The organism is Dyadobacter sp. HNCC25DJ185 (genome assembly GCF_056895195.1).
The window spans coordinates 1-57,309 of the sequence record NZ_JBXHAR010000013.1; the positions used below are offsets into that span (position 1 = coordinate 1).

Consider the following 57,309-nt stretch of genomic DNA (forward strand, 5'->3'; position numbering starts at 1 on the left):
GTCCCAACAAGCATCGCAATCCAACACCCAGAAACAGGAACAAAAAGTCTCACAAGACCTGGCCGGTGACGATGAAAAAGACCATCACTCGGGGAAGAAAGTCAAGAAATCAAAAGGGATGGCAATCAGCCATTGAATAATGGATGTTGCATCTCACCTTGACAGGTTTTTTAAGGACATCAGTTTAGACGCCCGTGTGACAGTAACACATATCAGCGTCTACGCTGCAATCCTGCAAAGCCTGCGGAAAGTTGGCACACGTCGCTTATCAATGTTCGGTTTTGAATTGATGCAGGTTGCCAAAATATCCAGCGGAAAGACTTACTATAAAGCGATGCGGGAGCTCAACGAATTTGGCTACATCTGCTACGAGCCCTCATTCAAGAAAAACCAGCCCAGCAAGATTTGGCTTCCTGATAAAGCTTGAAACAACTAAATAAAACTGTTGCAAAATGAACATTGAGGTAATTACAAAAGAAGATTTGCAAATCTTGCGACGCGAGCTGCTTGAAGATTTAAAGCAACTGCTTGCGGGCTCTAAACAGGAGCCTAAGAAATGGCTAAGAAGCGCCGACGTTCGCATGATGCTCAACATTTCGCCTGGCACATTGCAAAACCTTCGCGTTAACGGGCAGCTTCGGCCCAGCAAGATTGGTGGATCTTTCTTCTATGCATTCCAGGACATACAGTCGCTTATGCAAGGTGACACAAAACGAGCAAAATCATGAAAAGATCAATAAGGAAATTTGTAAACCGCATCCTGATCGACCAGAGAGTTAGGATCTGGCACGTCGGAACGTATCTGGCACTAGTCCTGCTTTGGGAAAAGAATCGCCAATCGAGCCCATTTCGGGTGACTAGGTGAGTGATCATGCAGATGTCCAGGACAAAGAGCACCGCAACATATCACAAATATTTGAAAGAACTGGAAGTGCTCGGCTATATCAAATACTTGCCTTCGTATCATCCCAAGGAAGGCAGTAAAGTCTGGCTTATTGAATGATTGTAAAATCTATGCAGGCTTGTATCAAACCTTGAAAGTGTTGCTGCTCCTGGCTAGCTTTCGAAAAAGTCATCACTAAAAAATTACAGCTATGACTCTTCTAATCAGCATCACATCTGTGATCTCATACGGAATAATACTGCTTCTAATTGGTGTTGGAATCCGGATTTTTGTGGCAAAGCGTCGGTTTAATAGGCGCGGTTACGGCGGGGCGCAGCTCTATACCAGCTATTGGTCGGCAGTCCTGGTATCGACTATCGAGGGTGTCTTAATGATCATCTCAGCAATGTCAATCCTGGGTGGGGTGCTTTTAATATTGATAGAGCTATTCAATCAGCACTAAAATTATATTTAACATTCCTTCAAGAGAACGCCTTCGGTTCGAAGCTGATGAAAGCTTCGAGCCGAAGGCGAATTTTTAATAATCTTACCCGTCGGCAAGGCTTGCCGACGGGTATATCTAACCTAATTAAGTGATGCTTGACCGCGATGAGCAAAGTCACTGCACAAATTGAAAGCTGTTTGTGATCTTATCTGAGCAGTCCCACCCAGGACTATTGACTTCAATTTCGCTTCATCGTCCTGAAATTTGCGAACGTTCTGGAAATACCCCGTCACTGCATTATATGCACCGAACACAGTCCCCATCGTCGTCGGCAATTGCTGGGTAGGATTTGATAATGCATATTCATAAACATCTTCGACAATGTTAACAAACTGCGTTGACAGCGCATTCACCTTGCCGTCTTTCAAATTTCCCAGTACCTCCCTGTTTGGCGCCATAGCCATTTCAATCAACCGTCTGAGCTGTGGATCAGTAATTCGTTTCTTTGCCCAGAAATTAAATGTTCCCCCATTTCGTCGCTAAACCGGTTTGCGATGCCCATCACTTTATGAGCTGTTCTAAGCCTCTCGGTTGCATTACTAGTGTGCCGGATTTTAACCACGTTGGTCATGTTTTTCATTGCAGCGTTCAATGTGTTGGCGCAAACAACGCGAACCGGTGTGAAAGCAGTTGTAATACTCCCACTTCCGTCGTGTGATGTAGTTAGGAATAGATATTTTTCTATCAAATCATTATTCCCGACCTCGATGTAGCCAGGAAGCTTGGCGGTGATAAAGATCCTTTCACCTTTCCCAAGCGCGCCAGCTGTTTCGTACATAATGCCGTCTCCATCTACAATGCTATCGAAAAATGTAAATGCATCCCGGTTCTGAACGATTTGGTAGTCCTTGCCTACAATTCCAAGAACTGCTCCATTATCTGTGCGCATGGTTGCATAGTAGTTTGGTACAGGTACATTCTGGCTGTTTGCACTTTGGCTACTCAGATTTACCGCGGATAAGTTCGTTTTTTGAACCTCGTAGTTGAGACCTGCATGTTCAATCGCTTCATCGCTTGTTGGGTACTGATCCACGATTTGACCGAGCCCGTGCCAAGCATTTTCTTTGACTGAGAAGAAACTGTGTTTGCCTGTGTTTTCGTCGAAATCGATGTTGTGAGCCATGATTAATGCTGTTAGAAGTTAGAAAATATTTTCTCTCTTCTTCCTCTCGCTCTTTTTAAAATGAATGTTTGACAAAGAAAAAACGAGAAAAAAGAAAGCCCTTCTAACAGTGGCCCTCAATAAGCCAAAAGGAAACGGAATAAGCGCCGAAGGCTGGTGGCTAAACTTTTCGGATCCTGCATAATAGAAAAGCCGCCATTATGCCGAACGCTTTTGGCGGCTTTTCACAGTCTTAGGAAGTAGGGGCACTTATTTAGCTGCCCTTTTGCCGAGTTTGTTTGTCAAACAATTATCTATGAATTACCTAATACCTCTTTTAACCTTCTCATGTCGTCCCCAATTTTCTTATCGACGATCTTCGCATAGAGCTGAGTCGTTTTAATATTTCGGTGCCCCAACATTTTCGAAACGCTCTCGATTGGCACTCCATTCGTCAAGGTTACGGTTGTCGCAAAAGTATGCCTTGCCAAGTGAAAAGTGATTGCCTTGGTAAGCCCGCATAGATCGGCGATTTCTTTCAGGTAAGAATTCATTTTCTGGTTTGACAACACTGGTAGCAGCCTATCCTGATTTATACATTGCGGATGCTCATCATATTCGGCGATTATTGACAGCGCTTGGGGTAAGAGTGGAATGCGTGAGGGCGAGTCGGTCTTTTGTCTTTTTATCACTACCCACTTTTCACCATCACTTCCATCGATAATTTCCGAACGTTTCAGCTTGAAAACATCAGCGTACGCCAGACCGGTATAGCAGCAGAACAGAAATATGTCACGTACTTGCGCCAATCGGCCTTGTCCGAACTCACGAATGGTTATTGCTTGCAATTCAGAACTTGTCAGCGCTTGTCTGTCTACCTCGTGCTTCGTCATTTTATAAGCATGAAATGGGTCACGAGCGAGCCACCCCCGCTTGATACATAGGAGAGAGATCTTTTTAAAGTTTGATAAGTACTTCATTGTCGTATTGTGACTGCATTTTCGGACAGCTTTCATCCAGAACTCATAATCGGCGATGAAGTCGTAATCGAGCTTCTCAATTTCAAGATCGCCTGTCTTGTACTTGTACTTTATGAACTCTTTGGTATGCTCAAACGACGTCTTATAACGTTCCAATGTGCCGGGGGCAAAGTCTGTACCTACCAATCTCGACATTTTGTCATTATGCTCCTGAAAAATATCGAGTATCATTTTAGGCTTTACCGCACTTCCAACGAGAACATTTTTTACAGATTCAGCTGTAATGGTTCGACCAGCTTCTATCAGCTGTCTATGGACATCATAAACTTTTGACTGAAGGGTGTCCTATAATACTCCCAAAAATCTGGACAGCTGCTTAAATTTCTAATTTAGTAGTTGACTATGAAAAAAGAGCGCAGAAAATTCAGTGCAAGCTTTAAAGCTAAAGTGGCTATTGAAGCGATCAAGGAGGTCCAAACTGTCCAGGAACTCGCCTCCAAATACGAGATTCATCCAACGCAGATTGCGGCCTGGAAGCGGGAGTTTCTGGAGAAGGCCGAATTGGTTTTCAGTAAGGAGGTGCCTGCCGCCGGTAATGAAGCCGAAAATACAAAGGAGAAGGAATTGTACTCGAAAATCGGTGAGCTTCAAGTCCAACCGGGCCGCCGGTGCGGTTGATTTTCTAAAAAAGGTCTTGGGGAAATGAGTATCATGGAGAAGCGCAGTCTTGTTTCCCCGGAATATCGTGCTTTGAGCGTTTCTGATCAGTGCAAATTGATTGGTTTGCAACGCAGTAGCTATTACCGCGGCGGCGGACCGCTTTAAACCTAGAGGGCAGTCACTGCTAAACCAACGGTTAATGAAGGTCATTGACCGCCAGTTCCTAGATTGCCCGTTTTACGGAGTCGAACGCATGCGCGATTATCTGATCGGATTGGGATACCATGTTGGCGTAAAACGTGTGAGAAGGCTTTACAGGCTTATGAATCTGCGCACAATTTACCCCAAGCGTAATCTGAGCAAGGCCAATCCTGCTGAATATAAGTATCCATACTTGTTGAAGGGACTGAAAATAGAACGTCCTAACCAGGTCTGGCAGGCTGATATATCCTACATTCCGATGTTCAGAGGGTTTATGTACATGTTCGCTATTATTGATGTCTATAGCCGGCGGATCGTGGGGTGGAGTATTTCTAACACCATGAGTATGGAATGGTGCCGGGAAACAGTTTTGGATACCATACGTACGGAGGGGCAGCCCGAAATATTTAACCGCGCGGGCGGCCCCGACCGACCAGGGTAGCCAATTTACGAGTCCAGGATTTATTAAGCCATTACTCGAGAGCGGAATACAAATCTCGATGGATGGCAAAGGAAGAGCCCTCGACAATGTTTTCATCGAACGCTTCTGGAGATCGCTCAAACAAGAGTACGTATACCTAAATCCTCCCAATGGTGGGATGGATCTGTATCGGGGCATAAAGGCATATGTGGAGTTTTACAACCGTCGACGTAAACACACCGTGACTGGGTACATTCCTGATGAACTGTTTTTCGAGACTAAGGCGAAAGCGTCATAATTAAACTTAATTTCATCCGTTCGCTGTCTAGTAAAACGGGAGTAGTTCATCCAGATATGCATTGAGAAGCTTTACATCTTCTTTAACACCATTCTTTCTTCCAGCCGATGAATTCCATTTTTCCGGCTCGCATTCTCTCTTGGTGCTGATTTCAATCCTTTGACCGTCGACTGTCAATCTCATGTAAATTGGCAATTCACCTTTGACATAATTGTTGCGCTTTTTAAGATAAAAGAGCAACGTGAAGCTTTTTGTTAACATAGCAATCAGATTTTAAAGTGAATAAAATTATGATTGCAGCCTATCTAAATCAAGATGTTTACGCCGTAAACAGGTTCATAAACAAAACGTTACGCCTAATTCGGTGAGCACTTTTTTCTGCTTCCAACTGCTCACCGAAGTGCTCACCAACATATTGTGAATTTTTGAACATTTTGGTAAAGTTTTGGCAGAAAAAAAGCCTACAAATCCTTGATTTGCAGGCTTTTAATGTTTTTTGATATTGATTTCCGCAGAGAGAGAGGGATTCGAACCCCCGGACCTGTTACAGTCAACGGTTTTCAAGACCGTCGCAATCGACCACTCTGCCATCTCTCTAAATTATTTCGCCGTTTGCGAAACATGGTGCAAAAATAGGAACAAAATCCTTAAGCACAATAAGCAGTCAAAAAATTTATTCAAAAAGGCTGACCAGCAACTGAAATAACCAGCAGTTTCCGTGGCTCTTCTTTAACCCTGTAACGTTCGTCTGAACGGATGCCTATTACCCAAATGATGTCACCGTTGCCATTTACGAGCAATCTGACTTTGTCTTTCTGGAACCGGTCAAGTTTTAAATCGGCAAACAGATCGCTTAACTTCTTCTTACGGCCGTTCATTCCGAAGGGAAAAAAGGTATCCCCATTTTGCCATTTTCGGATCATCAGAGGAAATTGCAGCTTTTGGGTTTCGACACAGATCATATTCTTATCCCCCGTATTTACATCATCAAAATCCTTTTCTTCAAATAACAGTGTATATCGTTCAAATGAAAATTCTTCGTCAATTCTACTGACCAGCCACTGCACAGTCGCTTCCTCTTCGCCCCTCTGTTTTAAAATCAAATCCTTTCTATCTACTAATAAAATATGGGAGCCGGACAAAAATGTCTTTCCAGGAATTCCTCCGAGGCTTTTGAATACCTGTTGAACCAGCGCATACCCAAAACCGTAATCCTGCAAAATATACCAAAGCCGATAGAGCGGCTCCTTCGATGCTGTCAGTTTTTCAATGGAGATCCGGACTGAACCTTTTTCGGCTATCATCACTTCGGTCTTCCATTCTTTGAGGTAGTCTTTTAATATTGCATCGGCAGCAGTTATTCTTTCTGATGTCGATTTAAAAGTTGATTCCAGTGAAGGGTTCAATTGCTGAAGAACCGGAATCACTTTGTGCCTGACCAAGTTGCGCCCGTAATCGTCCGAATGGTTCGACCGGTCTTCTCGCCATTCCAATTGATTTTGATACGCGTAAAACAAAATTTCTTCTTTAGTTGCTTGGATCAAAGGTCTTAACAAATGGTTATTAACGGCTGAAATCCCGTGAAGACCTGATAGCCCGGTACCGCGTACAAGGTTTAAGATCACTGTTTCCAATGAATCGTTTGCGTGGTGTGCGGTTGCGGTCCAGCGATATCCGTTAGCAGTCCTGATCCTCTCAAACCATTCATACCTCAGTTCCCGAGCAGCCATCTGGGTTGAAACTGACCTTTCTGTTATAAATGCCTGAACGTCAAATCGGGTAGAGAAAAAATCAAAACCATATTTCCTTGCCAATTCCCTGACAAACTGCTCATCCACTTCTGATTCCTGACCTCTTAAACCAAAATTACAGTGTGCGATTCCGGCCCTAAATCCCATTTTGTGGAACAAACTGGCCATCACAACAGAATCTACCCCACCGCTGACTGCCAGTAATGATGGTTCCTGCGCCAGATTCAAGTTCTGTTGGTTAATAAAAGTTAAAAAAGATTCCAAAATGAACCCAGGTGATGTATTTGATGTAATTTCGGCATAAACAAGTCCAGTATCTTTTACCAAGAGAGCCTTAATTTACACCGTTTCAAAGGTAGGAGAAACAACAGCAACATGAAGAAAAAAAAATATAGGAAAAACTGCAACCCTTTCAAACTTTTGTGCGTCAACAATATCAAAGACAATATATTTCGATTAACGTTCTTTGCCTTACTGATTTTTTCTCCTTATCTGTTCGCACAGAAGGCTTTATCACAACCAAAAACAACTCAAAATGAGGATTTGGTTGAGATCTTAAAATCTGACGAGCTCGAAATTTTAAACGAGAATGGGGTAGACTCCAGAAGAGTTACGAATGGTATCTTCAAACACAAAGGAGCCCTGCTATACAGCAAGTTAGCTATCCAGCATATCAATACAAACATAATCGAGGCTTTTGGAGATGTCAAAATTGTGCAGGGTGATACCATAACCGTTACAGGAGACACTCTCTACTATTATGGTAACACCAGGCTAGCAATTGTGAGTGGGCGGAAGACTGTGTTAAAAGATAACAAACGGACCCTCACGACACGCAAGATTGAATACGACATGGCCAATGGCATTGCTAATTATAAAGTCCCCGGAAGAACAGTGGACGAAGAAAATGTTCTAACTAGTAAAGAGGGCTTTTATAATACGGCCACAAAGGAGTTTACCTATTACAAAAGCGTCAAGCTAGTCAACAAAAAATATATGCTTACGACGGACACGCTTTTGTACAATTCAATCACAAAGTGGTCATTCTTTAACGGGAAGACCAAAATTGTTAACAAAGACGGTACGGTTGTCGGCACGAAGGGCCAATATAATACCGAGTCTACGCAATCTTCCTTCCACAGAAGAACAACCGTAGACAATGAAACATATACCCTTACTGCCGACTCTCTGGTGGTAGACGGAAAAAGCAACAATGGACAAGGGAAGGGCAATGTTGTTATTGTTGCAAAAAAAGACAAGACCGTCCTAAACGGTGATGAAGGGTTTTACTGGAAATCAAAAGGGTATTCCAAGATTTACGGACATGCATATGTCAGGAACGTAGTTTCAAAAGATACCCTATATATCCGGGCCGACACTTTATACTCCTTTGAAAATGCCCGTGACAGTACAAGAAAATTGATCGGCTATAAAAATGTGTACATCTACAAATCTGATTTCCAGGGCAAGTGTGACTCTATCAGCTACAATTCTGCTGACTCGATCATTCGCTTTTTTAAGGAACCAATTTTGTGGAGCGATCAACATTATCAGATGGAAGCAGACTCTATCACCGCATTTTTAGTCAACAATGAAATTAACAGAATGTTGCTCAAGGGCAAGTCTTTCGTAATAACCGAAGATACGCTCGTAAAGCAATTCAATCAGGTCAAAGGCAGGACTATCAATGCGTATTTTGAGAGTGGGAATAAGTTGAAGCAGGTACTCGTAGATGGCAATGGTGAAAGTGCCTATTATGCAATTGATGATAAGGAGAAAAATATCGGGCTTAACCGCGTGGAGTGTGGTAGAATGAACCTTCTGTTCGAAGACAACCGGGTGCAGAAAATATCATTTGTGGGAAAACCAGATGGAAAACTAATTCCACCTGCTAAAATAAAACCCGCAGAAAGGCAACTGGATGGCTTTAAGTGGAGAATAACGGAAAAACCGACCAAGAAAAAAACGATCTGGGCGGAATTATAAAAATTTTTGACAATTAGGCAAAAAAGTTTTCTTACGGCATGATTTTTTACCCTGAAAATAAAGATGGCCGTTCGCACAATATATTTTGAATATGCAATTATTTCTCTATATTTTTGTAGCGTACTTTTCAACTAAAAACGCAAAATATTAGTCAAAAGTATCTGATTTACAGCTATGAAAAGAACTATACATTACATAATCATACTAGTTGCATTGATCCTGGGAAGCCAGACAATCAGTGCCCAATCAGTCTCCGGCGGTAGCCGGTTGAACATGGTTGGCAAGAAGAAGCCTGCAACTTCTGAACATCTTAAATTTGCCGCACTTGCTTCAGGGCTGAGCTACAAGCCGCTTTCTTTGCAAAATCCAAAAGCACTGAATAGCTTTTATACATCGTTTTTGTTCTCCGGAGCGAGTTCTGCCGATAATAACAATGCTCTAGCGGCTGAGATTGTGGAAAAGAGTATTGAGAGAAGATCTCCATCTTTGGAAACACAAACCAAAGCTGAAGAGCTTTTGTTCGCGAGTGATAAGATTTCAGTCTCAAATATATATCCGAACCCCGCCAGCGAATACGCTGAACTTGATTTCAACATTGCAACAGGTGTACGGGACGCAAGGCTTACATTTTACAATGTTCTTGGTTCACAAATGCAGGAGTTTACACTTAATAAGAACGAAAGAAAACTACGCGTGAATACGAAAGATATGCCAACAGGTCTTTACTTCTATCAGCTTTCACTGGATGGCAAAAAAGTAGCAACCAAGAAGATGCTTGTACGTCATCAGCAATAGCCTTATATTTTGACACTAGATCGGCTACGCATTCGTTGTGAATGGTGTAGCTTTTTTTATTACCTTTGCAGCCAATATGCGAAAAAACAGTCGAGCAAGCTATTTCTTGCTATTTATTGCAGTCCTTATCCTAACCTCCTGCAGTAAATTTTCCAAATTACAGAAGACAGGTACGGATCAGCAAAAGTATGATGCCGCAATGTCTTATTATAAAAAAGGGGATTTTTACAGATCTGGACTACTTTTTGAGGAGCTTATTCCTCTATTAAAGGGAAGCACTGAATCGGAATTGGCGCAATTCTATTACGCGTATTCCCAATACCATCAAAGCCAGTATAACACGAGTCAATTTCTATTTAAGAAATTTTTCGACACATATGCTCGCAGCGACTACGCCCAGGAAGCCTTGTACATGCATGCCTTTTCCCTATACAAAGATTCCTCGCCATTCAACCTGGATCAGACAAGTACTTTTACGGCCATCTCTGCGATGCAGGATTTCATTAATACGTATCCTGACAGCCCATTTCGTGAAGAATGTACCAGGTATATCCTCGAATTGAGATCCAAGCTGGAAAAGAAAGCTTATGAACGCGCGAGGCTTTATCACAAGATCAGCGATTTCAACCCTATGTCGATGAAATCCGCTGTGATTTCTATAGAGAATTTTAGAAAGGATTTCCCGGATTCAAAATATAATGAGGAACTGGCGTTCTTGAAGGTAGAATCCCAATATAACCTGGCCTCTAATAGTTTTAGTGATAAGCAAAAGGAACGTTTTCAGGACGTTGTGAAGTTCTATCAGGAGCTCATCGACAAATATCCCAATGGAAAATATAACCGGGATGCGGAAAAGATGTTTGATGACAGCCAAAAGCAGATCCAGGTTATCGCAAAACTTGAACAAGAACGACAAAGACTGAAAGAGGCAGAGCCGGAACCAGCTAATAAACCAACGAAAGTAACAACTCCTGCGGTAGCAGAGCCGAAAGGACAATAAGGCAGAATTTTGAATTTGAATAAAAAGTTTAAAACAATATAAAAACAGGTATATGGCAACGAATCCATCGATCATTACCCGGGACACTGACAAGATAGCGGATGTAACCGGCAACCTATATGAATCCGTATCGGTTATCTCTAAAAGAGCTCGCCAGATATCCAGCAAAATGAAAGAGGAGCTGAATAATAAATTGGCTGAGTTTGCTTCTGGTGTTGACAATTTGGAGGAAGTTTTCGAAAACAGGGAGCAAATTGAAATCTCTAAATTCTATGAGCGTATGCCAAAGGCCGGAAGCATTGCAATCGACGAATTTATTGAAGGTAAAACTTATCACAGTTACCGCGAAACAGACGAAGAATAGTCTGTTAACCTTTACCAAAACCAGCCATAAGTAATTCTGTGGCTGGTTTTTTCTTTTGGGCTTGCTCAATGGGTAATGGTAATCTTATCTGTGTAACTTCATTTTATAAACGCAACACCCAAATTTAAAAAAAGTGTATATCAAGGGTAAAAAGGTACTGGTAGGCGTATCGGGGAGCATTGCGGCTTATAAGTCGGCCTTGCTGGTCAGGTTACTTGTTAAGGCAGGGGCGTCTGTTCGGGTGATCATGACTGAGTCGGCTAAGGAATTCATCACTCCACTTACTTTGTCAGTACTCTCACAAAATCCTGTCCTCAGCACTTTCACGAATCCTGCGACTGACACCTGGAATAATCACGTCGATCTCGGCTTATGGGCAGATATCATTGTGATTGCTCCTGCAACTGCAAAAACACTTTCCAAATGTGCTAGCGGCAATTGCGACGATTTACTAACGGCCGTATATATGTCCGCAAGGTGCCCCGTTTTCTTCGCCCCTGCCATGGATGTAGATATGTTTCACCATCCCGCAAACAAACAGAATATTTTAACCTTGACGGGATTTGGCAATCATTTTATTGAACCGGAGTTTGGCGAGCTGGCGAGCGGATTGACGGGGGACGGGCGGTTGGCTGAGCCCGAAAAAATTGCCTCCGAATTGTCAGCTCATTTTGCAAAGAAGCCGGTTGCACAATCCAAAAAAGTACTTATTACTGCTGGCCCCACCGTAGAGTCAATTGATCCGGTCCGATTTATCAGTAACCGTTCATCAGGCAAAATGGGCTATGCGATAGCGGAGGCATTCGCGGCTGCGGGAGCGTCTGTCATCTTGGTAAGCGGTCCCACCCAATTAAATCCGATCAACAAGAACATTAGGAGGTTGAAAGCGGAAAGTGCCAGAGAGATGTTCGAAGCGACTGAAAGACATTTTGAAAGCAGTGATCTGATCATTTTTGCGGCCGCCGTCGCTGATTATACCCCCAAATATGTCGCGGATCAAAAAATCAAAAAACAAGGCCAGGAAATGTTACTGGAACTTGCCAAAACCAAGGATATTGCAGAGACATTAGGTAGGACGAAAAAAGCGGACCAGTTAACAATCGGTTTTGCACTGGAAACCGAAAATGAACTGGAAAATGCCGTGGACAAACTGCATCGCAAAAATTTAGACTTCATTGTTTTAAATTCGCTAAATGACCCTGGTGCCGGATTTGCACACGATACAAATCAAATTACCGTTATTGACAAGAATGGAAATTACCAGCACTTCGACCTTAAAAATAAGGCAGAAGTGGCTCAGGACATTCTCCATATTATTCTAACTAAATGGAGTGAAGCATGAAATGGAATTTGGTTATACTATTGTTCATATTTGTCGCCACCTTTTCCGGAAAGTTGTTCGCACAGGAGTTTCAATTCACCGTCAATCTGAATTATGAGCAGCTTGTGGCGCAGCAGAAAACTGATCCGCAATCTATGAACCAGCTGCAAACCTATATGAATGATTTCTTAAACAATACCCGCTGGACAAATGACCAGTTCAATAAAGAAGAAAAAATAAAATGTAAATTGAATGTGAACCTTACCCGTTCTCTGAGCCAGGGCAACTACGAAGGCAATGCCCAGCTGATCGTTTCAAGGCCAGTGTTTAATTCAAATTACGAGTCAGTCCTATTCACCTATGTTGACAAAAACTTCACTTTTACCTATCTCCCAAGTACTCAGCTCTATTTTAACGAAAACAGCTATACCGAAGAGTTGCCTTACATTCTCGCATATTATGCCAACATAGCGCTAATCTTTGACTACGATTCCTTCAGTAAAATGGGAGGTGCCCCCTATGTACAGAAAGCGTTTAACCTTGTCAATCAGGCAAGGAACTCATCACCAAATAAAAGAGGGTGGGATTCCAATGGCGACTCGCGCAACCGCTATTGGTTGATAGAAAACCTGATGAGTCAGCAATTTATCCCTTTCAGAGAGGGGCTGTACAAATATTATCGTCAGGGATTAGATGTAGCTTCACAGAACCCTGTTGAAACGCGGGCAAAGGTTATGGAATTTTTGACAACTCTTAAAGAGGTAAATCAGTTAAGGCCCGCCAGTGTCGTGATCAATTCCTTCTTCGATGCTAAATCGGACGAGCTGTATAAAATCCTGATTGAAGCTCAGCCACAACAGCGTGCGCAAGCATACACCCTGCTCGTTGGACTTGACCCCACAAAAACGCAACTTTACCAGCGGCTTTCGCTTTAAAATCAAATCGGAATGAGTAAACGACTGGTAAGGATAGGTTCCGGGAAGATTTATCCCGAATTGAACAAGCTCATAAGTCATGAGATTAACGTCGTGCTGGAAAATGGCAAGACTTACTTCGGACGGCTCCTGGCTTTTACTTCCGAAAAACTAACTTTAAACGACACCCGGAACCACCATCACGATATACTTCTCAACGAGCTTTACGAAATCGTGTATGATAAAGCACAGGAGCGGGCAATTAAATAATTCGGGCAGGACTCTTATATTTCTTAATTGTTGATATCATAACTATATTCGTATCGGAGACGAAAAACCACTTTCTTCTTAATAGCCGATTCCACTCTCTCCTGTAACCGGCAGCCTAAATTAGACATGCTTTCTAATTTACTCATCAAAAACTACGCTTTAATCAAGCACCTCGAAATGTCCCCCGACCCGGGGCTGAATATCATTACCGGTGAAACCGGGGCGGGAAAATCGATCATGTTAGGTGCCATTGGCCTTCTATTGGGAAACCGGGCCGACGTTAAGGCATTGTACGATTCGACAGAGAAATGCATTATTGAGGGGAGTTTTGATCTGAAGGGATATGATCTGGCGGCAAACTTTGATGAGGAAAACCTTGACTTTTTAGAAGAATGTATCATCAGGAGGGAAATTTCAGTCGCCGGCAAGTCACGTGCATTCATTAATGATACCCCTGTAAATCTCGAAACATTAAGGAAAATTGGGAGCCAGTTGCTGGATATTCATTCACAACATGACTCAATTCTTTTGGGCAATAACGAATTTCAGTTGCAAGTTGTCGACTCTTTTGCTCGTAACGATAGCTTGCTGAAATCTTACTCAAAGGAATACAATGAATTTCGGGCAGCCTCAAAATCGCTCGAAGATTTAAGAAAACAGGCACTTCAGCTACGAAAGGAATTTGACTATGACCAATTCTTATTTCAGGAATTGGAAAACGCAGGCCTCAAAAACGGTGAGCAGGAGGATCTGGAACAGGAACTCACCATTCTGGAAAATGCAGTCGAAATTAAAGAAAGGCTGCAGCTCGCTTTTGCATACCTTGATAACCCCGAAAACTCCATTCTGGATCTGCTGAAAAATACGGTCACTGCACTTTCACAAGCATCAAAAATGGTCCCCGGATACGAGCATTTGCGCCAGCGGGCACAGAGTTCGTTGATTGAGCTAAGGGATCTTGCAGATGAGATCGATCAGATTAACAGCCATGTTGAGATAGATACGGGTCGCAGCGAAATTGTTCAGGAGCGACTGGATTTGATCTATACCCTGTTAAAAAAACACCAGGTATCATCCATCAATCAGCTTCTGGAAATAAGAGATGCATTGCAAAAGAAACTTACGGCAGTTCTGAACCTGGACGAAGATCTGATAAAGTCGGAAGAATACGCTGAGGAAAGTAGACAAAGAATGTTGAAAACGGCGTCCGCTCTATCAGAAAAACGCCGAAGGGTAACGAAAGTCATAGAATCTCTGATTTTGGACAGACTTAGCGAACTTGGTATTCCTAACGCCACCTTTACGATTCACATTGCGGAAACAGCTCCTTTGCCGACCGGTATGGATTCTGTCCTTTTCCTATTCAGTAGCAATAAAGGAATCGATCCACAGGAATTGAAGCAGGTCGCTTCGGGCGGCGAATTTTCCAGGCTAATGATGGTGATCAAATATATCCTCGCAGATAAACGTAAGCTACCTACGATTATCTTCGATGAAATTGATACGGGTGTTTCTGGTGAGATCGCAAAAAAAATGGGCAGGATGATGCAAAATATGGCGGCGAATCATCAAATCATCGCTATCACGCATTTACACCAGATTGCAAGCAGTGGGGACGCACATTATTTTGTATATAAAGATCATTCAGCAGATAGGACGGTTAGCCGGATCAAAAAACTCTCTATAGACGAACGTGTCCAGGAAATTGCCCAGATGATAGGCGGGCATAATCCATCCGAAGCAGTATTAACCAATGCACGGGAAATGATTTTGAAAGATTAACGCTCCACATATATTATTCAGTCTCAATTTAAACCCACTTATCATGAAAGTCCCCTCCCAAATACTTTTCGTGCTCGCAATTTTCGCGGGATGCAGCAAAGATGCTCAGAAAGATAAAGCGACCGAGCTTGAAGCCGAAGTAATGGCGATTCATGACGAAATCATGCCGCAAATGGATGATATCATGACACTCAAGTCAAAGCTCTCAAAAAAAATCCAAAGTATCGACAGCCTTCAGAACGTAGGAATTACGGGCAACTCAATGGCTGAGCAACGAATTAAGGCCGTTGATCTGAACCAAAAACTCAATGAATCCGATAAATTGATGATGGACTGGATGCACGAATACCGAGGAGATTCCGCTAAAAAATTGAAATCCGAAGAAGCTCTTGCTTATTTTGAGAAGGAAAAAGAGAAAATATTGGCTGTGAAGCAAACGACTGTTAAGTCCATCCAAGAGGCCAAAACATTTTTAGAATAAACCATGAAATTGAATATAACTATTATAAAGTTGCTGGTTTTTAGTTGTGCGGTTTGGGGACTGGGCAGTTGCGACCATTCCAATCGAAAGCTACCGATTTTGGGCGAGCGGGACTGGGTCAAGAAAAATGTCGATGGAAAAGAAGTCGTTGACACCATTTACAATACGATCCCACCCTTTTCCTTTATTGACCAAAATGGGGATACTATTTCGGAAAAAGTCGTAGAAAACAAGATTTATGTAACTGATTTCTTTTTTACGACCTGCCCGACTATCTGTCCGGTTATGAAGCGTCAGATGATTAAAGTTTACACTGCCTATAAAGGCAATCCGGATGTGATGATCCTATCCCACTCGATCGATCCGGATCATGACACGCCCCGAGTACTGAACGCCTATGCCAAAGATTTAGGGGTTGAGGGGACGCAATGGCTGTTCTTGACCGGAGAGAAGGAAAAGATATACGAGATTGGCCAAAAAAGTTACATGTCGACTGCTAAGGAAGACAAGTCAGCCGAAGGCGGATATATCCATAGCGGCGCTTTTATTTTAGTTGACAAAGACAAACATGTACGTGGAATGTACGACGGGACGACCGAAGAGGGGACACAAAAATTGATCGCAGATATACAAACCTTACTGAGTGAATATAAAAAGTAAGTTTTCCTGGCGACTCCCAAATAGCCTTTCCGTTGCATCGCTCTTTGTGGTGCTCATATCCTGCCAAAACGCCGAGGAATTAAAAAGTGAGCAGTATTTCGTGGAAGGTTATCAGCAATACACGACGCATTGTTCCAATTGTCATCAGGCAGATGGGACAGGGATGTCTAACTTATATCCTCCTCTTAAAGGTTCACCTGCATTATCGAATAAAGCATATCTCACATGTATTATCAAGAACGGCATGAAGGGTGTAATCAGCGTAAACGGAAAAGATTTCAATCGCCCAATGCCGCCTAATGCAAAGCTTACGGAGATTGAAATTGCCGAAATTGTGAGTTATGTAACAATGAAGTGGGGCAAAGATAGCCTTTATACTAAAATAGAATCCGTGCAGCAGTCTTTACGAAATTGTAAGGAGTAACTAGGGTCCTGTGAATTTGTAAATACCAGTTGCCTTTCGGAATTTGATCCTGGTGAAATCCTGTTCAGCGTCCATACCGATTGCATTGGTAATCTCCGACGTACGCTTATTGATAACGGACAAGGCTTTTTCTGTAAATACTTTTCTTGTTCTAGGGCTCCAGCTCAACTCCGAAGTCGTTAATATTTCATTTGTCTCTGACTTGACAACTCGTACATTGCCTTTTACGATATAAACATCAGCATTTTGATCATATCTACCGGAGTCTGAACGTAACCGTGTGACGACTGTACCAAGCGAATCAAAAAAGCTAATATTGATTGTATCCGGGAAAACCTTTGTTTCATTCTGGTACCTTAATGATTTAGGGGTTTTCATAAGCACCTTTATTTTCCCTTGCTCACTATACTTAACTTCGACGTCGTTCACAATCTCCACAGGCCCTGTATAAAGGGCGCCCTCTTTATTCTTCTTCCCTTCGCAAGCGAGGAAAATCAGGAGAATGCCTATCATGTAAAAGGGAGATAATAATTTATCTCCCTTAAAAACATATTGTATCGCCGAACTTGTCAACATAAACTGTTATCAGTCGATTTTTTGTTTGACAAACCATCTTTCCAGTAACGTAATACCCAGCACAGCGCGACCGTACCTCTCTCTAATCAGTCCCGCACCCGCATTTCCGCGTTGGCCAGCAACAAATGCAATGGAAAGGAAATTTTGATATCCACGCCCCATTGGAAAAGTAAAACCTAGACTTACGTTTGTGTCATTGACATCACTCTTGTTTACCACATAGGGTGTCTTTCCGTAGCTAAACCCTAGCCGGTATCGTACCAGATTAAAATAGCTAAGAGAAGTAAAACGAGGCAAATATTCAGCTCCGAAATGGACCCGGCCTACATCCTGCAAACCATCAGAAGAATTGGTGAAGCTCCGGTATTTCGTCCAGGACTGGTGGCTATAATCCGCGGAAAGAACCAGTTTGAAAGGCCATTCCAGACTTGCCCCAACCTGGAACTGGTCCGGAACTGTGATACCACCGGTCAAGTTGTTTTGCAGTGTGTCAGGAGCTATCACATTGAATGACCCCTGGCTCAGCTCAAATGAAGTGGTTTGGCTGGCATTGAGTCTAGTGCTAAAACTGTAAGTACCTCCCAGGTTGAGGTTCAATTTATTTCCTTTTTTGATTGGAATTCTTGCAGCAACTCCCCCTCTAAAGCCTATATCGGAATAAGTGGTCCTGTCATTGAGACTAACAATATAGTCCGCAGTACTCGCACTGAGTGGCAGATACACCTTATTTCCGTAAACGTCCAATGTATAAGAGCCAAAGGGGTAATCGGTGGCGGATAGTGGTAAGGCTACTTCCGAAGCTCTCCTGATATTACCGAAGAAATAACTGCTTTCGAGCCCGACACTTACATATTTCCCGATCTGCACGGAATTAGTAATGGAAGCTTTGTTAATTCCCCCCTTACCCGACGTGACATAGGAGGCTGTGGCGGATGTACCCGGGACCGACCGAGTGAAGGCATTTTCGTAGTCTATAAAACTGTAAGGCTTTAGGTTCACACCGATTACCCACTTAGGCCCTACCGGAAACGAAAGTGACACATACGCCAGGTTACCGCCCGAATTACGTTGATTGCTATTTCCCGATGTAATGTTTTTATATTGTCCTATCAGCCCCACATCCAATGTGGTAAACCTGTTACGAACCCACAAGGCGGGATTTAGATTATTGACCTGAAAGCCGCTCCCGTAGCTTACGCCAGACTGCCCCATTCCTGTATTATCAGAATATGACTCTCCGTAAAATTCGCCCATACCCAGCGATGAATAAGGGGAATTACCCAGACCCTGTGCTTTTACGCTTGTTGTAAACTCCATACAACTCCAGCCTAGTGTAATTGCAAGTGTAAGAATTAAGATTCTACTGTAAAGAGACATTATAAGTTAAAATTCTGTTCAGTCCTATTAAAACCAGTTCCGGCACCGCAAAGATGGGTGGTTTCAGGCTACTTTCAAAAAAAGCTGCATCGCCGCCGCACAATACTATGCGCATTCCGGGTGATTTCTTTCTGTATCTTTCAATTATTCCTTCCATTTCCGCAAGTACCCCGTTCATAACGCCACTTTGCATCGCCTGTTTTGTACTTTTTCCGATAAACACCGGTTCTTTCTCTGGATCAAAGAGCGGAAGCCTTTTAGTAAACGTATGCATGGCATTGAATCGCATTTTTACGCCCGGTGAAATGATGCCCCCCTGAAAGGTCGCAGTTTTGTCAATGAGATCGTAAGTAATGCAAGTACCCATGTCCACCACGATCAGATCTTCTCCTGGAAAAAGGAAATTAGCGCCTACACTCGCAGCAATGCGATCGGCACCAAGAGTCGCTGGCGTATCATAATTTTTAGTAATAGGGAGAGGCGTGCCAACCGACAGCTCAACAAAGTTCAACGGGAGGTCCAGAGCTTTTTGAAATTCGCTACCGGAAACACTGACCGAAGAAAAAAGTAAATTCTCGGGCGGCTGTGACCGGATCATTCGTAGTGAGTCCTCAAAGCTCAGCAGCGTCGTATAGCGTATAAGTTGCTCCTTCTCAAACCAACCTATTTTGAAATAGGTATTACCAGAATCGACCACAATATTCATAATAGTACAAAAATCTCCTTTTCCGGTCACAAAAACTAACTGTGTTAAAAGCCTAATATTCCTGCATGATTGACTCACAAACGGGTCTTTACACAACCTTTCAACCCTATAATTGCCATATTTAATACATCAGGCCAATTTCGTTATCAAATATTTGGAAATTAAATTGAATATTTTTACCTTCGTTCATCTAAGTCAAGTATCGACTTATAAATCCAAAATCCATCTCGCGGTAACTCTCTATCCCAACGTTATCGGGTTTTAAAAAATCTTGCCGATTTATTGTCATACTTCTATTGTGTCAAATTGCAAACTTTTCACAGTTGATCCAGCAAAGTTTTTCAGTTAGTAAAGTCATTTTCAGAGACTTCTACAATACATATTCCTTTAATCAATGACCATCACATGACTTCGGGACATACTTCCCGATTTTGTATCCAATTACATTCACAAACTTATTGTCCATTGGTAAAGCCCTACTTTACCTTCTCTTTTCTGTATGCCTACAATTGATGAATTAAATCTTAAGCTCTTATCGGAGCTAAAAGAGATAGCAGGGACTCTTGGGATACCTGATTATGCAAAACTCCCTAAAAAAGAACTAGTTAATAGAATTCTTTCTCAGCAGGAAACCTTTTCTGCATCAGCAGCAGTTCCGGTTCTTGAAACGCCGGCGGAAATATCCGATGAGCCAAAGAAAAAAAGAGCGAGAAGACCGGCCGAAGCGACACCCGTACCCGTAAAGCAGAATACGAATAACCGTCCGGCAAAAAATAAGAAAGAAAGTTCTGGACAGGCGACCTCATTCACTCCTCTATTTGATGCACCGGTCAAAGCCGAAAATTCAAAAAAGAAAGAAGACCTTTTCAAAAGCTTCGTAATAAATGAGGAGAATGATTCCGATAACGATACGCTCAATGACCTTGGAAGAGAGGAGGTCGTCTCAGTACCTGAAATAGAGGCCCCTACCGTAGAAATTGAAGAAACACCGGAGGAAAAGCTCGTTGCAATCAGTCAGGATCAGAATGTCACTACAAAAGAGGAAAAGCCCGTTCGGCAGAACGGCGAAAATACTGAGCGCCAGCCGCAGACTCAGCGCGATGACCCGTCTTCGAAAATCAAGCGAAATTACAATAATTACGTAAGGGAGTTTGACGGATTGATCGTGAACGAGGGTGTTCTCGAAATTATGCAGGATGGCGGGTATGGATTTTTGCGTTCCGCGGATTACAACTATCTCGCCAGTCCTGATGATATTTATGTCTCTCCTTCCCAGATCAAACTGTTTGGACTCAAAACAGGTGATACCGTTAAGGGCCAGATCAGGCCTCCAAAAGAAGGTGAGAAATATTTTGCGTTGCTTCGTGTGGAAACAGTGAATGGTAAAACCACAGAAGAAATCAGGGACCGTATTCCTTTTGAATATCTAACGCCTCTTTTTCCAGACGAATGCTTGAAACTCAGCTCACGTCCTGAACAATATTCTACCCGGATTCTGGATCTTTTTGCCCCTATTGGTAAAGGTCAGCGCGGTATGATTGTGGCGCAGCCGAAGACAGGTAAAACTGTGTTGTTAAAGGAAATCGCAAACGCGATTACACGCAATCACCCGGAAGTCTTTCTTCTTATATTATTGATAGATGAACGTCCGGAAGAGGTAACGGACATGCAGCGTAGTGTTCGTGCTGAAGTTATCGCGTCTACTTTCGATGAACAGGCAGACCGCCACGTAAAAGTCGCAAGCATCGTCCTTGAAAAAGCAAAAAGGATGGTCGAATGCGGTCATGACGTAGTGATTTTATTAGATTCTATCACCCGTTTAGCACGTGCCTATAATACCGTGGTTCCATCATCTGGTAAAATCCTTTCCGGTGGTGTGGATGCAAACGCTCTGCATAAGCCAAAACGCTTTTTCGGAGCTGCCCGAAATGTTGAAAATGGCGGATCTCTGACGATCATCGCAACTGCCTTGATTGATACGGGATCCAAGATGGACGAAGTTATTTTTGAGGAATTCAAAGGTACTGGTAACATGGAATTACAGCTAGACAGGAAACTTTCCAATAAGCGAGTCTTCCCAGCTATTGACGTAATGGCATCCGGCACGCGTCGTGAGGATCTTCTGCTCGACAAAGAGACACTTAAGAAAGTTTGGATACTTCGAAAACATATGTCCGACATGAATGCCATGGAATCTATGGACTTTCTCTTGGAACACATGAAAGGCACCCGCAACAATGAGGAGTTCCTCATTTCAATGAACCGCTAAATCAAAAGAGCCTGGGTACATCGCCCGGGCTCTTTACTTAAAAGCTGTTTCACTGCAACTCTTTTCCCAAAAAGCTATTTTTAAAAAGAATATCTACTTTTGGAAAACAGAAAACTAAGAGTTAAGTATGTTTAATGTCAAGGCACTCTGGTGGACCCTTCTCGCCGTATGGATACTGGGGTCAACCTATTGGCATGTTTGTAAAATCCAACAATTGTGCGATACAAGCTACAATCCACAGTTTTTCCTCACCGAAGTGGTCCATCCCTCAGGTCAGCCTGTTGACCTTTCTATTATTTCGTACGACCGTCTCAGCATCACGGAAATTTGGCAATATGTCGTTATGTTTTCAATAGCCATACTATTGGGCTTTTTGACGGGCAAAAGTTATGAAAGCAGGAGAACGCGTGAACTAAGGTATAAACTTAACAGGATCAACCGTGAATTGAAATTTTACCAGTCCAAATCATGAAACTGCCGGCACTTCCTTTTAACCTTCAGAGTTTGCCACTGGCTATTGCAGAAATACTTGTATTGCTGTGCCTTGCTTCCTGCCTCGGATGGGTGATAGCAAACTTAATGACCAGACGACGAATGAATAACTTGCGGAAGTCCATTGAAGAGAAGAAACTTGAACTGGATGATTTTCGGACATTGACGAAAAGCCCATTTGACCAACCCATCGCAACTAACGCGTCCAAAACGGTATACCCCGAAACAAGCCCGGACCACGCTCCCGACAATCTAAAACTCATTGATGGAATTGGACCAAAAATTGAAGAAATACTGAATAAGGAGGGAATCCATACTTTCGAACAGCTCTCAGAAACTGCGGTGATCAGAATAGCAGGTATCCTTAAAAAGGCAGGCCCCAGGTTCCAATTGCATGATCCTTCTTCCTGGCCAAAACAGGCTGCATTGGCGAAAGAGCAAAAATGGGAGGAACTGACCCAGCTCAAAATGTCAATGATTTCGGGCAATCAGTAAAGTCGTATAAAAGTAGAGCCCGCGATTAGCGGGCTCTACTTTTATAACTTTATTGAATTAAAGGCTGGTCACAGTCCTTTGTATGAATTGTGTGAGGTCATTGCCTGATAACATCCCTTGTGATAGCAATGCTAAGTCATATACCTGTTTCGCCAGTGCTTTTTGACCCTCCTCTGTCTCGGTCTGCAAAATACGCCCAATGACAGGATGGTTCGAATTTAAAGAAACCGTGTACATCAGCGGCATATCACCAAACATAGAACGTTGTCCAGATGAAGCCTGCATGTCGGTCATTCGGCGCATAAATTCCGGAAAGGTGATCACCACCGGCAATTCATCCACCGGCATCGCTTCTACCTGAACATTCGCACCTTTACTTCCTATTACTTCCTCAAAAACCTTTTTGACTTTCTCCTGATCATCCGAAGAAAGAATGCTTTCCAATTTCACATCCTTTTCTACCAATTTATCCAACGTATCCGCATCTACCCGCTTGATACTGACTTTTTCAAGCTTCTGCTCTAAAGCATTAATAAAATGCGAATCAATAATGGTTGTCAGCGAAAGCACATCATAGCTTCGTTTCTTGGCCGACTGGATAAATGCGTCCTGCTTCTTCTCGTCTGTGGTATACAACCAGATTTGTGTGTCATTCTTGTCTGTCTGGTTATCTCTGATGTGCTCACGGTATTCCTCGAAAGTAAAGAATCTGCCCTCCGTGTTCTTCAGCAAACAGAAATCCTTGGCCTTCTCATAGAATTTATCATCACTGATAATTCCATATTTTACAAATAAACCAATATCGTCAAATTTCTTTTCAAAGCCTTCCCGATCATTTTTGAAAATTTCGGAAAGCTTGTCTGCCACCTTACGGGTGATATATCCATTGATTTTCTTCACATTTCCGTCAGCCTGCAAATAGCTCCTTGAAACGTTCAGTGGTATATCGGGTGAATCTATCACACCATGCAATAGCTGAAGAAAATCAGGTACGATATCTTTCACTTCATCGGTAATGAATACCTGGCGGCTATAAAGCTGGATTTTCTCACGCTGTCCCTGGAAGTCATTGCGCAGCTTCGGAAAGTAAAGTACGCCGGTCAGATTGAAAGGGTAATCTACATTCAGGTGGATCCAGAAAAGCGGATCTTCACTGAAAGGATATAATTCTTTGTAAAAGGCCAGGTAATCCTCATCCTTCAGCTCCGACGGGCTCTTGGTCCAAATCGGGTTAGGGTTGTTGATGATCTTGTCCTCAAATTCAATTTCAACAGGAAGGAATTTTCCGTATTTCTCAAGAATGCCACGCAGACGGTGCGCGTCCAGGAATTCTTCCGAATCCGGGGCTATATGCAGGATAATATCAGAACCACGATCGGATTTTTCTGCAGGAGTTAATTCAAATTCTGTTGAACCATCACATTGCCAGCGAACTGCCTCAGCGCCTTCTTTGTAAGACCTGGTAATGATCTCAACATTCTCGGCTACCATATAGGCCGAATAAAAACCAAGACCGAAATGGCCTATGATACCTTTATCGCCTTTTCCGTCCTCTCCTTTGTCCTTATACTTTTCGACAAATTCAGTTGCACCGGAGAATGCGATCTGGTTAATGTATTTTTTAATTTCATCGGCTGTCATCCCGATGCCATTGTCACTGATCGTGATCGTTTTGGCATCTTTGTCCAGCTTTACAACTACTTTCAAATCTCCAAGCTCACCATTGAATTCGCCGTAAGAAGCCAGCTTCTTAACCTTCTGCGTGGCATCAACCGCATTGGAAACTAATTCTCTTAAAAAGATTTCGTGGTCCGAGTAAAGGAATTTCTTGATAATCGGAAAGATGTTCTCGGTATGTATACTGAGATTTCCTTTTTCCTGAATCACTGACTCCATAGTTATGATGTTTTGGTTTTTATATTTTAGAATTGCTTTCTGCTTTGCAATACACGATACAAATATGCGTTCCAAATACAATCAAAATGGTTTTGGCTGACACATTGTCAGTCGACATCAGGTATTAAGCAGGCAAACCAATTGACAGGTAAAACTGAATCGCTTTTTTGCTAATATTGCGATCGGTAAACTACCCAACTAAATTCATCCACTCAATCATACGAGAACACCAAATTGTAGACATGAATCTGATTAAAAAACTTTTTGCTGTGGTGCTTTTTCTTAACGTGGCATCTGCATGCACCACAATGAATTCCGTTCCACTATCCAATTACACTGTTTTTACCGAAGATTTGAGGCGGGACCTCGAAGCAGCTAACATTCCATTGAGCAAGGTGCAGTTTTTCAATGATAAAGGAATCAATATCCGAAGAGAAGTATCTGATCCTAATGATATCAAAGTTAATCCGGAAGGTCAGATTACCATGAGCAACGGGAAAAGCATTCAGACCATTAATGTTCTTCCATTCACACCGGGGGTTTCGCTTGGGTCAGATAATGGCACTATCAGTGTGTCCTGGGACGATACGCAACAGGATACCAAGGGTATGAAATTCAATCTCAGCGGGCAGAATTATTTCCTTGACGTGCTTCCTAACAATAAATTCGAATACAAGGAACGCACATTTGATCTCCAGGGTGGAAACGGCGCCCGGCTGTTTGTTAAAAAAGACCTCTTAAAGCAAGTCAAAAATTCCCGCGAAACCTTAAAAGGAAGAAAAGTCAACCAATAAGCAGTTTCCACAGCATAAGAAAAGGTCAGGAAAATCTCCTGACCTTTTGCTTTAGAATGCGCCGGAAATCAACCCCGGGCAACTTGTATTCATTAGCAGATATAATTATTTCTGGCCGTCACCACCACCCACTACGTCGGTGTTGCTAACAGATTTGGTCTTCTTTTTGGGGGCATCAAAGCTCATTTTGCCAATTGAATAGTTGAGCGTGATTTTGAAATTCCGGTTATAAAGTTGTGTCTGGGAAGATTGGATGAACTGTGGCGAAGTCAGATCGGAAGTGAACTTTACCCCTTTGGTCAGAAAATTCTCTGCTGCAAATCCAACGCTGCCTTTCTTGTTTGCGAAATCTTTCTTGAAGCCCAGGGAGTACATATAAAAACCCGTGCGCGTTCCCTGCAACTGGATTTCCTTGCCGCGGTAAAAACCAAATGCCTGCACCCCCCAGCCTTGTTTGAGTGAGATTTGCGACATCAGCCGACCGCCGTAGTTGAATCCCGAATTGCTGACCGGCACAGACGTTCCTTCCAGGCTAACTGTTTGACCTTCCAGGTACGAATGCAAAATGTCAAGGCTTCCGTTCAGTGTCCATTTGGGCGTGAGGTAAACATTTGCAAAAATATTCATCCCATAAGCCTGCTGCTTGCCAATGTTTTCAAAAGTGGTAACTATGGCACCCTGCAATGTATCAACCGCCATTCTGACCTGCGTAATGGAATTATTGGTCTGACGGGCAAATGCCGATACATTTAAATAGGTCTTTTTGATATTGGTGCTCAAAGCCAGTTCGAAATTGTCGGTCAGTTCGGGGCTTAACGCCGGGTTGCCGGTGCTGATACTTTGTGGATTAGAAAGATTGACGTTCGGGTTTAACTGTTGAATTCCAGGACGCTGGATTCTGCGGTTATAGGCTGCTTTCAATGTTGTACTTCCTGAAAGCGCCTTCGAAATATTAATGCTCGGCACCAAATTTCCATAATTAGGAATGGATACTTTGCCTGCATCACCTAAATCTGCAGTAATTCCCGTGAATTCATATCGGGTACCTGCCTTGAAAGTGTATTTGTTTGGGGTCGTCAATGTGTACGACACATATCCGGCGGCAACGTTCTGATTGTAGTTTAAAGAGCCCGATGGATTTGTTGTACTCAATGAAAAATCACCGGATTCTGTGGCAGTCAGGTATTTATATTCACTGTTAACCGTCCTGAAAATCCCCTTCACCCCGAACTCAATCAGTTGATTTTTAGCGATTGGCGTCTGATAATCAGTCTGTAATGTAAATTCCGAGTTGTAATTTTGGTTTTCGTTTTTCAGTTTACCGCTTACTGCACCCGACTCGTTCAGCAAATCCGTATTGAAATTATTCGTCAGCCCGGTCCGACTGTATAAAGTTGAAATGCTCCACTCCTGCTGCGGCTTGAACGTTCGGATATAGTCGATGTTAAAATCAACCGTTCCCGATAGATCCTTACGGTCTACTTTTCTCTGTGAAGTAGCTCCCAATATGCTGTTTTCGAATTGATTAATGGTCAGGTCCTGCTTCTGAATAAAATTTCTGGTACCGTAACGCAATCCTGCAGAGAGGGCCTGGTTTTTCCCAAGGTCATAATCCCACCCCAATGAATATTGGCCAAATAGTCCCCGGTCCTTTGCATTTGATGATTGGTTGGTGAGGAAAGAATTCCCCTGCGAAAAAGTGGTCTGATTAAGTTCTGAGGTGGCTTTATTATAAAAAGCCCTGCCAAATCCACCCAAAGTGAAACCCATTTTCCCTTTCCTGTAACTTCCGTTCAGTCCCAGGTTCGTACCTCTGTTCCCCACCCCCGAATCAATATTAAGCGTCAGGCCCTGAAGATTATTTTTCTTTGTAACAATATTGATGATCCCTCCTGAGCCTTCCGCGTCATACTTTGCAGAAGGAGAAGTAATCACTTCGACGGATTTGATCATATCCGCCGGGATTTGTTTCAACGCGTCTGCTACATTGCTCGCTATGATAGTCGAAGGCTTGTTATTAATCAAAACCCGGATGTTCGAGCTTCCGCGCAAAGACACATTTCCATCGAGGTCTACCGACAGCATGGGCACTTTACGTAAAAGATCTGCTGCGTCACCTCCTTTCGAAGTAATGTCTTTCTCCGCATTGTAAACGAGCCGGTCTACCTTTTCCTCGACCATTGCCTTTTCACCCGTGATTGTAACTTCCTGAAGGTTCTGAACGCTCGACGCCAGCTGAATTGATCCCAGCTCGATATCTTTTCCCTTTTCAACCTTTATATTACTGATCGTCTTGTCTTTGTACCCAATGAACGAAATCAGCAACTTGTAGGAGCCGGGGCTAACCTTGCCAATAGAGAACTTTCCAGTCTCATCGGCCGTAGTACCATCGATTGCCTTATTGTCGACGGCATTGAATAATGCAATACTCGCAAATTCAACGCCCTTGGAGGCGGCTGAGTCAAGTACAATTCCCGAAATTTTTGAATTTCCTTTTGACGTGGGATCTGAGGCGGCGTTACCGTTTTGCATTGATGCCTGGGCATACAGATTTACACTCAAAATACCCGAGAAGGCGAAAATAAACGTCGTTTTAAAAAATAAAGTCCTTAACTTTTTCATGGATCGAAACGTGATAGAAAGAGATGGCAATTGGATAAGTCCTATTGGATACGATTACCAATGCAAAGGAAACCGATAATATCTGTTTAAATAGTGATAATAGATGGGTTGCTCGTTTTCATCGGCCAATTGCTGGGTTTGTCCGTATCAATTTCCATTGGGGCCATCAATCCCTGATACTCCGGCGGCAGCAAAAGGGCTGGTACAATTTTGGTGAAATGAGTTGCTATAACAATATTGTTGCACTTAATTAATGATTTGTGATTTACTTTGGGGAAGGAACCCAATCGATCAGTCACTCCATTTCGCGATTATTAACGCCTCTTTTCATGAATGAAGTTGCCATAGATTTCAGCAAAGTCCACCAAATACAGGTTTTCGGGATTACGATCATGGAACCATCTACTGTTATTTCAAGTCTGATGATGACTGCAGTATGCATTTATGCATTTTTTCATCTCAACCGACTTGGCCGGGCTCACAGAATGTACATGCAAATCCAATATTTTTTCCTGTTTATGGCCATTGCAACGGCCATAGGCGGCGTGTTGGGCCATGGCTTTTTGTACCTGACCGGGATGCGCGGGAAGATCCCCGGGTGGTTTGCAAGCATGATTGCAGTCGCTTTATTTGAACGCGCGGCGATATGGCACATCAAGCCGCTTCTTCATCAACGAAACGGATTGATATTGGGATGGCTCAATTACATTGAGCTGACCATTTTCTTTGCGCTCACATTCATCACACTAAACTTCGCAATTGTAGAAATCCACGCTTTTTATGGATTGTTTCTCATGTTGTTTTTGATCGAGGTTTATGTGTACCGAAAGCGGAAAGATCCCGGCAGCGTGAATATTTTCATAGCAACTCTGATGGGCGCGCTGGCGGCTGGCTTTCATGCGCTCAAATTTAGTTTTGGACCATGGTTCAATTACAATGACATCAGCCATATTCCGATGGCCTTATCCATTTGGTTTTACTACCAGGGGGCGCGCCATATGACCTACTACGGCGAAGAAAAGATTGTTCCGGAAGAAGTGATAGCAGGCGAGAGTTAATAGTACGCACAAAAAAGGAGGGTTTACGATAAATAAACCCTCCTTTTTTGTGCGTACTATTAACTACTTATTTATTAGGCTGCGGCGTATAACGCAGGTACGGCTTTACAATATTCAAACCCTTTGTGAATTTTTTCTCAGCATCCTCAGTGCTGACAGCTGGTACTACAATCACATCTTCGCCATCTTTCCAATCAGCCGGCGTAGCCACCGAGTAATTAGCCGTAAGCTGCAACGAATCAATTACACGAAGAATTTCATTGAAGTTCCTACCTGTCGAAGCCGGATAAGTAAGCGTAAGCTTAATTTTCTTGTCCGGGCCGATGATAAATACGGAACGCACAGTAGCTTTCTCGCTGGCATTTGGATGGATCATATCATAAAGCAACGCAACCTTCCGGCCTTCGTCGGCGATCAGCGGGAAATTAACTTCCGTGTTACTCAATTCGTTGATATCAGGGATCCATTTGTTGTGAGAGTCGATATCGTCAACACTCACCGCGAGGACTTTCACATTACGTTTTTCAAATTCCCCGTGCAAAAGAGCCGTCTTTCCTAACTCAGTCGTGCAAACAGGTGTAAAGTCGGCCGGGTGGGAAAAGAGCAATCCCCAGCTATCGCCTAGCCATTCATGGAATTTAATAGGGCCTTGTGTGGTGTTTGCCTCGAAATCTGGGGCAATATCTCCAAGTCGAAGTGACATAATTCTTAGGGTTTTAATGAAACATTTAATCTATCAAAGTTATAGACTGAACACAAAAATAGTCAATTAGTTCATTAGGTGATAGATATCTGGTTAATAAATCTGTCCTATAAATTCTGGAACTTATACAGCTTGCGATGTCTGAAATACCAGGGCTTTCCGATTTTAACCTCATTTTAAGTTGCCTTTAATTGCGTTTTAATTGCTAATAAGCTCTTTTGAATAGGAATTTGGGGAACACATCAATCTTCTGAATGCCTGGAAACGGTCACATCGTAAACGCAACAATGAACGCAATGAAAGCTTCCAGTAATTCTTTTGACGAACACGCCGTGCTCCATGAGTTAAAGCATTTTTTACCGGCACAGGCGCCCCTTAAGGACTTTATTCATCACAATACACTTCACGCTTTCCAGACTTTAAAATTCCATGACGGTTTGCGCAAGGCTTCTGAGATCTTAGGCTACAGAGTCTTGCTTTCCATAGAGGAATACAGAAACTTATACAACGAGAAAAAAATCACCGCACACATTCTCGAAAAGGTCCTTTTGGAAAAGAAAGGAGCTTCCAATGCTTCTGAATGGAGGGATAAGGTTTTGTTGAAGAAATTCAGCCCTGCTTTTTCTCCAAGAATCGGCGCACTCAAGGCTATTTGGAAAACGCAGTACAGTATTGACCTGGACTCCTTAGTACATCCGATCCTGTTCAGAATACTATGCAGTTATCTCGATCAGGGAATCTCGATATGGCATTTTCCTTTAGATGAAGAGGGATTTCTGGCCTCGGTACGTGCGATGGAAGCAAATAGTCTTTTTAGTATTTTTAAAACAAGACGCGCTAGAAACCTCCTTTTGTATACTGCTTGTTCGATTCCCGACCTTTTAGAAATTGTGGTTGGAGACGAATCACTTTACGAGCGCTATCTGTTTGATGAGCAATTTGCCCATCAAGGCTGGTCCGGAATGGTTTCGGTAATTGAAGACCATCCCGAAACTTTGCTCGACCGCAGGAAGATCTCGCTCAGTGACCTGATTTCATTTGAGCTACTGCTTGAAATTGATGCCCTCGACAAGCATTTTGGCGAAGATTGGGCACCACTTGCTACAAAAGTTGTTGAAAAACCAATAGATCTATTTGCAGAGGTTCCGGTTACTGAGTTCAGCGAGGTCATGACCATCTGGCAGGAAGCATTTGAATGGAGTTATTACGATCAGGTATTGTCTGCCCTCAGAGTTCAAAAGATAGACGAAAGAGAGCCCAAAGCGAATAGCTTTCAGGCTATGTTCTGTCTCGACGACCGCGAATGCTCGCTACGCCGATACCTCGAAGAATTTGACCCTGCGTGTGAAACGTTCGGAACACCCGGCTTTTTTGGAGTTGAATTTTTCTATCAACCCGAAGACGGCAAGTTTTACGAAAAAGCCTGCCCGGCGCCGGTTAATCCAAAATATCTTGTTAAAGAGATCGGTTCTACCGCCGAGAGAGCGAAAGATGCGTATTTCAGCAAACATTCCCATTCATTTCACGGCGGTTGGCTAATCTCTCAAACACTAGGCTACTGGTCGGCATTCAAGCTCGCCGCTAATATTTTCAAACCTTCGGTGACACCCGCCGCTGCGTCTTCTTTTAAGCATATGGACAGGTTTTCGAAACTGACCATTGAGAACAAAAACCTGGACGATCGTGAAAACGATTTGCAGATTGGTTTTACGCGTGAGGAAATGGCAGATCGCGTGGAAGGCTTGCTCAAAAGCATTGGCCTGGTGAAATATTTCGCACCGATCGTATACGTAATTGGTCACGGCTCCAGCAGTGTGAATAATCCGCATTATGCGGCATACGACTGCGGCGCATGCGCTGGCAGGGCAGGTTCCGTTAATTCCAGGGTGTTTTCCTTTATGGCCAATCACCCTGCGGTCCGCGCTATTTTGAATACACGTGGAATTACGATTCCCGCTTCTACCCAATTCATCGGGGGCTTGCATGACACAACACGCGACGAGATCGTATATTATGATGAGACGTCTCTATCCTCCATCAATTTAGAAAAACATAAAGCCAATGATGCAGTATTCAGTGAGGCGCTAGACCATAACGCCAGGGAAAGGTCTCGTCGATTTGAATCCATAGATACCAGGCTTAGTCCTGAAAAAATACATGAGAAGATACGTTTGAGGTCGGTGTCGTTATTTGAACCGCGGCCAGAACTAAACCACGCAACGAATGCGCTTTGCATAGTAGGAAGAAGGTCGCTGACGAAAAACCTGTTTCTGGACCGCCGCGCCTTCATGAATTCTTATGACTACTCCATTGATCCTCAGGGCGATTATTTATTCAATATTTTGAAAACGGCGGCCCCGGTTTGCGGTGGTATTAACCTGGAATATTTTTTCTCCCGGGTTGACAATCAGAAATTGGGCGCAGGTACAAAGCTCCCCCACAATGTGATGGGACTATTTGGTGTGGCGAACGGAATGGACGGTGACTTGCGTCCCGGATTACCAAGCCAAATGATTGAGATACATGACCCAATCCGCATTCTTTTTATCGTGGAGCATTTCCCGGAAGTCGTTCTGGACGTCATTAGGAGGTTGTATACGGTCTACGAATGGTTCATCAATGAATGGATACATCTGGTGTCATACAATCCCGAAACAAAAGAGCTGATGGTCTTCAAACAAGGCGAATTTGTACCATATAAATCTTACAGTGAAACAGTTGAAGACGCGATCGACCTGGCACCGCTATTTGAGGCTCACCAGGAAAACCTTCCCGTTTATTCAATTCATTAAAATATTAGCTATCGGCGGTCAGTGCTCAGTAAAGCCGCATTTCTGATAAAAACTAATTGTCGATAGCTATTTAAAGACATGATGATATCCCTTCTTCCATTTCTGGTACTGCTTCCTGTCGTGGGGTTTCTGGTCAGCCTGCTGATTTCCGACAAAAAAGAGGGCTTGATCTCAAAAGTGGCGTTCTCAACGGTAGGCATTCATATGGCGGCATCGATGTTTTTCCTGGCCTATTGGCTATTACAGGGCCAGCCGATTCTTGATAAAAAAGGTATTTTTCTTTTCCGCTCGCCTGGCCATGATTTCTTTATTGATTTCTATTTCGATAAAATAACAGCTACCTACCTATTTGTAGGTTCGTTTCTGACTTTTTTGGTTGCGCTTTACAGCCGGACCTATCTACACAGGGAAAAGGGTTACAAACGTTTTTTCAATACCATTCTGTTCTTCTACCTAGGTTACAACCTGGTCATTTTTTCAGGGAACATGGAAACCCTTTTTGTAGGCTGGGAGATATTGGGGATTTCATCCTTCCTTCTGATTGCTTTCTACAGGGAAAGATATCTGCCTGTGAAAAATGCCGTCAAAGTGTTTTCGATTTATCGCATTGGTGACGTTGGCCTGATCCTGGCCATGTGGGCAAGCCAACACCTGTGGCATGAGAACATTACATTTCTGAAATTACGAAACTACGAAATTGTGCATGAGCATCTGCAATCACACTCGCTGATTAGTGTGTTCATTTCCCTGATGATCCTCATAGCCGCTTCCGCAAAATCGGCCCAACTGCCTTTTTCGTCTTGGTTGCCCCGTGCCATGGAAGGCCCGACCCCGTCCAGCGCCATTTTTTACGGCTCGCTTTCGGTTCATCTGGGAGCTTTTCTTTTACTGAGAACATTTTTATTCTGGGAACATCAATTTTCGGTACGCTTCCTGATCGCCCTGGTCGGGTTAGCAACCGCCATCATCGCAACAGGCATTGCCCGTGTCCAATCGTCTGTAAAGAGCCAGATCGCCTATGCCTCCATTGCTCAAATAGGACTTATATTTATTGAAATAGCCGCGGGACTGGAAACCCTCGCTTTGTTTCATTTTGCCGGAAATGCATTTCTAAGAACTTATCAGTTGCTTGTCTCACCATCGGTGGTAAGCTACCTGATCCGCGAGCAGTTTTACAACTTTTCCCCAAAAGCCAGGTCCATCGAGCTTTTTTTTCCAAAAAAACTCCAGTACACTTTCTACATTCTGTGCATTAAAGAATGGAACCTGGACTCCAACATGTACCAATACCTCTGGAACCCGCTAAAAATGCTGGGTAACAAATTGAATTTCATCACGTTCGTACGCGCTTTGCTCATCTTTATCCCGGCCTATCTGATAGGGTTGTTTTGGGTTTATCATAAAGAACTAATCCCACAGCACCTCAACGCTTATCTGCCTTTCCTTTTCTCACTGATCGGACTGATCATGGTTTTGAAGTCTTTCACGGAAAGGGTGAGCACACGCACGAGCTGGTTGCTAGTGATCATGAGCCATTTTTGTGTAGCACTTGCCATTTCATTGAATGATAATTTCAGTTTTGACCAAGTCCACCTGTACCTCAGTGGTATTGTTGTTTCGGGGACAATCGGCTATCTGGTCCTTCAAAAACTCAAATCCTTAGAAGATCACATCGGTCTCAACCAGTTTCATGGACATTCGTATAAACACCCCGGATTGGCATTGGTATTCTTAATATGCTGCCTTGGCTTATCAGGTTTCCCGATCACGCCGACGTTCATTGGGGAAAACGTTATTTTAAGCCATATACATGAGAATCAAATCATTCTGGCATTATTCACGGCATTGAGTTTAATCATCGACGGTCTTTCGATCATCCGGATCTACGCTCGTGTATTTCTGGGCCCGCACGCCAAATCGATTGAGCAAATGGCCTATCGTTCTTCATAATTATAGTTAACCTGTTCGTTTAAGTTGCGGAAACCATCTCATGTTTAAAATGAGATGGTTTTTTGTTTAAATTGAACCATCAGGAAGATTTTTGTTTTCTTGAATAAACAGGAAATTCATGTCGCTCAAACTGCCCGTTTATCTTGATTACAATGCAACTACCCCTGTGGATCCCAGGGTATTGCAGGAAATGTTGCCCTATTTTTCAGATAGATTCGGTAATGCAGCCAGCCGCACTCATGCTTACGGTTGGGAAGCCGAAGAGGCTGTTGATATTGCACGTGAACAGATTGCATCATTGATTGGCGCTCACACACAGGAAATCATTTTTACTTCCGGCGCCACCGAGGCGGTGAATCTTGCCATCAAAGGCGTATTGGAAAATCATTCTGATGGAGAGAAGCATGTGATCACTGTAACCTCCGAACATAAAGCAGTGCTAGACACATGCAGACGTGTGGAGAAGGATGGAGTAAAAGTTACTTATCTGCCGGTATTGAACAATGGATCTGTCGATCTGGAAGAATTGGAATCTGCTATCACCAATCGTACAGTGATGATTTCAATCATGTATGCCAACAACGAGACAGGTTTTGTAATGCCGGTGAAAGAAATTTCTGATATTTCGAAAAAACATGGTGTGATCTTTATGACAGATGCGTCACAGGCTGTCGGCAAAATCCCTGTCCATGTACAATTGGATGGCATTGACCTGATGACTTTCAGCGCACATAAAATATATGGTCCAAAAGGTGTCGGCGCTTTATATGTCCGAAAAAAAAATCCTGCGGTTGGAGTCGCCTCGCAAATCGACGGCGGCGGGCACGAAAGAAATATGCGAAGCGGCACGTTGAATGTCCCCGGCATTGTGGGTTTTGGAAAAGCATGCGAGCTTTGCAGTGATGAAATGAGCTCAGAAAGCAAAAGGTTGAACAACCTTCGGAACCTGTTTGAAGAAAAGCTGTTGGCTCTTGAAGACATCACTGTTAATGCATCGGGACGCCGGCTTCCGCACGCGACCAATCTGTCGTTTCAGGGGATTGACGGAGAAAAAATGATTTTCGAGACAAGCAGCGATCTCGCTTTTTCCAGGAGTTCAGCCTGCACATCAGCCACACTCGAACCAAGCAACGTGTTAAAGGCCATGGGACTCTCCGATGAAACAATCCATAATACTTTCCGTTTCAGCTTTGGCCGGTTTTCTACACACGAAGAAATGGACCATGCTGTTGAAGTAATCTCTAAAATTGTTAAGCAACATCGTCATGAAAGAAATTACGGACATCATAAAATCTTATGAAATTGCCGTGAAGGCCGGGAAGAAAATGGCACTGGCAACTGTAGTCCATGTGGAAGGCTCGTCATATCGAAGACCTGGAGCGAGGATGCTGGTGACCGACGATGGGAAGCTGACGGGAGCGATCAGTGGGGGTTGCCTGGAAGGCGATGCGTTGCGAAAAGCACTGCTCGCTATTTCGCAGCAGAAAAACAAACTGGTAACCTACGATACTACTGACGAAAACGATCCATCCCTCGGCGTTCAGCTTGGCTGTAACGGGATCGTTCACATTTTGTTTGAACCCATTCGCACGGATGAACACAACAACCCGATCGAGCTACTTAAGCAGGTATTGGCCAAAAGACAAAATGCTGTACTGATCACTTTGTTTTCACTCCATTCAAGAACAGCACCACAACGCGGTACCTGCTTTGTGCATTTACAGGCGGATAACACCGTTGTCCATCATTGCCCGGAACCTGAACTGATCCGGGATTTACTGGCCGAATCCAGCGCTGCTTATACTCAGGCGGATTCATTTTTCAAGGCATTTCTTTTCAACAACGAAAATCTGACTGGTTTTGTAGAATATCTCAATACCCCACCCTCACTGATTATCGCAGGAGCGGGTAATGACATCATTCCATTGGTGGAAATGGCTGATATCCTGGGATGGGAAACAACGGTGGTGGATGGGAGAGTCGGACATGCTACCAGACAGCGTTTTCCCAAAGCAACCAAGGTGATCGTTTCTAAGGCTGAGGATGTGCTCAATCATGTCCATACCGACGACCGCACATTTTTTTTGCTCATGACCCATAACTACAATTATGATCTGAATTTATTAAAACAGCTGATTTTTGTTGAGAAATGCACATATACCGGCGCATTAGGTCCAAAGAAAAAGCTCGAAAGAATGTTTTCAGAAATGGAAAATGAAGGCATTGAGATTACAGATCTTCAAAAATCCAGGGTCTACGGTCCGGTTGGCCTGGACATTGGGGCCGAAACTTCAGAGGAAATCGCATTATCCGTGCTCGCCGAAATACAAGCCATTTTAAGTAATAAAAAGGGATTTTCTCTCAGGGACAAGTCAGAGCCTATTCATAACCGCAAGGATCAGAAGGTAGACTATGCCGGGTCGGAAAAAGAAGATTTCCTCTGCAGTTTCTGTCATTTTCCCAGAAAATGAAACAGTATAGCAAATACGGTATCGTCATTCTAGCCGCAGGTAACTCATCCCGACTAGGAGAACCCAAGCAGCTTTTAAAATTTCAGGATAAAACACTCATCCGTCATATCACGGAGACCGCCTTGGCCACCGGTTTTACAAATGTTGTCGTGGTGACCGGTTCAAATGCATCAATGATGGAGTTTGAATTAGGCGGGTTGCCCTGTCACATAGCTTACAATGCTAATTGGCAGGACGGAATGGCCTCTTCTATTCATATCGGCCTCACCAAATTGCAATCCATCAACAATGAATTACAAGGAGCAATCATAGCCGTGAGCGACCAGCCTTTTGTAACGCAACAGCTATTCCAATCCTTAATTGATCAGGCAGATATTTCAAATACAGGAATCGCGGCTTGCTCCTACGCCGATACCTTAGGTACGCCCGTTTTATTTCGAAGGAAGTATTTCGATTCGCTTTTCAAATTGGCTGGGGCCGAAGGCGCAAAAAGATTGCTGATCAAATATGCTGAAGATGTTGCTTTATGTCCATTCCCACTCGGAAACATTGATATCGACACAAAGGAAGATTATAATGCCCTTTTAGAAAATCAAGCAAAAACGCCCGAAAAGTTAATTCCGGGCTAGATTTCCTCCAATTTACGAACGTCGTTATTTAATACCCAGCATTAAGCTGGCACCACCCGCATTGGTAGTTGGCAGAATACCATTCCACTTGGCAACCCATTCTTGCTGAATAAGCAACGGCGTCAACGTTTTCTGGCGAAGTTGGTTTGCCTCGGCTTCCGCCCTGGCTTTGATCAAAGTAGCCTTTGCCTGGCCCTCCGCCCGTGCGATAATCACTTTTGCCTCGGCTTCGGCTTGTTTCGCCATATTTTCGGCTTTTAATCTCGCCTGAATGGAAGTGTTCTTTTCGTCGATCATCTGCCTTAACGATGGCGGCGGTGTGATCGCAGAAGTCAGCTGGTCATAGATAAACCCATCGCGACCTAACGTTTTGGTCAGCACATTCTGAACCCTGTCTTCGAAAACTTCTCTATTGGACATTACGCTGTCGGAGGTAAATGAGTTGGCGGCAATTCGATAGGCGTCATAGATGGTATTCTTCATGAAACCCTGCTGGATTTCTTGTAATGGTCTTCTGTATTGACGATAGATTTGCGGGACTTTGTCCGGATCAATGTGATAGTTAAGCTTTGGATCGACCTTGAATTCGGCAGCATCCTGCGTTGTGATCACAAATGGATCGTAGTCAACACTTTGTGTATAAGTTGGGAATTCAATAATCTTGGTGGTCCATGTGTTGTACCAAACCCTGCCAGTCACTATCGTGATGTTGTCAACACCCTTGTCCGATCCATAGAGATTGATTTTGATACCCACATTTCCCGCATCGATGTTTTCGTATGTAAATGGTTGCGCAATCAACGCAATGACGAGAATGATAAAGGTAAAAATACCAGTGATAATGTTTCTTCTCATGGTCTTACAGTTTAGATTTGATTTGGTTCAAAAGGCTGGCTAAATCGGAAATAAGAAAGTAAAGGGCTGATCCAGCAATTGCCACCCCTCCGAAAACCAGGAGATCCGACTGAGAATTAATGAGTTGCAGCGAATACGTTATTGTGATAATAACAAGGATTACTTTAAGGAGATGTGCCATGTTCTTTTAGGTTTTCAGTAAAAGTAAACTTTACGGGATTGCAACAACCAGGTAAATTATCCAGTGGTCGCTACTGAATATGAAACGCAAAAAAACGTGGTCAAAAAAAATGCGCGCCGTAAAAACAGCGAGCATTTGAACTATGAGTTAAATTGATGTTACAAGGTCAAAAGACCGGCAGCTGCATCATCCACAAACCAATGCAGTTGCCCGGTTACTGGCTGAATAATCTGCGATGGATACAAATCCAGATTTATTTCTCCCTCCAGCACTTCTTTAAGGACTCTGGCTTTGTTTGCTCCTACTGCCATGAATGCAACACATGCTGCTTTATTCACAACGGGAGCTGTAAGCGTGATCCGGTACATGTCCTGAATCGTAAGGAAAAATGAGGTAACCCATTTTTCTGTCTCGTGAATAACCGCTGTGCCCGGAAATAAGGACAAGGTGTGTCCGTCGTCCCCCATCCCATTCAGAACAAAATCAAAAGTGGTTTCAGAATTTGCAAAATACCTTTTCAGGATCGCTTCATATTCAGCCGAGGATGCTTCCGGCGAAATATCGGTGCGCATGACATGAATATGCTCCGGCTTAACCGGCACTTTGTTCAACAACTCCTCAAAACACATCCTGGCATTGTTGCGGGGATCTTCATAAGGCACGTACCGCTCATCTCCCCAGAAAAAATGGACTCTTTCCCAGTCTATAGACTCTTTATGCGGCGATTTTGCAAGCTCGGCAAAAAGTATCTTGGGTGTGTTACCACCAGACAACACAAAGGTGAACCGATCTTTCTCCGTTAGGACTTCTTGAATATAGTCTGCAATCCAGGCAGCCAACTTAACGCTCATTTGTTGCGCGTCCTTCTCAATATGTAGTTCCATACCTAAGATTGTGTTGATGAAACATTGATCCATGCATGCCCGTCGCGGGCAATCAGCGCATCAGCGTCGTTCGGCCCCCAGGAGTCCGGTGCATAATTCGGGAAATTCTGCGGACTACGGTTTTCCCATGTTTCCAGGATCGGCATAATCACTTTCCATGCGGCATCTACTTGATCATTGCGCATAAATAAAGTCGCGTCGCCTTCCATAACACCCAATAGAAGTGTCTCGTAAGCTTCGGGCGCATGTTCTCCGCCCACGGCGTCGTAGTCAAAGGTCATATCCACGGGATCCAGCGTGAAACTTTGGCCCGGACGTTTTGCCTGAAAGCGGATACTGATATCCATACTAGGCTGGATGCTGATTGTAAGCCTATTAGCTCGCCAAGTCTCTTCAGCCTCCGATGGAAAAGCATAATGAGGTGCTGGTTTGAACTGGATCGTAATGTAAGTGGCCTTTTGGTTCAGATATTTACCGGTACGCACGTAAAAAGGAACCCCCTGCCATCTCCAATTATCGATGAAGAATTTCACTGCAGCGAAGGTATCTGTATTGGAAGTGGGGCTCACACCTTCTTCCTGACGATACCCGACGACTTTTTCGCCCTTTTTCCAACCACCGGAATATTGGCCACGAACAGCAAAATCGTGTACCTGATCTTTAGAAATCCTTCTGATCGCGTTCAGGACGTCCACTTTTTTGTTCCGGATCTCGTTAGCGTCAAATGATACCGGCGGCTCCATTGCAACCATACACATCACCTGAAGAATGTGGTTTTGAACCATATCTCTTAATGCGCCTGCATTTTCAAAATAGCCGCCACGACCTTCGAGTCCTACCGCCTCAGCAGCTGTGATTTGAATATGGTCAATGTACTTGCGGTTCCAAAGCGGTTCAAAAAGCGCGTTTGCAAAACGTAATGCGAGAATATTCTGTACCGTCTCTTTACCCAGGTAATGATCGATCCGGAAGATCTGTTCTTCCGCAAACATGCTCGAAAGCAGGATATTCAATTCATGTGCACTTTTAAGATCATGCCCGAATGGTTTTTCAACCACAATACGGGTGGTACCTTTTTCCTCACATATTTTGAGAGCGCCAAGCTTTTGCGCGATCGAAGGAACCAACTGAGGCGCTACAGCCAGATAGAAGATCACGTTAGGATGAACACCCCATTCCTCTTCTTTCTGTTTTACAACATCTGTAATTTTATGATATGCAGACGCGTCATCGCCGTCCATCTGCAAATAGGAAACATGCTGGCTAAAATCTTTCCAATGACCGTTTAACTTTCCTTTGCGTCTCGAAAACTTGGTTACGCCGTCCAGCAAGTGCTCGTGAAAAGCTTCATCTGTATAAGGACTTCTTCCAATGCCCGCAATCGCAAATTGCTCAGGCATCCAGTTATCCAGAAATAAATTATAAAGTGCGGGAGTTAATTTTCGGTAGTTCAAGTCACCACTTCCTCCGAAAATAAAAATGACCGAGGCAGGTGGACGTCTATTGGTTTGCATAAATTTCTGATTTATGGTTGGCCCCATTCTGTATGAAAAGTACCGGGGGTATCGATACGTTGATAAGTATGCGCTCCGAAATAATCACGCTGCGCCTGGATCAGATTAGTAGGCATGCGTTCCGATTTGTAGGCGTCAAAGTATGCAAGTGACGACATCAAACCAGCCGCTGGCGCGCCTGACTTAGCGGCAAAGGCAATCAGGGAACGTGTCTTTTCTTCTGCAGATTTAACGAGGGAAGCTACTTCTTGGTTCAGTAAAATATTGGACAATTCCGCATTTTGCTTATAGGCATTGGAGAATACTTCCAACAAAGAAGATCTGATGATACAGCCCCCGCGCCATACGCTTACTACCTCGGGAAGCGGAATATCCATGCTCAAATCTTTCGAAGCCTGGAAAAGCATGGCTAAGCCTTGTGCATAACTCAGGATTGTCGCAAAATACAATGCGTCGTAAGCTTGGTCGATCAGTTCCTCCAATGGAAGTTCCTGGACAGTGGTCGCACCATAGATTTCAGAAGCCTTAACCCGCTCCTCCTTGTAACCCGAAAGCGTACGCATAGCAACCGCTGTGTCGATGACGGGCACGGCTACAGGCAGTTCCATCGAATCCTGGGAAGTCCATTTCCCAGTTCCTTTCGAACCTGCTTTGTCAGAAATCACATCGACCAAGTGCCCCTCGCCTCTGTCATCCTTTTGAAGAAAAATCTCAGCGGTAATTTCCACAAGAAAAGATTGCAGCTTACCTTCATTCCAGCTTTTGAAAACTTCATGAAGCTGATCGTTGTTCAATCCGCCATGCTTCAGGATAGCGTAAGTTTCGCTGATCAGCTGCATAATCGCGTATTCGATACCATTATGCACCATTTTGACATAATGTCCTGCGCCTTCTTTACCCAGATAAGCAACACAGGGTGTGTCTCCCACTTTTGCGGCAATAGCCTCTAACATTGGTCTTACATGCTCATATGCTGTTTTGTCGCCGCCGGGCATAATGCTTGGGCCGGAGCGGGCACCCTTTTCGCCACCCGAGACACCAATGCCCATGAAATGTATATTTTTATCACAAAGGTACTTTACCCTGCGTAGCGTATCAGTATAATGCGAATTTCCACCGTCAATGACCACGTCACCTTCTTCCAGAAGAGGCAGCAGCGAGGTAATTACGTCATCCACAGGCTGGCCGGCGGGTACCAGCATCATTACCTTGCGGGGGCGCTCCAAGAGCTGGATCATTTGCGCCAGCTCAGAAACACCTTTTACGGTAGTTCCGGGAGTCGCAGCAGACTCCAATGCGGCATTTTTTGCTTCGTCTTTATCAAAACCGATAACAGAAAAGCCATGATCAGCCATGTTCAGCAACAGGTTTCTACCCATTACACCTAGCCCGATCATTCCAAAATCGAATAAGTTATTTGACATAATATTACAATCGTCTTAATAAGAGACTGCAATATTAGGGTTTTTGCCAAAGCAATGTACGCCGCGCTTGAAGCTTTTATTGAATTATTCAGTGATTTCTGTACTAGTAGTTTGTCAGGTCGGGGTATTTTGAAAATAAGTGACCGCTCACTCCGTACTTGAATTGCTCCATACTTTATACCATAGTATTTCCCATTCGTTGCAAGTTCAATTAAACTGGCGATGAGTTGTATCTTGGTTCGGGATCGTATAGCAGAAAGGTGATCGCCTCACCCGATACACTCTTCTAATTCTAGGCAGCGTTAAAATCCAATTTCGACAACAATTTCTCAATTCCTCCTGACCAAATCATTGACTCCAAAATTGCCTTGCAAACCAGAATAAGCGGACTCAATGTAGTAAACAGCCTTTTTTAGCCGTAAGTTGGCCTTTTTGAAATTGTCAATTTCCAATGCTATGATACCTTCCTCGCGTAGAATCTCATAGTCCTGGGCTAAAAACTCAGAACTTTTAACCAAATGCCGACATGCTAAGATCATTGCGTTAATTACCTGCATGTCATCTGGCCCGGGATTCTGTAGCGACCTTGGTATCCCTTGCATGCGCTTACTAATGCTTTCCGAAACTTTCGTAGAATGTACAAACCATAAACGTATAACGTTAATCTTGTCCAGGTTTTCGTCTGAGGGATTTTCAATAAAACCCTTCAAGAGTCTTTGGAAATCCTCTATGCTGGATGACTGCGAAGCGCAATTGTTTTCCTGACAGGCTTTTTTGCTTGGTTTCGGCATTTTGATAGAGTTTGATTAGGAGATAGTCTCAATTCTTAAATGAGATTACGAAAAATTAAAAGTAGTTTGAGCCTATTCGGATGAGAAGAAATTTTAGCCTAAGGCGGCAATCATTTATTTATTGGTGAAATAAGCTATCCATCAGACGCCATAAAAAAGCCGTTACTGGAAACCAGTAACGGCAAATAGTGTGTGGAGAATATCGGATTCGAACCGACGACCTCTTGCATGCCATGCAAGCGCTCTAGCCAACTGAGCTAATCCCCCGCATTCAACAGAGTTCCTAATTGAGGAGTGCAAAGATGAAACGGAGAATTTTTAGAAGCAAGCATCGCTCTGATTTTATGTTGAGTTGTTAAGTGTGTCATGATTATATCATCGTCGCCCGCCACCGAAGGCCTTGGATAACGCCCAGATCACCACAGCAATAATTCCGACAACAAGAATTACACCGGTCCAGACACCGGTTTTGAAAATATCCCCAATCGCCTCACAACTTGTAAGAGTTAATGTTACGAGAAGGATTAGCAGACAGTTAATAAATGCTTTCATCGGAAGGAAAATTTAGGTTGATAATTTATTCAGCACCTAAAAAATCATTCCAAGCCAATTCTCCGGCTCTATTATTGATAAAAATCGATGGGGATCAGCTTCTGATGATCATGCATGAGCAGTTTTTCGAAAAGGCGAACAGTTGCCTCCGCGTCGCCATGGGCGCGGTGACGGTTTTCAATGCAGATTTGAAGGCTTTCACAAAGGTTTCCCAGACTGTACGATCTGAGTCCGGGGAAAATTTTCCTGCTCAACTGGACCGTGCACAACAGGTCTCTCTGAAAATACTCATCTAATGCGCTAAATTCTCTTTTGATAAATCCATAATCAAACCGTGCATTATGCGCTACAAACCAAGCATCTTTGGTCAACAAGCGCACGTGGTCCTGAACGTCGCAAAAAGTAGGAGAATCGGCTACCATTGCATTGTCGATACCTGTAAGCCGGGTAATGAACGGGGGGATGTATATCTCAGGATTGATCAAAGAATGAAAGAAGTCAACTATTTTCAATCCGTCGTGCCTAAAAACGGCTATTTCGGTAATGCGTGCCGCGCCGCCCCCTCCTGTAGTCTCTATATCAACAATGGCGTACATTCGAACAACAATCTTCTCTGATTTGAGATACAAAAAAAAGAAAAAATCCCCGCCGAAACGAGGATTTTTTTCAATAACGGGAGGCATTTACGCAATATCTGAAATTAGTTCAGCTGAAATGCGATTGGCAGTGTAAATCGCACCCGAACCGGAATTCCGGCCTGACGGCCAGGCATCCAATTCTGCATCAATTTCACTACGCGTACCGCTTCTTCATCACACCCAAACCCAATTCCCTTTAATGCAGTCGCATTCTCCACTTTTCCATCAGAACCTACTGTAAATTGCACAAAAACCCGCCCCTGTATTCCAGCTCGTGAAGCCTGCGACGGATATTTGAGATTTTTCTGCAAAAAAGCCGTCATGGCCTCTATCCCACCCTGATATTGGGGTGCCTGCTCAACATTCAGGAATGTCTCCTCCTTCTTCACTTCCACTTCCGCAACAGCAGATTTTGTATTTCCGGTTTCAGGGGTAGGCGGAACAATTATTGTAATGTCATCAATGCCGTCTAATGTTTTGGCGGCTGGCTGGGCTTTTTCGAGCTCTTCAATCACCGGAGGCAAATTCTCGATGACCACCCGGTCATCAGGCAAAACCTCAGGAGGCAACGACCTGACTGTTTTTGGCGCTATCTCAGGCTCTACCTCTTTAACAGGTGTTTTTGGCAGTTCTTCACGAATATCAATAGGCTGTGCCTCAACGATATAGGCAATATCTCCTGGCTTAGAATCAGGCACGAGGCGCGCATATAAATTGGGGAACATCACAATAAGCACAAACAATGTGGCGCCTATTATCACTGATTTCTGGATGGTCTGACCATAACTTTTTCTCAGATCATAAGCTCCATAGAGCTTATTCCGGTTTTCGAACACGATGTCGTTTAAAGACTTTTCCATGGCTAACAGATTTTTATGATCAACACTTAAGTCGAGCAGGACCTGACCATCGGCTAACTCCTTCATATTACTGAAGATTTGCTCAAAGGGCTTTCCGTCCCACAGACGCTCTTCTGCTTCACAAGCCAGATGATCCAGGATTTCCGGAAGCAATTCCGGATCCAGCTTGTTTGATTTCAAATATTCATTTATTAAATCAATACGATCTTTCTGAAGGCGTTTCATAGTTTATCTGTTTAGATATTTGCCATGTAACTTGGTTTATTCGGTTGCAAGATTTTTAGGGGCGAGTAATAATCTGACAGCTTCTATAAAACGTTCAAGATCATTGGTTTTATTACGCGCTGCTTCATTGCCGGGGCTGGTTAAGGAATAATATTTTCTAAGTCTTCCATCCACCTCCACCGATTCCGTAATCAGCAAACCTTCTTGTTCCAGTTTATGTAAAACAGGATACAGTGCGCCGAAAGTAAGGGCAATCGCTCCGCCAGTCCTGTCTTTTACTTCTTGGGTAATTTCGTATCCGTACATCCTCTCGTGTTCCGCCAGCAAATTCAGCACTATTGTCTTCAATGTACCCCGGACATATTCGTTACTAGTCGTGTTATTCTCCATGAGTTTAATTTTGATTGACCAAATATATATAGGTTTTTTATATATACAAACACAAATGTAAAGAATTTATCTCTCGCAGCCAAGCATGCTTTATTTCAACTTTCCGCAAGTGGTATCGAACGGTTGATACGCTCTTCGAGCGAAATAAAAGTCTCGGTCCGCTGAATTCCGTTTACTTTTTGAATTTTGTCATGCAATATTTCTCGAAGATGACCCGTATCCCTGCACACGATTTTCAGGAAAATACTGTAAATCCCTGTCGTATAATGAATATTCACAACCTCCGGAATCCCTTCCAGTGCAGTCGCCACCTGCTCATATAAGGAACTTTTATCGAGATAAATACCCAGGAATGCGCTGATGTCCCACCCTAATTTCGCCGGATCAATAACAAGCTGAGAACCCTTCACTATTCCCATTTGCTCTAGTTTTTTCATTCTAACGTGAACCGTGCCACCCGACACAAAAACCCGCTTCCCGATCTCTGTGTACGGCAACGCTGCATTCTCGATGAGTAGCGAAAGGATGCGTAAATCCGTACTATCAATATCTGAATATTTCTGCATTTACTTCCAATGTTTGAATTTTTCACAATTAAACAACACAATCTATGCAATAATTGTAAATTTTAACAATTTTAAATGAAAATATTTTATATTTAAATACAGAATTTTTAGTTTTGTAGAACCAAATTATGAAACTAGTTGTATGACTGGGTTCTACACTTTGGAAATCATATTGTAGGGTGATGAAATTGGCAGCCATGCCCTCCTGTCTCGGGGGTGGTGAATAAGGGATAAACGCGGCATAATGCCGACTCACGTCGACTGGGGTGGACCACCAACAGTATTTGTACCGTAGCTAACCGCACCGTGGGTGGTTCGAATCCCCCTCCTACAGCAAAAAAAACTTGACAAGCGATTTTTTTCGTATTAGTTTTATTTGGTTTTTAGTTTGTTGATGAAGTGTAATTTGACACGCGGGTTCATTTTGAAACCTGCGTGTTTTTTTATACTCCACGCAAACAATGGATCAAATCAAAATTTTGTGGAGAGCATAGGACAACAATGGATCAAGCTGAAAATCTGGGGGGAGTTAAGCATATAGTTTAGTCAGCCTGAATAAGAAGAATGGAATATCCCTTACGCCCCTGGACGACGACCTAAACGCCTTGATTTTCGCATTGAATGATTCTGCCGAAGCATTTGTGCTTCTGTTGTTGAAGAAGTTTAAAATGTCCAGGTAATGCGTCTGAATAGATCTGGCGACGGTTTTGAATGATTCGAGACCGCAATCCTCAACAGCATTGTACCATAACGCCAACTTTTTGAAGGCTTGTTCTTTAGTTTTACCAATGCGAAAGATCGTTCCTAGTCCTGTTGCTAATTGGTATGCCTGATTAATGAGTGGGTAACGCTCAAAGAGCAGTCTTGAACGCTGGATCTGCGAAGCAGTCCATTTGTCATAATGCTTGAATAACAAATACCTGCTCCTAACCAGCAGCTGTTTGAGTGTATCACCATTGGCAAGAATTTCAGGTTGATAAGGCAAATTAGCTTGCTTTGCAGCTTCAATAGCTTGATTTTCTTGATCCAATGCCTCCCATCTATATTTGATCCGAACTTCTTGAACTGCATCATAAGCCAATTTTTGGACATGAAAACGGTCAATAACTTTTGATGCCTTTGGGAAGCAGCGACTTACGATCATGCCCATATTGGCGGCCATATCCAAAGTCACTTCGCGCACTTTACTTCGAATTCGTTGGGGTATTTTTCGCAAAATCTCTATCACTGATGCAGCTTGGGTACCCTTTACCATTGCTAGCAAAGAGCCTTTCCTGCCTTTTGCAGCCTTATTAGTTACTATCGTATACAGTTCGCCATTAGAAAGGGACGTCTCATCAATGCTTAGGTAAGGGCCGGTATTTTCAGGATATAAAAGCCAATCATCTGCGTGCTCACGCTGATTCCAGTCCTTGTAGTCACTGATGTGATCTTTATATTGTTGTTGGAGCTGCCGCGGCGGCGGTCCGATTCCCATCCAGATGGAAGTATTTACCTAGTTGGGAGCAACTGACAGGGTTATTATCAATACAACCCCGCCCGGCGGCCCGGTTTTAAAAAATCGGCGAACTCTTTGGTCATCCGAGTCCACTGTTGAACAACATTCCAGTCCCTACTTACGATTTCACCAGTATCCTTGACTTCCCATCGGCGTCGTTTGATACAGAGTGTAACACGCTGATTTCGAATAGGGAAATCTTGAATGTATATCTCGGGCATAGAGCCCTTCGACTCTAGCTTTTGATCTTTGTATTCGGAAGGAGGTAGGTTCTTTTCTTCCAGATAAATATGTAAGCCAGGAATGGCTTCAACAATTTTTGAAAGCTCGAAATATTCGAGGATACCCTCAGGTAATAGGAAACGGACTAGGGCTTGGTAAGACTCGTGCAATGCATTCAATATTGATTCATTGCAAAAAAACTACTTTTTTAATCACCCCCCAACTTTTCGGACTGACCCAAAACAATCCTAGTGCCACTTTCCTCCTACCAGGATTGTCCCGATAATCATCCCCACCAACGCCAACACTAGCATAATCACCGGAAGCAACGCTACGAACGTCGCCGACCTGTCGGACTGTGAGTAATATTTGACAACAAGACTTACAATAATCAGTACCGAGAGCACCAGGATGGGATAAAACACCTGGCGATATTGCTCAGGATAAATTTGATCCTCTGAGCGCCATAATAACCAGGCCTTTCTTACGAAATAGAAGAGTGCCGCCGATTCGAGTACAACCGCAAGCCAGAACATGATTTTCATTGCTGTAGGGGTTTATTAACCTATGGTTTCACTCGCTCAAGCCGTAGACATTGTAACAACAAAAAGCCCGCAAATAAAAATTTACGGGCTTTTTGTCTTTTGGAATTAATTCTGGCGGTCTGGACGGGACTCGAACCCGCGACCCCATGCGTGACAGGCATGTATTCTAACCAACTGAACTACCAAACCAGACTAAATTATAAAGAACTTCAAAAACTGGCGGTCTGGACGGGACTCGAACCCGCGACCCCATGCGTGACAGGCATGTATTCTAACCAACTGAACTACCAAACCAGCTTGCCTTACGACACTCATTCGTAAAACGTGGTGCAAAACTACCATTATTATTTTCCATTGCAATACCTGTCACACCAATTTAGTTATTTTCTTTGTAAAACAGTATGACCTGAAATGGGAATATTCTGAAAATGAAATGGTTGTCTAAATTGCAAAAATGACATACATAAAAGATATAATCCATGAGCTGGAGAAACTGGCGCCACTGGCCTACCAGGAAAGTTATGACAACGCCGGACTTTTGGTTGGTTCGCAAGAGGCGGTAGTCACAGGGATACTCTTCACCTTGGATGTAACCGAAGAAGTGGTTGACGAAGCCGTTGAAATGCAATGCAACCTCATTGTGGCACATCATCCGATTATTTTTTCGGGGCTTAAAAAGCTGAATGGAAAGAATTATGTGGAGCGAACAGTGATCAAGGCAATCAGACATGATATTGCTATCTACGCATCACATACCAATCTGGACCATGTATCCGAGGGGGTGAACTGGAAAATAGCCGAACAACTAGGTCTGATCAACTTGAAAATCCTCGCACCTAAAAGACAATGGCTAACCAAGCTGGATTTTTTTTCACCCAAGGAAAATACACAGTCTATTCTTGACGCCCTGTTTGGCGCCGGCGCGGGAAAGATTGGCCAATATCAAAATTGTAGTTTCCGCGTTGGAGGGATAGGAACATTTCTGCCCGGCGACTTATCAAATCCAACAATTGGCAGCCGAGGGAAGTTGGAGCAAGTCGAAGAAGATCGTGTTGAGATCATGTTCCCCTCCTATCTTGAATCCAAAATACTATCTGGGCTTCGTTCGGCGCACCCTTACGAGGAAGTTGCCTACTATCTCACCTCTCTGGAAAATGAAAATCAGGAAGTTGGAGCGGGAGCGATCGGCGAATTGCCGGAAGAAATGATGGCCGAGGCGTTCTTGCAACATCTGAAAAAGACGATGCATCTAACACTGATCAAACATACGAAACCAACTTCAAAACCGGTGAGACGCGTCGCGGTATGTGGCGGAGCAGGAAGTTTCCTGCTGAACAACGCGATCCGTTCAAACGCCGATGTTTTCGTGACCGCGGACTACAAATACCATGAGTTTTTTGATGCAGAAAACCGCATTATGATCTGCGATATCGGACATTATGAAAGCGAAGTGTTCACGAAAAATTTACTATATAACTATTTATCAGGAAAATTTAGTAATTTTGCACTCTGTTTGTCAGAAGTCAATACCAATCCAGTTCGATATTTTGTTTAGAAGACGATTTTATCAACTTATTTGTTCGATTATCTGTTGAAAATACGGCTGACTACCTTCACTTATTACGCATTGAAACAAGTCCATTAAAGACATACATGGAAAACACAATCGCTCAAAAATTAGATGCTCTCCTGAAACTTCAGGAAATTGATTCAAGCCTTGACGAAATACTAAAAACCCGCGGAGACCTCCCCGAAGAAGTTCGGGATTTGGAAGATGAGATAATTGGCTTCGAAACACGTTTGAGCAAATTCAAAAGTGAAATCGCCAATTTGAACACCGAGATCGACAATTTCAAAAATGCGCAGAAAGACGGTGAAAAGCTGATCAAGAAATACAAAGACCAGCAAATGAATGTTCGCAACAACCGCGAATATGACGCCATCACCAAAGAGATTGAATTGCAGGAGCTGGATATGCAATTGGCGGATAAAAAGATCAACGAAGCACGTGCCCGTATCCGTTTGATCGAAGAGGACGCAAATCGTGCAGAGTCTGTTCTGAATGAAAGAAATGAAGATCTTAAAGCGAAAAAAGGTGAACTTTCCGTGATTACCAGCGAAAGCGAATCGGAGGAAAAGGCATTGATTGCAGAAAGAGAAAAGCATATCAAGAAAATCGAAGATCGCCTGCTGAAATCCTATCAGAAAATCCGCGACAATTCGATGAATGGACTGGCCGTGGTACATGTGTCCCGCGGAGCTTGCGGAGGCTGTTTCAGCATTGTTCCTCCTCAGCGCCAGGCAGACATTCGTGAGCGTAAAAAATTAATAGTTTGTGAACACTGCGGCCGTATCCTGGCCGACGTTGAGAGTGTTGAACCGGTTCACCAACGGAGATAATAATCAATATATTAACTTAAAAGGTTGTCTTACCCGGACAACCTTTTTTTATGTTCTTTCCGCATGTATTGGAGAAATCGCAGGCTACATCATTTTACTATGTCGTTCATCGCATCGGCGATAGCTGCAGTACTGCTGATTGTATGCCCCCATGCAAAAGGTGAGGTTGTGGTTGATTTTTCCCCTAAACTTCAAAAAGCCTATTTTGAAATTCAAAAGCTGAGGATTAATGCCGCCCGACAACTGATTGACAGCGAAAAAGACGCGGAGGACATCAATGCATTCATTCCCTATCTAAAAAACTATGCCGATCTCCACTATCTTTTGATATCCGAAGACATCACGGCTTACAAACGTCTTTCGGAACTAGAAAGCAAAAGACTTGATATCGTCGGCAGACTTCCGGACAGTTCGCCTTATAAGCGGTTTTTCCAGGGAGAAATCCGTCTGCACTGGGCATTTGCAAAGCTTAAATTTGGTAATGAAATAGCAGGTTCGTGGGAGATCATCAAGGCATACAGGCTCCTCGAAGAGAACCGAAAACGGTTCCCCAAGTTCCTGCCAACATTAAAGTCATTAGGCCTGCTTCACGTGCTGATAGGGTCAATACCTAATAATTACGCCTGGGTAGTCAAGGTTCTTGGTCTGAGGGGAAATATCAAGGTCGGAATCGGGGAAATACAGACTGTTGCCAACACTGAATCTCTTTTTCAGCAAGAAGCAGAGCTTATTGATCTGCTCCTGCATGCATACACGCTACAAATATCTCCTGTTCAGCTAACTAAAATACGAAATTGGCCCGTAGAACAGCCGGATAATCTGCTGCGTCATTTTTTTGCTACGACAGTATTGATGAAGGAGGGAAAAAGTGAAGAAGCAGCCCATTATCTGACTGACGCACCTAAAGGCCCTGCATATATCGAATTCCCGTTTTTGAATTATTTAGAGGGGGAAATTGCGTTACAGAAAGGTGATTATACGGAAGCGATAAAAGGATACCAGCAGTTTCAAAAAGCATATAAGGGTTTCAATTATCTGAAAGATTGCAACCTCAAACTCTTTATGTCGTACTGGCTAAGCGGCAGGGACAATGAGGCTCATGTATTTATTGGCAGGGTAGCAAATTCGGGCAAAAATATCGTCGAGGCCGACCAGTTCGCGACACGGTTTGCGGAAGAATTTCGAAATAACATGATCAGCACACAGCAAAAAGTACTTTTTCGAGCGCGCTACGCAACAGACGGTGGATATTTGCAGGAAGCGGCAAAATTGATGGATACAGTGTCTGAAAAAACCTTCAACTCGATCCAGGAAAAGGCTGAATACAACTATCGCAAAGCCAGAATCCTCCAAAAATCAGGGCAGATAGATCAGGCTTCCCCTTATTATGAACGGGTTATGCAATTTACAGAAAGCCGTGCTGCTGGCTTCTCAGCGTCCTCGGCATTACAATTGGGTTATATTTATTTGAATAAACATGAAAACCAGAAGGCCATTGCCTACTTCAAAAAATCAATGTCTTTTAAGGATCACGAATACAAAAACAGTATTGATAACAAAGCGAGGGCAGCCTTAACAGAATTAGGTCAATAAATCTGTGACCAATTGTTTCCGCAGACGTCTAATGCATACAATCAACCTGAATGTATTGACCATGTATAAAGACCCTATCGAAAATCCCCGGAAAATCCTGAGCTGGCATGAAGACGACCGACCACGTGAAAAGTTATTGCTTAAGGGTCGGTCGGCGTTGACGGATGCGGAGCTCATTGCGCTCCTGATAGGCTCGGGAACTTTTGATATGTCTGCGGTGGATGTTGGGAAAATAATCATGGGCCTAGGTGCCAATAATATTAATGAACTTGCCAAGCTTGATGTCAAAGATTTACAAAAAATCAAAGGTATAGGAAAAGCTAAAGCGACGACGATCGTGGCGGCTTTGGAACTTGGCCGCCGCAGGAAGGATACAAGCCCTTTCCGCAAACGTAAGATCACCGGGTCACTGGCAGTTTACGAGGAAATGAGACAATATCTGCTTGACAAGCCAAATGAAGAATTTTGGATACTCTTGCTGACTCGCGCGAACACCGTTATGAGGGCTCTTCAGGTGAGTATAGGAGGCGTGGCCGGCACTGCCGTAGATATCAAATTGATCTTTAAATTAGCAATTGACCATCTGGCAAGCTCGCTGATCCTTATACACAATCATCCATCGGGACAACTGGTACCGAGCCAAGCAGATATGCTTCTAACAGTCCAAATCAAAGAGGCGGGCCGTTTGCTAGACATGCCTGTTTTAGACCATATGATCTTCACTGATCATGGATATTATAGTTTTACAGATTCAGGTGAAATGTAATCAAAACACCAGCTCTTTCTTGACTATATCCTTTAACTCAGTATAGGGAACTGTAAACTCGATCGGGCCTCGCGCGTAAGCGGCGATTTCATAAGGATTGTAATAAAAAAGTACGCCTTTTGAGGTAAATACATAATTTGCCGGCACGAAGAAAGTATGATTTGCCAGAAAATATCCTGCATCTTCCAAGTTGACATCAGCAGCAAGGCCTTCAACCTCCCGGAACTTTTTCTCAACCATGCTTAATAATGCCAGCGAGTCGGCAATGAAGTTTTTCATTTGAAGTTCTTTGCCGCTTTTGCCGTCGAAAGCATGATAGGATAAAAAATGATTGGGATGCGCACCACCGGTAAAAGCATAGTGGTTCAATTCGTAAAAGAATACTTTCGGGGTGATCATCACAGTATCACCCTGCAAATCAATCTGCCAGCAGCCCGGCGCGTCAGGCACCGTTCGTTTGAATTCAAGGTAATTCTTTTCAAAAACCTCGAAGGCCCCCTTTACACTTTTCATTGCAGCGGGATTGGCTGTAATGCTCGAGGAATCAGCGTAAGAATTGATACGCTCGATAGTCTTTTGAGTAAGTATACTGCGGATCATACCCGCAGCAGTACTGGAGTCTGATGGCTGCCACAAGCCTGTTGTAATCTCCGCACCACTGTTGGATATGGTATCACATCTGCCGAAACTGGCTTTAATCACTATTCCTTCACTCAAAGAAGATTGCCTCACATCTTTTTTCGTCGATGAGTTGCACCCCGTAAATATTAATCCGGCAAAAAAAATGGTCAGTACCCGTATAAACATACATGCAGAAGAATTGTGCGAAATCATCTCAAAGGCTCATCAATTCTTTAAACCTGATCGCCTGGCGACGCGAAATTTCGATTTTGTCGCCCCCTTGTAGCGTAACCAGCAAGCCGCCGCTGAACCAGGGCTCAATCTTTTCAATCCAATGCAGGTTAATAATGTGTTTGCGGTTAGCACGAAAGTAAGTGTTGGGATCTAACCTCTCTTCCAGGTTATTGAGTGATTTCAAAACCAATGGCTTCTGATCGTCAAAATGAAGACGGACATAATTTCCCATCGACTCAAACAAACGGATCTTACCCAGCTTCACAAACCAGCACTTTTCGCCATCTTTTACAAAAACCTGGTCGTTGGCCCCAAGTACCTTTTCAACGCGTTCGTGAGCATGTGCGGGACTTTCCGGCTGTGCCTGATTCTCTTCGATGCGGTGAATGGTTTCCTTCAAACGTTCGGTATCGATTGGCTTAAGAAGGTAATCCAATGCGTTGAATTCAAATGCCTTAATGGCATACTCATCATAAGCCGTCGTAAAAATCACCTCCGGGCTTTTGCCTTCAATGGATGAAAGCAATTCAAAACCGTTTTTCCCCGGCATTTGAATATCCAGAAAAAGCAGTTCGGGTTGCAGGTCTTCTATCATTACCAACGCTTCTTCTGCATTAGCTGCTTCCCCTACTATTTCAATTTTGGTATATGGTTCGAGCAGTCTTTTTAACTCATTTCTGGCTAAGCGCTCGTCATCAACGATTAAAGTCCTCATGGCGGATCAGTTGGGAATATAATGAATAATTGAATTTAACCTTAACTACCAGTTCCCGACTCTTCCCCCACCATCATTACCCCCTCCGACAACATTGGTATTTTCACTTCCGAGCAAACTATTCCTTCCTTAATTTGGAAGATTCTGAAAGTGGCCCCTTTTCCATACAATATAGACAATCGCTCAGCCGTATTTTTTAGGCCAACACCTCCTGATTCGGTTGTACCCAGGTTTCCGGAATTCAGGATTGTGATCACCAGCAGTTCATTGGCAATCTCGGATTTCAGCTCGATAAAGCCACCACCCATTTGCTTTGAAACGCCATGCTTGATACCATTTTCGACCAGGGTCTGCAGCATCATGGGCGGTACCTGCCAGTATATTGCCTGCGGATTGGTAGTAATGGAATAACGCAAGCGGTCTTCATAGCGTACCTTTTCAAGTTCCAGATAATCTTCTACCGTGCGTAGCTCCTCTTGCAAATCCACCGTTTTTCTGCGATCGGCCAGCAGTGAGTTCCTTAAAATATTCGAGAGCTGCGTAATGCTCACTTGGGCTTTGGCCGGGTCTTCGAAAACCAATGCCCGGATACTATTTAATGCATTGAAGGTAAAATGTGGATTAAGCTGCGATCTAAGCACTTTTGCCTCCGCCTCCCGCATGGACATTTTCAACATAATCCTTTCATAACTGGCCAAACGGGTTTGCTCGACATAATGATACACCGTGTAAGACAATATCCAGGCGAGCAAATTTTTGCACCAGTTGGCATAATAGCCCCAAAAAACCAGGGGTTGGTTCAGTAAATTGTGTTCCAGCATTTCCCGGTCCATCGGCTGATTGATCATCGCCATAATCAATCCCAGCCATAAAACGGAGCCTATCACCCTTAGGGCAAGACGGGGAAGTGGCAGCGAAGACCAGTTCCATTTGCGGATCACCAGACGGTAAACGTGCGTAAGACAAATCCCCAGTAAAATATTGGCAAGCGCAGTGTAGAATTCCCCTAACTGAAAACCGTATTCAAGTACATATGGAACATACTCGAACATGATGAGCAATGTCCAGCCCAGTATTTGCAGAGTCCAATAAGTTTTTTTTTTGGACATGAAGTTTAGAAACGCTGATTGTATTCCGAGAAATCGTAAATGTATCGATGCGTCAAAAAACCAGGTGCTTTACTACACCAAAGGAAACGAATCTACACAAACGGCTTTTACAAAGTTTGCGGAATTTCTAACGAAAGCAAATGCGTGATGTCATTTGAAACCTCCAGGTCGAATTGCTGGGTATCGTAGGAGTAGTTGATTTTATAGAGACATAGGTTACTGTGTTCATAATCATCCATTTTTACCAATGGCTGATTAAAAAGTGTGGTAAGCAATACCCGCATCGCCCGGCCGTGCATGGCAATAAGGATATTTCTTTCGTGAGGGCGTGATATAATCGTCTCAATCACAGGCAACTGACGTTCCCTCACTTGAACCGGGCTTTCACCTTCCTCAGCAGAAAGCTCTACCTGGCCGCTCCGCCAAGCTGTTACCAATTCGCGGTAGTAATTATTGTCACCGGTATTGGGCTCTCTTCCCTCCCGCACGCCCCAGGAAATTTCATTGAGTCCCGCATAACTTTCGTGCGGTATGCCGAGCTTGATGAACCCGCGAACTGTTTGGTGTGTTCGCTTTAAATCAGAAGTGTAAATTTTATCAAAAGGAACATGTTGATAGGCATTAAAAAAAGCGGCCGCCTGGGCTTCACCCCATTCATTCAACAAGGAATCAACACCGCTTCCCTGAACCACTCCCCTACGATTAAAATCAGTTTCACCGTGGCGAATGAGGTATATGGATTTTCTTTTCAAAGTAAATAGTACTATTTAAATATTAATTTTGCAAATACCTTGTTTTTACTCAATAAAGCCAATACAAATTTATACATTTTTTAGATATGTTCACTAAAACGCCAACGATTGATCAACTTCATGCTTTAAGCCGTAATACCATCGCACATCACCTTGGGATAGAATTCATTGAAATCGGGGCTGACTTTGTAACCGCCCGCATGCCAGTCGACAAACGAACCCATCAACCCTTTGGGATTCTGCATGGCGGTGCCTCCGTTGTGCTTGCCGAAACGTTGGGCAGTATCGCTTCCTTCCTTTGTATATCCGGGGACGACCAGCATGCTGTGGGCCTGGAAGTCAATGC

Annotated in this window: 59 protein-coding genes, 4 tRNA genes and 1 pseudogene (1 of these 64 only partly in view); 33 read left to right on the top strand and 31 right to left on the bottom strand. The window is 43.5% G+C overall.

Features of this window, described 5'->3' with window-relative positions; translation table 11 throughout:
- The first annotated feature begins 139 nt into the window (after nt 1-139).
- The 4 genes from AC1XUF_RS28750 to AC1XUF_RS28765 all read left to right on the top strand — a co-directional run bounded on the left by AC1XUF_RS28750 (nt 140) and on the right by AC1XUF_RS28765 (nt 1,346).
- Nucleotides 140-427: a hypothetical protein gene (locus AC1XUF_RS28750; RefSeq protein ID WP_483345324.1), complete on the top strand. Its 288-nt coding sequence runs from the start codon at nt 140-142 to the stop codon at nt 425-427.
- 25 nt (nt 428-452) lie between these two features.
- A complete protein-coding gene (locus AC1XUF_RS28755; RefSeq protein ID WP_483345325.1) occupies nt 453-728 on the top strand; it encodes a helix-turn-helix domain-containing protein in 276 nt (91 codons plus the stop codon).
- Complete coding sequence (locus AC1XUF_RS28760; RefSeq protein ID WP_483345326.1) at nt 725-865, top strand: hypothetical protein; 141 nt, start codon at nt 725-727, stop codon at nt 863-865. The genes AC1XUF_RS28755 and AC1XUF_RS28760 overlap by 4 nt, the downstream gene beginning before the upstream one ends.
- A gap of 229 nt (nt 866-1,094) precedes the next feature.
- Nucleotides 1,095-1,346, top strand: a complete 252-nt coding sequence (locus tag AC1XUF_RS28765) for a hypothetical protein (protein WP_483345327.1) — start codon at nt 1,095-1,097, stop codon at nt 1,344-1,346.
- Between the two features lie 122 nt (nt 1,347-1,468).
- Here the strand turns inward: AC1XUF_RS28765 and AC1XUF_RS28770 are convergent.
- Nucleotides 1,469-2,511, bottom strand: a pseudogene (locus AC1XUF_RS28770) (DUF932 domain-containing protein).
- A 293-nt stretch (nt 2,512-2,804) separates the two neighbouring features.
- Nucleotides 2,805-3,701 (bottom strand): site-specific integrase, encoded by an 897-nt coding sequence (locus AC1XUF_RS28775; RefSeq protein ID WP_483345328.1) that lies wholly within the window; start codon nt 3,699-3,701, stop codon nt 2,805-2,807.
- 171 nt (nt 3,702-3,872) lie between these two features.
- On the opposite strand from AC1XUF_RS28775, the gene AC1XUF_RS28780 reads away from it, so the two are divergent.
- The 3 genes from AC1XUF_RS28780 to AC1XUF_RS28790 all read left to right on the top strand — a co-directional run bounded on the left by AC1XUF_RS28780 (nt 3,873) and on the right by AC1XUF_RS28790 (nt 5,050).
- Nucleotides 3,873-4,148 (top strand): transposase, encoded by a 276-nt coding sequence (locus tag AC1XUF_RS28780; protein ID WP_483345329.1) that lies wholly within the window; start codon nt 3,873-3,875, stop codon nt 4,146-4,148.
- Between the two features lie 181 nt (nt 4,149-4,329).
- A complete protein-coding gene (locus tag AC1XUF_RS28785; RefSeq protein WP_483345330.1) occupies nt 4,330-4,773 on the top strand; it encodes a transposase in 444 nt (147 codons plus the stop codon).
- Nucleotides 4,774-4,825: 52 nt separating this feature from the next.
- Nucleotides 4,826-5,050: an integrase core domain-containing protein gene (locus AC1XUF_RS28790; protein WP_483345457.1), complete on the top strand. Its 225-nt coding sequence runs from the start codon at nt 4,826-4,828 to the stop codon at nt 5,048-5,050.
- Nucleotides 5,051-5,077: 27 nt separating this feature from the next.
- Here the strand turns inward: AC1XUF_RS28790 and AC1XUF_RS28795 are convergent, their stop codons facing one another.
- From AC1XUF_RS28795 to tilS, 3 genes are all read right to left on the bottom strand, one after another.
- Nucleotides 5,078-5,311: an Arm DNA-binding domain-containing protein gene (locus AC1XUF_RS28795; protein ID WP_483345331.1), complete on the bottom strand. Its 234-nt coding sequence runs from the start codon at nt 5,309-5,311 to the stop codon at nt 5,078-5,080.
- Between the two features lie 251 nt (nt 5,312-5,562).
- Nucleotides 5,563-5,647: transfer RNA gene (locus tag AC1XUF_RS28800), tRNA-Ser, on the bottom strand.
- 80 nt (nt 5,648-5,727) lie between these two features.
- Nucleotides 5,728-7,029 carry a tRNA lysidine(34) synthetase TilS gene (tilS, locus tag AC1XUF_RS28805; RefSeq protein ID WP_483345332.1) on the bottom strand — a complete coding sequence of 434 codons (1,302 nt, stop codon included), beginning with the start codon at nt 7,027-7,029 and terminating at the stop codon, nt 5,728-5,730.
- A gap of 315 nt (nt 7,030-7,344) precedes the next feature.
- Here tilS and AC1XUF_RS28810 point away from each other — a divergent pair, with 315 nt between their 5' ends.
- From AC1XUF_RS28810 to AC1XUF_RS28860, 11 genes are all read left to right on the top strand, one after another.
- Complete coding sequence (locus AC1XUF_RS28810) at nt 7,345-8,787, top strand: OstA-like protein (protein ID WP_483345333.1); 1,443 nt, start codon at nt 7,345-7,347, stop codon at nt 8,785-8,787.
- A gap of 174 nt (nt 8,788-8,961) precedes the next feature.
- Nucleotides 8,962-9,582: a T9SS type A sorting domain-containing protein gene (locus AC1XUF_RS28815; protein ID WP_483345334.1), complete on the top strand. Its 621-nt coding sequence runs from the start codon at nt 8,962-8,964 to the stop codon at nt 9,580-9,582.
- 76 nt (nt 9,583-9,658) lie between these two features.
- Nucleotides 9,659-10,582, top strand: a complete 924-nt coding sequence (locus tag AC1XUF_RS28820) for an outer membrane protein assembly factor BamD (protein ID WP_483345335.1) — start codon at nt 9,659-9,661, stop codon at nt 10,580-10,582.
- A 52-nt stretch (nt 10,583-10,634) separates the two neighbouring features.
- Nucleotides 10,635-10,946: a DNA-directed RNA polymerase subunit omega gene (locus AC1XUF_RS28825; RefSeq protein WP_483345336.1), complete on the top strand. Its 312-nt coding sequence runs from the start codon at nt 10,635-10,637 to the stop codon at nt 10,944-10,946.
- A gap of 133 nt (nt 10,947-11,079) precedes the next feature.
- The gene (coaBC, locus tag AC1XUF_RS28830; protein ID WP_483345337.1) at nt 11,080-12,288 is read left to right on the top strand and encodes a bifunctional phosphopantothenoylcysteine decarboxylase/phosphopantothenate--cysteine ligase CoaBC; all 1,209 of its coding nucleotides are present in this window, start codon (nt 11,080-11,082) and stop codon (nt 12,286-12,288) included.
- Nucleotides 12,285-13,202 (top strand): type IX secretion system protein PorD, encoded by a 918-nt coding sequence (gene porD, locus AC1XUF_RS28835; protein WP_483345338.1) that lies wholly within the window; start codon nt 12,285-12,287, stop codon nt 13,200-13,202. Before coaBC ends, porD begins: the two co-directional genes overlap by 4 nt.
- Before the next feature lie 12 nt (nt 13,203-13,214).
- Nucleotides 13,215-13,451, top strand: coding sequence for an LSm family protein (locus AC1XUF_RS28840; RefSeq protein ID WP_483345339.1), 237 nt, complete (start codon nt 13,215-13,217; stop codon nt 13,449-13,451).
- A 126-nt stretch (nt 13,452-13,577) separates the two neighbouring features.
- On the top strand, nt 13,578-15,233 hold the full coding sequence (recN, locus tag AC1XUF_RS28845) for a DNA repair protein RecN (protein WP_483345340.1): 1,656 nt from the start codon (nt 13,578-13,580) through the stop codon (nt 15,231-15,233).
- Between the two features lie 70 nt (nt 15,234-15,303).
- Complete coding sequence (locus tag AC1XUF_RS28850; RefSeq protein ID WP_483345341.1) at nt 15,304-15,714, top strand: viral A-type inclusion protein; 411 nt, start codon at nt 15,304-15,306, stop codon at nt 15,712-15,714.
- A 3-nt stretch (nt 15,715-15,717) separates the two neighbouring features.
- Nucleotides 15,718-16,374 (top strand): SCO family protein, encoded by a 657-nt coding sequence (locus AC1XUF_RS28855; RefSeq protein WP_483345342.1) that lies wholly within the window; start codon nt 15,718-15,720, stop codon nt 16,372-16,374.
- On the top strand, nt 16,358-16,798 hold the full coding sequence (locus AC1XUF_RS28860) for a c-type cytochrome (protein WP_483345343.1): 441 nt from the start codon (nt 16,358-16,360) through the stop codon (nt 16,796-16,798). The genes AC1XUF_RS28855 and AC1XUF_RS28860 overlap by 17 nt, the downstream gene beginning before the upstream one ends.
- On the opposite strand, the gene lptC is transcribed toward AC1XUF_RS28860, so the two are convergent.
- The 3 genes from lptC to AC1XUF_RS28875 all read right to left on the bottom strand — a co-directional run bounded on the left by lptC (nt 16,799) and on the right by AC1XUF_RS28875 (nt 19,457).
- Nucleotides 16,799-17,311 carry an LPS export ABC transporter periplasmic protein LptC gene (gene lptC, locus AC1XUF_RS28865; RefSeq protein WP_483345344.1) on the bottom strand — a complete coding sequence of 171 codons (513 nt, stop codon included), beginning with the start codon at nt 17,309-17,311 and terminating at the stop codon, nt 16,799-16,801.
- Nucleotides 17,312-17,383: 72 nt separating this feature from the next.
- Nucleotides 17,384-18,691, bottom strand: coding sequence for a BamG family beta-barrel-assembly machinery protein (bamG, locus tag AC1XUF_RS28870; RefSeq protein ID WP_483345345.1), 1,308 nt, complete (start codon nt 18,689-18,691; stop codon nt 17,384-17,386).
- A 43-nt stretch (nt 18,692-18,734) separates the two neighbouring features.
- Nucleotides 18,735-19,457, bottom strand: coding sequence for a type III pantothenate kinase (locus tag AC1XUF_RS28875; RefSeq protein ID WP_483345458.1), 723 nt, complete (start codon nt 19,455-19,457; stop codon nt 18,735-18,737).
- Between the two features lie 499 nt (nt 19,458-19,956).
- Between AC1XUF_RS28875 and rho the strand changes: the two genes are divergently transcribed.
- The 3 genes from rho (at nt 19,957) to AC1XUF_RS28890 (ending at nt 22,713) form a co-directional block, all read left to right on the top strand.
- Complete coding sequence (gene rho, locus AC1XUF_RS28880) at nt 19,957-21,726, top strand: transcription termination factor Rho (protein ID WP_483345346.1); 1,770 nt, start codon at nt 19,957-19,959, stop codon at nt 21,724-21,726.
- A 127-nt stretch (nt 21,727-21,853) separates the two neighbouring features.
- Nucleotides 21,854-22,198, top strand: coding sequence for a hypothetical protein (locus tag AC1XUF_RS28885; protein WP_483345347.1), 345 nt, complete (start codon nt 21,854-21,856; stop codon nt 22,196-22,198).
- Nucleotides 22,195-22,713: a hypothetical protein gene (locus AC1XUF_RS28890; protein ID WP_483345348.1), complete on the top strand. Its 519-nt coding sequence runs from the start codon at nt 22,195-22,197 to the stop codon at nt 22,711-22,713. The genes AC1XUF_RS28885 and AC1XUF_RS28890 overlap by 4 nt, the downstream gene beginning before the upstream one ends.
- A 57-nt stretch (nt 22,714-22,770) precedes the next feature.
- Here AC1XUF_RS28890 and htpG read toward each other — a convergent pair whose 3' ends face one another.
- The gene (htpG, locus tag AC1XUF_RS28895; RefSeq protein WP_483345349.1) at nt 22,771-24,609 is read right to left on the bottom strand and encodes a molecular chaperone HtpG; all 1,839 of its coding nucleotides are present in this window, start codon (nt 24,607-24,609) and stop codon (nt 22,771-22,773) included.
- A 242-nt stretch (nt 24,610-24,851) separates the two neighbouring features.
- On the opposite strand from htpG, the gene AC1XUF_RS28900 reads away from it, so the two are divergent.
- Complete coding sequence (locus tag AC1XUF_RS28900; protein WP_483345350.1) at nt 24,852-25,403, top strand: hypothetical protein; 552 nt, start codon at nt 24,852-24,854, stop codon at nt 25,401-25,403.
- A gap of 105 nt (nt 25,404-25,508) precedes the next feature.
- Here AC1XUF_RS28900 and AC1XUF_RS28905 read toward each other — a convergent pair whose 3' ends face one another.
- The gene (locus tag AC1XUF_RS28905; RefSeq protein WP_483345351.1) at nt 25,509-28,025 is read right to left on the bottom strand and encodes a TonB-dependent receptor; all 2,517 of its coding nucleotides are present in this window, start codon (nt 28,023-28,025) and stop codon (nt 25,509-25,511) included.
- A 329-nt stretch (nt 28,026-28,354) separates the two neighbouring features.
- Here AC1XUF_RS28905 and AC1XUF_RS28910 point away from each other — a divergent pair, with 329 nt between their 5' ends.
- Entirely contained in the window at nt 28,355-29,083 is a 729-nt protein-coding gene (locus AC1XUF_RS28910) for a DUF6962 family protein (RefSeq protein ID WP_483345352.1), read from the top strand.
- Nucleotides 29,084-29,150: 67 nt separating this feature from the next.
- On the opposite strand, the gene AC1XUF_RS28915 is transcribed toward AC1XUF_RS28910, so the two are convergent.
- A complete protein-coding gene (locus AC1XUF_RS28915; protein WP_483345353.1) occupies nt 29,151-29,786 on the bottom strand; it encodes a peroxiredoxin in 636 nt (211 codons plus the stop codon).
- Between the two features lie 296 nt (nt 29,787-30,082).
- Here AC1XUF_RS28915 and AC1XUF_RS28920 point away from each other — a divergent pair, with 296 nt between their 5' ends.
- The 5 genes from AC1XUF_RS28920 to AC1XUF_RS28940 all read left to right on the top strand — a co-directional run bounded on the left by AC1XUF_RS28920 (nt 30,083) and on the right by AC1XUF_RS28940 (nt 37,628).
- Entirely contained in the window at nt 30,083-32,578 is a 2,496-nt protein-coding gene (locus AC1XUF_RS28920; protein WP_483345354.1) for a YbcC family protein, read from the top strand.
- 81 nt (nt 32,579-32,659) lie between these two features.
- Complete coding sequence (locus AC1XUF_RS28925; protein ID WP_483345459.1) at nt 32,660-34,528, top strand: proton-conducting transporter transmembrane domain-containing protein; 1,869 nt, start codon at nt 32,660-32,662, stop codon at nt 34,526-34,528.
- A gap of 118 nt (nt 34,529-34,646) precedes the next feature.
- Nucleotides 34,647-35,828, top strand: a complete 1,182-nt coding sequence (locus tag AC1XUF_RS28930; RefSeq protein WP_483345355.1) for a cysteine desulfurase family protein — start codon at nt 34,647-34,649, stop codon at nt 35,826-35,828.
- Nucleotides 35,794-36,999 (top strand): XdhC family protein, encoded by a 1,206-nt coding sequence (locus tag AC1XUF_RS28935; protein ID WP_483345356.1) that lies wholly within the window; start codon nt 35,794-35,796, stop codon nt 36,997-36,999. The genes AC1XUF_RS28930 and AC1XUF_RS28935 overlap by 35 nt, the downstream gene beginning before the upstream one ends.
- On the top strand, nt 36,996-37,628 hold the full coding sequence (locus AC1XUF_RS28940; protein WP_483345357.1) for a nucleotidyltransferase family protein: 633 nt from the start codon (nt 36,996-36,998) through the stop codon (nt 37,626-37,628). Before AC1XUF_RS28935 ends, AC1XUF_RS28940 begins: the two co-directional genes overlap by 4 nt.
- Before the next feature lie 24 nt (nt 37,629-37,652).
- Here AC1XUF_RS28940 and AC1XUF_RS28945 read toward each other — a convergent pair whose 3' ends face one another.
- The 16 genes from AC1XUF_RS28945 to AC1XUF_RS29020 form a co-directional block, all read right to left on the bottom strand.
- Nucleotides 37,653-38,483, bottom strand: coding sequence for an SPFH domain-containing protein (locus tag AC1XUF_RS28945; RefSeq protein ID WP_483345358.1), 831 nt, complete (start codon nt 38,481-38,483; stop codon nt 37,653-37,655).
- A gap of 339 nt (nt 38,484-38,822) precedes the next feature.
- The gene (gene pgl / locus AC1XUF_RS28950; protein ID WP_483345359.1) at nt 38,823-39,548 is read right to left on the bottom strand and encodes a 6-phosphogluconolactonase; all 726 of its coding nucleotides are present in this window, start codon (nt 39,546-39,548) and stop codon (nt 38,823-38,825) included.
- A 2-nt stretch (nt 39,549-39,550) separates the two neighbouring features.
- Entirely contained in the window at nt 39,551-41,062 is a 1,512-nt protein-coding gene (zwf, locus tag AC1XUF_RS28955; RefSeq protein ID WP_483345360.1) for a glucose-6-phosphate dehydrogenase, read from the bottom strand.
- An 11-nt stretch (nt 41,063-41,073) separates the two neighbouring features.
- Entirely contained in the window at nt 41,074-42,486 is a 1,413-nt protein-coding gene (gndA, locus tag AC1XUF_RS28960; RefSeq protein WP_483345361.1) for an NADP-dependent phosphogluconate dehydrogenase, read from the bottom strand.
- Between the two features lie 329 nt (nt 42,487-42,815).
- The gene (locus tag AC1XUF_RS28965) at nt 42,816-43,277 is read right to left on the bottom strand and encodes a hypothetical protein (protein ID WP_483345362.1); all 462 of its coding nucleotides are present in this window, start codon (nt 43,275-43,277) and stop codon (nt 42,816-42,818) included.
- Between the two features lie 193 nt (nt 43,278-43,470).
- Nucleotides 43,471-43,544 (bottom strand) — tRNA-Ala (locus tag AC1XUF_RS28970).
- A gap of 108 nt (nt 43,545-43,652) precedes the next feature.
- Nucleotides 43,653-43,829, bottom strand: coding sequence for a hypothetical protein (locus AC1XUF_RS28975; protein WP_483345363.1), 177 nt, complete (start codon nt 43,827-43,829; stop codon nt 43,653-43,655).
- 71 nt (nt 43,830-43,900) lie between these two features.
- Nucleotides 43,901-44,425 carry a 3'-5' exonuclease gene (locus AC1XUF_RS28980; protein ID WP_483345364.1) on the bottom strand — a complete coding sequence of 175 codons (525 nt, stop codon included), beginning with the start codon at nt 44,423-44,425 and terminating at the stop codon, nt 43,901-43,903.
- A 104-nt stretch (nt 44,426-44,529) separates the two neighbouring features.
- Complete coding sequence (locus AC1XUF_RS28985) at nt 44,530-45,552, bottom strand: energy transducer TonB (RefSeq protein ID WP_483345365.1); 1,023 nt, start codon at nt 45,550-45,552, stop codon at nt 44,530-44,532.
- A 36-nt stretch (nt 45,553-45,588) separates the two neighbouring features.
- Nucleotides 45,589-45,942: a PadR family transcriptional regulator gene (locus AC1XUF_RS28990; protein ID WP_483345366.1), complete on the bottom strand. Its 354-nt coding sequence runs from the start codon at nt 45,940-45,942 to the stop codon at nt 45,589-45,591.
- Between the two features lie 95 nt (nt 45,943-46,037).
- Nucleotides 46,038-46,508: an Lrp/AsnC ligand binding domain-containing protein gene (locus tag AC1XUF_RS28995; protein ID WP_167268209.1), complete on the bottom strand. Its 471-nt coding sequence runs from the start codon at nt 46,506-46,508 to the stop codon at nt 46,038-46,040.
- Nucleotides 46,509-47,037: 529 nt separating this feature from the next.
- Nucleotides 47,038-47,985 (bottom strand): ISAon1 family transposase, encoded by a 948-nt coding sequence (locus AC1XUF_RS29000; protein ID WP_483345367.1) that lies wholly within the window; start codon nt 47,983-47,985, stop codon nt 47,038-47,040.
- Between the two features lie 47 nt (nt 47,986-48,032).
- A complete protein-coding gene (locus AC1XUF_RS29005) occupies nt 48,033-48,407 on the bottom strand; it encodes an ISAon1 family transposase N-terminal region protein (protein WP_483345368.1) in 375 nt (124 codons plus the stop codon).
- 69 nt (nt 48,408-48,476) lie between these two features.
- On the bottom strand, nt 48,477-48,773 hold the full coding sequence (locus AC1XUF_RS29010; protein ID WP_483345369.1) for a hypothetical protein: 297 nt from the start codon (nt 48,771-48,773) through the stop codon (nt 48,477-48,479).
- Between the two features lie 112 nt (nt 48,774-48,885).
- Nucleotides 48,886-48,962, bottom strand: a tRNA-Asp gene (locus tag AC1XUF_RS29015).
- A 28-nt stretch (nt 48,963-48,990) separates the two neighbouring features.
- Nucleotides 48,991-49,067 (bottom strand) — tRNA-Asp (locus AC1XUF_RS29020).
- A 160-nt stretch (nt 49,068-49,227) separates the two neighbouring features.
- On the opposite strand from AC1XUF_RS29020, the gene AC1XUF_RS29025 reads away from it, so the two are divergent.
- The 4 genes from AC1XUF_RS29025 (at nt 49,228) to radC (ending at nt 53,532) form a co-directional block, all read left to right on the top strand.
- Nucleotides 49,228-50,328, top strand: coding sequence for a Nif3-like dinuclear metal center hexameric protein (locus tag AC1XUF_RS29025; RefSeq protein WP_483345370.1), 1,101 nt, complete (start codon nt 49,228-49,230; stop codon nt 50,326-50,328).
- Nucleotides 50,329-50,426: 98 nt separating this feature from the next.
- Nucleotides 50,427-51,173 carry a zinc ribbon domain-containing protein gene (locus tag AC1XUF_RS29030; RefSeq protein WP_483345371.1) on the top strand — a complete coding sequence of 249 codons (747 nt, stop codon included), beginning with the start codon at nt 50,427-50,429 and terminating at the stop codon, nt 51,171-51,173.
- Nucleotides 51,174-51,272: 99 nt separating this feature from the next.
- Nucleotides 51,273-52,766: a hypothetical protein gene (locus AC1XUF_RS29035; RefSeq protein WP_483345372.1), complete on the top strand. Its 1,494-nt coding sequence runs from the start codon at nt 51,273-51,275 to the stop codon at nt 52,764-52,766.
- Nucleotides 52,767-52,827: 61 nt separating this feature from the next.
- Nucleotides 52,828-53,532 carry a RadC family protein gene (radC, locus tag AC1XUF_RS29040; protein WP_483345373.1) on the top strand — a complete coding sequence of 235 codons (705 nt, stop codon included), beginning with the start codon at nt 52,828-52,830 and terminating at the stop codon, nt 53,530-53,532.
- Here the strand turns inward: radC and AC1XUF_RS29045 are convergent, their stop codons facing one another.
- The 4 genes from AC1XUF_RS29045 to AC1XUF_RS29060 all read right to left on the bottom strand — a co-directional run bounded on the left by AC1XUF_RS29045 (nt 53,533) and on the right by AC1XUF_RS29060 (nt 56,963).
- On the bottom strand, nt 53,533-54,264 hold the full coding sequence (locus AC1XUF_RS29045; protein ID WP_483345374.1) for an RsiV family protein: 732 nt from the start codon (nt 54,262-54,264) through the stop codon (nt 53,533-53,535).
- Nucleotides 54,265-54,367: 103 nt separating this feature from the next.
- Nucleotides 54,368-55,102, bottom strand: a complete 735-nt coding sequence (locus AC1XUF_RS29050) for a LytR/AlgR family response regulator transcription factor (RefSeq protein ID WP_483345375.1) — start codon at nt 55,100-55,102, stop codon at nt 54,368-54,370.
- 41 nt (nt 55,103-55,143) lie between these two features.
- Entirely contained in the window at nt 55,144-56,211 is a 1,068-nt protein-coding gene (locus tag AC1XUF_RS29055; RefSeq protein ID WP_483345376.1) for a sensor histidine kinase, read from the bottom strand.
- A gap of 107 nt (nt 56,212-56,318) precedes the next feature.
- Nucleotides 56,319-56,963: a histidine phosphatase family protein gene (locus AC1XUF_RS29060; RefSeq protein ID WP_483345377.1), complete on the bottom strand. Its 645-nt coding sequence runs from the start codon at nt 56,961-56,963 to the stop codon at nt 56,319-56,321.
- Between the two features lie 86 nt (nt 56,964-57,049).
- On the opposite strand from AC1XUF_RS29060, the gene AC1XUF_RS29065 reads away from it, so the two are divergent.
- Nucleotides 57,050-57,309, top strand: the 5' portion of a protein-coding gene (locus tag AC1XUF_RS29065) for a hotdog fold thioesterase (RefSeq protein WP_483345378.1). 169 nt of this gene lie beyond the right edge of the window; 260 of the gene's 429 nt are visible here — the first part of the coding sequence; its start codon is at nt 57,050-57,052; the stop codon falls past the right edge of the window.

Bases quoted from the DNA above. Each gene is read 5' to 3' on its own strand.
- AC1XUF_RS28750 (WP_483345324.1), top strand. From the start codon at position 140: ATGGATGTTGCATCTCACCTTGACAGGTTTTTTAAGGACATCAGTTTA.
- AC1XUF_RS28755 (WP_483345325.1), top strand. From the start codon at position 453: ATGAACATTGAGGTAATTACAAAAGAAGATTTGCAAATCTTGCGACGC.
- AC1XUF_RS28760 (WP_483345326.1), top strand. From the start codon at position 725: ATGAAAAGATCAATAAGGAAATTTGTAAACCGCATCCTGATCGACCAG.
- AC1XUF_RS28765 (WP_483345327.1), top strand. From the start codon at position 1,095: ATGACTCTTCTAATCAGCATCACATCTGTGATCTCATACGGAATAATA.
- AC1XUF_RS28775 (WP_483345328.1), bottom strand. From the start codon at position 3,701: ATGATACTCGATATTTTTCAGGAGCATAATGACAAAATGTCGAGATTG.
- AC1XUF_RS28780 (WP_483345329.1), top strand. From the start codon at position 3,873: ATGAAAAAAGAGCGCAGAAAATTCAGTGCAAGCTTTAAAGCTAAAGTG.
- AC1XUF_RS28785 (WP_483345330.1), top strand. From the start codon at position 4,330: ATGAAGGTCATTGACCGCCAGTTCCTAGATTGCCCGTTTTACGGAGTC.
- AC1XUF_RS28795 (WP_483345331.1), bottom strand. From the start codon at position 5,311: ATGTTAACAAAAAGCTTCACGTTGCTCTTTTATCTTAAAAAGCGCAAC.
- AC1XUF_RS28815 (WP_483345334.1), top strand. From the start codon at position 8,962: ATGAAAAGAACTATACATTACATAATCATACTAGTTGCATTGATCCTG.
- AC1XUF_RS28820 (WP_483345335.1), top strand. From the start codon at position 9,659: ATGCGAAAAAACAGTCGAGCAAGCTATTTCTTGCTATTTATTGCAGTC.
- AC1XUF_RS28825 (WP_483345336.1), top strand. From the start codon at position 10,635: ATGGCAACGAATCCATCGATCATTACCCGGGACACTGACAAGATAGCG.
- porD (WP_483345338.1), top strand. From the start codon at position 12,285: ATGAAATGGAATTTGGTTATACTATTGTTCATATTTGTCGCCACCTTT.
- AC1XUF_RS28840 (WP_483345339.1), top strand. From the start codon at position 13,215: ATGAGTAAACGACTGGTAAGGATAGGTTCCGGGAAGATTTATCCCGAA.
- recN (WP_483345340.1), top strand. From the start codon at position 13,578: ATGCTTTCTAATTTACTCATCAAAAACTACGCTTTAATCAAGCACCTC.
- AC1XUF_RS28855 (WP_483345342.1), top strand. From the start codon at position 15,718: ATGAAATTGAATATAACTATTATAAAGTTGCTGGTTTTTAGTTGTGCG.
- lptC (WP_483345344.1), bottom strand. From the start codon at position 17,311: ATGATAGGCATTCTCCTGATTTTCCTCGCTTGCGAAGGGAAGAAGAAT.
- bamG (WP_483345345.1), bottom strand. From the start codon at position 18,691: ATGGAGTTTACAACAAGCGTAAAAGCACAGGGTCTGGGTAATTCCCCT.
- AC1XUF_RS28875 (WP_483345458.1), bottom strand. From the start codon at position 19,457: ATGAATATTGTGGTCGATTCTGGTAATACCTATTTCAAAATAGGTTGG.
- rho (WP_483345346.1), top strand. From the start codon at position 19,957: ATGCCTACAATTGATGAATTAAATCTTAAGCTCTTATCGGAGCTAAAA.
- AC1XUF_RS28885 (WP_483345347.1), top strand. From the start codon at position 21,854: ATGTTTAATGTCAAGGCACTCTGGTGGACCCTTCTCGCCGTATGGATA.
- AC1XUF_RS28890 (WP_483345348.1), top strand. From the start codon at position 22,195: ATGAAACTGCCGGCACTTCCTTTTAACCTTCAGAGTTTGCCACTGGCT.
- htpG (WP_483345349.1), bottom strand. From the start codon at position 24,609: ATGGAGTCAGTGATTCAGGAAAAAGGAAATCTCAGTATACATACCGAG.
- AC1XUF_RS28900 (WP_483345350.1), top strand. From the start codon at position 24,852: ATGAATCTGATTAAAAAACTTTTTGCTGTGGTGCTTTTTCTTAACGTG.
- AC1XUF_RS28905 (WP_483345351.1), bottom strand. From the start codon at position 28,025: ATGAAAAAGTTAAGGACTTTATTTTTTAAAACGACGTTTATTTTCGCC.
- AC1XUF_RS28910 (WP_483345352.1), top strand. From the start codon at position 28,355: ATGAATGAAGTTGCCATAGATTTCAGCAAAGTCCACCAAATACAGGTT.
- AC1XUF_RS28915 (WP_483345353.1), bottom strand. From the start codon at position 29,786: ATGTCACTTCGACTTGGAGATATTGCCCCAGATTTCGAGGCAAACACC.
- AC1XUF_RS28920 (WP_483345354.1), top strand. From the start codon at position 30,083: ATGAAAGCTTCCAGTAATTCTTTTGACGAACACGCCGTGCTCCATGAG.
- AC1XUF_RS28925 (WP_483345459.1), top strand. From the start codon at position 32,660: ATGATATCCCTTCTTCCATTTCTGGTACTGCTTCCTGTCGTGGGGTTT.
- AC1XUF_RS28930 (WP_483345355.1), top strand. From the start codon at position 34,647: ATGTCGCTCAAACTGCCCGTTTATCTTGATTACAATGCAACTACCCCT.
- AC1XUF_RS28935 (WP_483345356.1), top strand. From the start codon at position 35,794: ATGAAAGAAATTACGGACATCATAAAATCTTATGAAATTGCCGTGAAG.
- AC1XUF_RS28940 (WP_483345357.1), top strand. From the start codon at position 36,996: ATGAAACAGTATAGCAAATACGGTATCGTCATTCTAGCCGCAGGTAAC.
- AC1XUF_RS28945 (WP_483345358.1), bottom strand. From the start codon at position 38,483: ATGAGAAGAAACATTATCACTGGTATTTTTACCTTTATCATTCTCGTC.
- pgl (WP_483345359.1), bottom strand. From the start codon at position 39,548: ATGGAACTACATATTGAGAAGGACGCGCAACAAATGAGCGTTAAGTTG.
- zwf (WP_483345360.1), bottom strand. From the start codon at position 41,062: ATGCAAACCAATAGACGTCCACCTGCCTCGGTCATTTTTATTTTCGGA.
- gndA (WP_483345361.1), bottom strand. From the start codon at position 42,486: ATGTCAAATAACTTATTCGATTTTGGAATGATCGGGCTAGGTGTAATG.
- AC1XUF_RS28965 (WP_483345362.1), bottom strand. From the start codon at position 43,277: ATGCCGAAACCAAGCAAAAAAGCCTGTCAGGAAAACAATTGCGCTTCG.
- AC1XUF_RS28975 (WP_483345363.1), bottom strand. From the start codon at position 43,829: ATGAAAGCATTTATTAACTGTCTGCTAATCCTTCTCGTAACATTAACT.
- AC1XUF_RS28980 (WP_483345364.1), bottom strand. From the start codon at position 44,425: ATGTACGCCATTGTTGATATAGAGACTACAGGAGGGGGCGGCGCGGCA.
- AC1XUF_RS28985 (WP_483345365.1), bottom strand. From the start codon at position 45,552: ATGAAACGCCTTCAGAAAGATCGTATTGATTTAATAAATGAATATTTG.
- AC1XUF_RS28990 (WP_483345366.1), bottom strand. From the start codon at position 45,942: ATGGAGAATAACACGACTAGTAACGAATATGTCCGGGGTACATTGAAG.
- AC1XUF_RS28995 (WP_167268209.1), bottom strand. From the start codon at position 46,508: ATGCAGAAATATTCAGATATTGATAGTACGGATTTACGCATCCTTTCG.
- AC1XUF_RS29000 (WP_483345367.1), bottom strand. From the start codon at position 47,985: ATGGGAATCGGACCGCCGCCGCGGCAGCTCCAACAACAATATAAAGAT.
- AC1XUF_RS29010 (WP_483345369.1), bottom strand. From the start codon at position 48,773: ATGAAAATCATGTTCTGGCTTGCGGTTGTACTCGAATCGGCGGCACTC.
- AC1XUF_RS29025 (WP_483345370.1), top strand. From the start codon at position 49,228: ATGACATACATAAAAGATATAATCCATGAGCTGGAGAAACTGGCGCCA.
- AC1XUF_RS29030 (WP_483345371.1), top strand. From the start codon at position 50,427: ATGGAAAACACAATCGCTCAAAAATTAGATGCTCTCCTGAAACTTCAG.
- AC1XUF_RS29035 (WP_483345372.1), top strand. From the start codon at position 51,273: ATGTCGTTCATCGCATCGGCGATAGCTGCAGTACTGCTGATTGTATGC.
- radC (WP_483345373.1), top strand. From the start codon at position 52,828: ATGTATAAAGACCCTATCGAAAATCCCCGGAAAATCCTGAGCTGGCAT.
- AC1XUF_RS29050 (WP_483345375.1), bottom strand. From the start codon at position 55,102: ATGAGGACTTTAATCGTTGATGACGAGCGCTTAGCCAGAAATGAGTTA.
- AC1XUF_RS29055 (WP_483345376.1), bottom strand. From the start codon at position 56,211: ATGTCCAAAAAAAAAACTTATTGGACTCTGCAAATACTGGGCTGGACA.